Below are 56,968 nucleotides of genomic sequence, written 5' to 3'. Positions count from 1 at the left end.
TGTGCCGGCCGTGGCTGGCGCTGGCGCTGGCGCTGCCCGTCACGCTCTGTGCCCAGACCTCCCCCCAGACCTACGCGCCCCATCGCGGCGCGCCGCCGCCGCCCGATCCGCCGCCGGGCGAGCCAACGAACTGGCGCGAAGGCTGGCAGCGCTCCTTTGCCCTGCCGGTGCATCAGCTCTTCAACGGCACGGCGCCGCACCTGTTGAGCGTGCGCCTGGCGCTGGACGCACCGTTGAAGGCCGATGGCTTCTCCAATCTCGGTTTCCAGAGCCAGGGCGAGGTCCCGAGCTCGCCGACGCTGCAGCTGGGCCTGCGCTACATGCCGCTGGAAGGCTGGTTCGTGCGCACGAACCTGCTGCGCTACCTCAACCCGTCCGAGCAGCGGCCCTGGAACCCGGATTTCACCTACGCCTTCGGCTTTGAGGACTGGCGGCCCTATACCTTCAGCTTCTTCTACAGCAACGACGGCGGCAACCGCTTCCATCCGGACCGTGCCCGCGGCGAGCGCGTCACGCGCTTCGACGAGGGCAGTTGGAGCCTGGGCTACAAGTTCCCGCTCACGCCGACACTGCGCGACTGGGTGCCGCTGAGCGAGCAGCACAGCGTCGGATGCGGCACGGCGCTCCGGTACACCCACCGCTATGCCGACGCGGAGCTGGGCGCCCGCCAGGTCGGCAAAAAGTCCGCGAGCCTGGGTTGCCGCTATGTGTACCGGCAATACTGGTTTGCCGCGCTCGACCTCGTGGGTTATCCGGTGCGCCGCCAGCAGCAGCCCTGGGACCCGGACTTCACCTACAGCTTCGGCTATGCCGACTGGAGCAGCGGCGGGCTGGTGGTGCAGTACGCCAACTATTCCGGCAACCGCTTCCCCTGGCGCGAGCGAGCACCGGGCACCGGTCGCTTGCGCGACGGCAGCATCTCCGTCGCGATCACATGGAACATCAACCTGTGACGCTCACCCCGCCGCTGCGCCGGGCCGGCACGCTGCGCGTGATGGTGGTCGATGACCAGCCGATGCAGCGCCTGGTGGTGCACCGGGCGCTGACGCGGCTGGGCCACCAGGTCTGCGAGGCCGCCAGCGGCGAGGAGGCCCTGGCGCGCATGGAGCACGAGGCGGTGGACCTGGTGGTGAGCGACTGGATCATGCAGGGCATGGACGGGCTGGCCCTGTGCCGCGCCCTGCGCGCGCGGCCCGGTGCGCGCTACGTCTACTTCATCCTCATGTCCTCCCGCGACAAGCGCGAGGACATGATCGAAGGCCTGGCCGCCGGTGCCGACGACTTCCTGCGCAAGCCGGTGGACTTCGACGAGTTGGCGGTGCGGCTGCACGCGGGCCAGCGCCTGCTGGAGCTGCAGGCCGGGCTGGAGGAGCGCAACCGCGAGCTGCAGGCGGCTTACCAGCAGATCCAGCGCGACGTGGACGCCGCCGGCGCCTTCCAGAAGAGCCTGCTGCCGCAGGAAACCTTCGACGACGGCCGCACGCGCTTCGCGTGGCTGTTCCTGCCCTCGCGCTTCGTCTCGGGTGACGCGCTCAACTGCTTCGGCTTCGACGCGCAACGGGTGGCGTTCTACAACTTCGACGTCGCCGGCCACGGCGTGGCCTCGGCCATGGTGGCCATGATCGTGACGCAGATGCTCAGCCCGCAGTTCTCGGGCGGCATCGTGCAGGCCGCGCGCTCGGCGAGCGCGGCCTCGCCGGCCGCGGTGGTGCAGTCGCTCAACGCGCGGCTGCTGGAGGCGGGCATCGGCACCAGCTACCTGACCTGCGTGTTCGGGCTGCTCGACCAGCGCAACGGCAGCCTGCGCCTGGTGCGCGCCGGCCACACGCTGCCAGTGGTGGTATTGCCCGACGGCCGGGTGCACGAGGTGGCCGAGGACGGTGACCTGCCGGTGGGCCTGTTCGACGATGTGGCCTACCACGACATCGAGCTCACGCTGCCGCCCGGTGCGCGGCTGTGCTGCTACACCGACGGCGTCACCGAATGCGAGGACCTCCAGGGCGAGCCCTACGGCCTGGAGCGGCTCAAGACCTTTCTGTCGCGCACGGCCGCCTGCCCGGCCCAGGATACGGTGCGCGAGTTCGAGGCGGAAATCCGCCGCTGGGCAGGCGGCGATTCGGCCGAGCTGCGCGACGACATCTCGATGCTGCTGATCGAGCATGTCGGCGCCGGCGCGGCCTCAACGGTTGTGGAGGTAACCAGAGCATGAACATCGATGTCGATCGCCGCGACGAGGCCATCGTCGCCACCGTGCAGGCGCCGCGCCTGGACGCGGCCCAGGCCAGCGCCTTCCGCACCGCGCTGCTCGACGTGGTCAAGGACGGTCCCACGGCCCGCTTGGTGCTGGACCTGCAGGCGGTGAAGATGATCGACTCCAGTGGCCTGGGCGTGCTGGTGTCGGTGCTCAAGAGCATGGGCGGGCGCGGCAGCATCGCCATCGCGGGCGCCAGCGCCGCCGTGCAGGGCGTGTTCAAGCTCACGCGGCTGGATCGGGTGTTCCCGCTGCACGACTCCGTGGCGGCGGCGCTGGCCGCCTGAGCCGGGGCGCGGGCCGGATGGGCACGGACCCCTTGCCGCAGGACCCCGCGGGCGTGGAGCCGCCCGAGGCGGACGCCCGCGTGATCTACCGCGCCGACATCGCGGCGCGGCTGGAGGAGGTTTCGCGCGTGTGTGCCGAGGTGGCCGCCCTGGCCGCGCAGCGCGGCGATGAGACCTTGGCCGCACAGATCGACCTGGGCCTGTCCGAGGCCCTGTCCAACATCGTGCGCCATGGCTACGAGGCCCACGCGCGGGATGCCCGCGTGCAGCTGCTGTGGACTGAGCAGCCCGACCGCTGGTGCCTGCGCCTGTTCGACCGGGGCCGGCCTATCCCCGAGGCGGCGCTGCAGCCGTCCGCGCACGACCCCTTCGACTTCGACCCGCTGGCGCTGGACAGCTTGCCCGAAGGCGGCATGGGTCTTGCCCTGCTGCGCGCGTCCTTCGACCGGGTGGACTACCGCATCGGCCCACGGGGCAACCTGCTGGTGCTGACCAAGCTCCTCCAACCCCAGGCGAGGCCAGACCTTGAGCACTGAACAACAACAAGCCATGCCGGAGACCAGCAAGCCGCACTTCTATTTCGAGGCCTTCGAGGACCGGCGGCCGCCGCCGCCGCTGCCGCACTCGCCGCTGATCGAGTCGCTGTGGCAGTTCTTCGTCGTGATGGCGCTGGCCTTCGGCGCGCGCTACATCTGGTGGCGCTGGACCGGCTCGCTCAACATGGAGGCGCTGTGGCTGGCCATCCCGCTGGCGCTGGCCGAGACGCTGTCGTACATCGGGCTGGTGCTGTTCGCCGTCAACCTCTGGAGCACGCGCGACCCGCCGATGCAGCCGCCGCCGTACGGCATCAACGAATGCGTGGAGCAGCCGCTGGAGCAGGACCGGCCGGTGGCGGTGGACGTGTTCATCACCACCTACAACGAGGAAGAGGAGCTGGTGCGGCTGTCCATCCGCGACGCCAAAGCCATGCGCTACCCGCATCCCATCGACCTGCGCATCCACGTGCTCGACGACGGGCGCCGGCCCCTGATGCGCCAGGTGGCGCAGGAAGAGGGCGTGCACTACATCACGCGCGACAACAACATCGGCTTCAAGGCCGGCAACCTGCGCAACGCGATGGAGCACACCAGCGGCGACTTCATCGTCATCTGCGATGCCGACACGCGGCTGTTCCCGACCTACCTGGAGCACACGCTGGGCTACTTCCGCGATCCGCACATAGCCTGGGTGCAGACGCCACAGTGGTTCTACGACATCCCGCAAGGCCGGCCGCTGCCGGACTGGCTGGCGCGCCACCTGGGCACGCCGGGGCGCTGGATCGGGCGCGCGGTGGAGCGGCTGGTGGGGCCGGTGCCCGTCGGACGCGATCCCTTCGCCAACGACCCCAAGATGTTCTACGACGTGATCCTGCGCCGCCGCAACCCGGCCAATGCCGCGTTCTGCTGCGGTGCCGCGTCCATCCACCGCCGCGAGGCCGTGATGCAGGCCGCGCTGCGCGCCTACGGCAGCAGCGTCGAGCAGCAGGTCGGCAAACTGTCCAAGGGCATCCGCGAGGCCGACATCAAGCGCGACTTCGAGGAGGCCGTGCGCGGCCAGATCGCCGTCGAGACCGAGTTCACGCCCTACAAGTTCCACGTCTCCGAGGACATCTACACCTCGATCGTGCTGCACAACGACCCCGACCAGCGCTGGAAGTCGGTGCTGCATCCGCAGGTCGAGTCCAAGATGCTCTCGCCGCAGGACCTGCTGGCCTGGGCCACGCAGCGCTTCAAGTACGCCGGCGGCACGCTCGACATCGCGCTGCGCGACAACCCGCTGTTCAAGGGCCGCATGTCGCTGCGGCAGCGGCTGATGTACCTGAGCACGTTCTGGTCCTACTTCGGCGGGCTGTGGAACCTGGTGTTCCTGCTGGCGCCCATCGTCACGCTCTTCACCGGCATCTCGCCGCTGCGCGCGTTCTCGATGGAGTTCTACCTGCACTTCCTGCCCTTCGTCATCCTCAACGAGCTGGCCTTCATGTTCGGCACCTGGGGCATCGCCGCCTGGGAGGGCAAGGCCTCGTACCTGTCGTTCTTCTCGATCAATTTGCGCGCGCTGTGGACGGTGCTCAAGGGCGAGAAGATCAAGTTCCCCGTCACGCCTAAGAGCCGGCAGGAGGGCAACTTCCTGCACATGGTGTGGCCGCAGATCGCCATCGTGGCGCTGACGGTGCTGGGGCTCGTCGTCGCGGGGCTGCGCGTGTTCGTGTTCGGCGCCACGCAGGAGCTGCCGGTGCTGATCGTGATCTCGGTGTGGAGCGTCTACAACATCGCCGCCATGCTGCCCATGATCCGCGCCGCGCTGTGGAAGCCCGAGGACGATCCCTCCCAGCCTGACGACGCCCGGGGACAGCCCGCCGCCCCGGTACACGGCTTCTGAGAGCCGGCCGGCATCACCTCGACGAAGGAGCCCCCGATGAGTTTCAGGCGCAACCTGGTGCATGCGCGCAGCTACATCATCACGATCCTGGCCCTGCTGGTGGCCTTCGGCATCGTGATCTGGATGGAGCAGCGCGGCGGCTGGGCACAGGCCTCCGCGGCCGTGGAGCTGCCCGACCGCCAGCTCGACGCCGCGGCGCTGCGGGCCAGCGCCCGCCCGCTGACCGAGCAGGAACGCCAGTGGGCCCGCATCGCCTGGACCTACTTCCAGAACAACACCGACCCGGTCACGGGCCTGGCCTTCTCGGTGGAGAAGTTCCCCTCCGCCACGATGTGGGACACGGGCTCCTACCTCATGGGCGTGATCTCGGCGCAGCGCCTGGAGCTGATCGAGGCGCGCGAGTTCGATGAGCGCATCGCGCGCGCGCTGGGCTCGCTGCAGAAGCTGCCGCTGTTCGACGGCAAGCTGCCCAACAAGGCCTACAACGCCAGCACGCTGCAGATGACGGACTACACCAACCAGCCCACGGAGCGCGGCATCGGTTGGTCGGCCATCGACATCGCGCGGCTGATGGTGCCGCTGCAGGTGCTGGTGTGGCAGTACCCGCAGCACACGCAGGCGGTGCGCGCGGTGCTGGGGCGCCTGGACCTGTCGGCACTGCAGGCCGAGGGCGAGTTCATGGGCGCGCGGCTGGACGGGCAGGGCCGCGCCGAGCTCGTGCAGGAAGGGCGCCTGGGCTACGAGCAATACGCGTCCAAGTCCCTGGCTCTCGTCGGCCGGCATGCGCCGCGCGCGGCCAGCTACACGCAGCAGCTGGCGTGGAGCGACGTGGAGGGCGTGCGCATCGGGCATGACCGGCGCACCGAGCGCGAGAGTGGCGCGCACAACTACGTGCTCAGCGAGCCCTACGTGCTCGACGGCCTGGAGATGGGCTGGGACCGCGACTCCGGCGAGCTGGGCTGGCGCGTGTTCCTGGCCCAGCAGCGTCGCTTCGAGAAGACGGGCCAGCTCACCGCCGTGACCGAGGACCACCTCGACCAGAAGCCCTACTTTGCCTACAACACCGTGCACGCCAACGGCCGCAACTGGTTCACGCTCTCCGACACGGGTGAAGACCTGGACGCGCTGCGCACGCTCAGCGTCAAGGCGTCCTTCGGCTGGCATGCGCTGGTGGACAACGACTACACCCGCCGCCTCGTCACCGCCGTGGCGCCGCTGCACGACCCGCAGCGCGGCTGGTATGCCGGTCTGTACGAGCGCACCCGCGAGCCCAACAAGGCCCTGACGGCCAACACCAACGCCGTGGTGCTGGAGAGCCTGGCCTACATCCAGGGCGGACCGCTCGTGCGCGTGCGCTGAGGCATCCGCGACACGGCCCGCACGCCGCGACCCAAGGAGAACAACGACCATGGAAAGACGCCTGACGGCCCGGCTGTACCGAGCCGCCCTGGCCGCGGTGGCCACGGCCTCGCTGCTGGGCTGCGGCAGCGTGCTGCCCGACCGCACCGAGCGCTGGGACAGCGCGCCCGCGACCATGCCCGCGCCGCGCCGCGGACCGCTCACCGAGCGCGAGATGGAGGTGGCCAAACGCGCCTGGCTCTATTTCGAGAACAACTTCCAGTCCCAGACCGGCCTGGTCAACGCGGTGCAGGACTACCCCTCGACGACGATGTGGGACACCGCTTCCTACATCGCCGCGCTGCTGGCGGCCAACGAGCTGGGGCTGATCGACAGGAACAGGTTCGACAACCGCTTCCAGGCGCTGATGGGCACGCTGCAGCGCATGGAGCTGTTCCGCAACGAGATGCCCAACAAGGTCTACCACACGCAGACCGCGGCCAAGGTGGACTACGCCAACAAGCCCGGCGAGATCGGCTTCTCGGCCATCGACATGGGCCGCCTGCTCGTCTGGCTCAAGATCATCAAGGAGCGGCGCCCCGAGCATGCCAACGCCATCGACCGCTTCATGCTGCGCCTGGACTTCCGCCGCGTGCTGGACTACACCGGCACGATGTTCGGCGCCATGCTCGACAACAACAAGCAGGTGCAGTACGTGCAGGAAGGGCGCCTGGGTTACGAGGAGTACGCCGCCAAGGGCTTCGAGCTCTGGGGCTTCGACGCCTCGCAGGCGCTGGCGCCCGAGCCCTTCGCCACGGTGGAGATCTACGGCCAGGCCGTGCCCTACGACACGCGCGACCCGCGCACGACCAACCAGCACAACTACGTGGTGGCCGAGAGCTACGTGCTCGATGCTTTGGAGCTCAACTGGGACCAGGCGCTGGACCGGCGCGACGACGATCTCTACCACTCCCAGTGCTGGATGGCGGACTTCGGCCACCGCGTCTACCTGGCGCAGGAGGCCCGCCACCGCGTCACCGGCATCCTGACCGCGCGCACCGAGCACCAGCTCGACCGGGCGCCGTACTTCGTCTACGACACGGTCTACTCCGACGGCTTTCCGTGGAACACCATTACCGACACAGGCAAGCACATGCCGGACGCCGCGGCCGTGTCGCTGAAGGCGGCGCTGGGCATGTGGGTGCTGTGGCCCACGCCCTACACGGACCTGCTGTTCGATGCCATCGCCACGGCCTACGATCCGAAACGCGGCTACTTCGAAGGCCTCTACGAGAACGGCTCGGGCCCGATCAAGACGCAGACGGCCAACAACAACGGGATCATGCTGGAGGCGCTGCTCTACAAGGTGCAGGGCAAGCTGCTGAAGTGGGGCCCGTCCGAGGGCGGCCAGTGGGAGATGGCCGGCGCCGATCCTTTCGCGGGCAACGACAAGGGCCGCCCGCGCTTCAAGCGCGAGGAGCAGAGTCTGCGCCGGCTCGGCGTGCCGCGCACGCAGGACCCCGGGCGCACCTGGCGCGAGAACCGGGAGGTCGAGGGCGTGCGCCAGCCGTCCTGCGGACGCTGTGGCTCCTGCGCCAATCCCACCTATCCCTATTCCGCCACCTGGCGCGTGATGCCGGGCCGATGAGGCGGCGGGGGCAGTGATGGGATCGGCACCGCAGCCGGGTGGGCTGGGCCAGGGCGTGAGTGCCACCGCCGGGCGAGGCCGCAACGGGCGCTCGACATGGCTCATTCCGCTGGCGGTGCTGGCCGCCAGCCTGACGCTGACCGGCACCGGCGTGTTGCTGCTGGAGCGCTCCATCGCCGCCGCCACCGAGGCGCGCTTCACGCGGCTGGTGGAGCGGGTCGAGCGCGACATGCGGCTGCGTTTCCAGCAACCCGTGTACGCGGTGGACGGCCTGCGCAGCCTGTACGCCGCGATGCCGGACCTGGACCGCCGGGTGTTCCGCGAGTACGTGCGGGCCCGCGATCTGCCGCGCAACTTCCCGTCGGTGCGGGGCCTGGGCTACGTGCAGCGCGTGTCTCGCGACGAGCTGGGCAGCTTCATCGCCGCCGAGCAGGCCCAGGCCGATGCCGGTTTCCAGGTCTACACGCAGACGCAATCCGGCGACCTCTACGTGCTGCGCTTCATCGAACCGCTGGAGCGCAACCGCAAGGCGCTGGGCTTCGACATGGGGTCGGAGACGGTGCGACGCGAAGCCATCGAGCGTGCGGCGCGCACCGGGCAGGCCACGCTGACCTCGCGCATCACGTTGCTGCAGGATGAGCTGCGCGGCGCGGGCTTCATGTTCATGGCGCCGATTTACCGCCCGGGCGCACCGCTGGGCACGGCCGAGCAGCGGCTGGCGGCGCTCAGCGGCCTCGCGGTGGCGCCGGTGGTGGTGCAGCAGCTCATGGCCGGGCTGTCGGACCTCACCGAGCGGCAGCTGCAGATCCACCTGTTCGACGGCGCGGACACCCAGGCCGCGCAGCAGGTGTTCGCCTCCGAGGCCGAGCCCGCCGCCGGGCCGCAGCCGCAAGGCTGGTTGGCCTCGCGCCACGAGTTCAGCGCCACGCGCGAGCTGATGATCGGCGGGCACGTGCTGACGCTGCTGGCGCGCAGCACGCCGGCGCTCGATGCCGGCATCAACCCGCGGCTGCCCGCGGCCCTGGGCGTGGGCGGCACCCTGATGAGCCTGCTGCTGTCGCTGTCGGTGTGGCTGCTGGCGGTGGGCCGCGCGCGCGCGGAACGCCGTGCGCGGGAGATGACGGCCGATTTGGAGCGCCTGGCCAAGGTGGTGCAGCACACGTCCAACGCGGTGGTGATCATCGATGAGCGCGAGCGCGTGACCTGGGTCAACGAGGGCTTCGAGCGCGTGTTCGGCTACCGCCGCGACGACGTGCTGGGGCAGGCCCCCGACGCGCTGCTGCGCCGCGCCGGTGCCGACGCCGACGAGCTGCAGCTCATGCGCCAGGCGCTGTGGCGGGGCACGTCCTGGCGCGGCGAGCTGCACCTGCGCGACCGGCAGGACCGTGCCTGCTGGATCGACATCGAGATCCAGCCGCTGCGCGAGGAGGGCCCGGCCGTGGTGGGCCTGATGGCCATCGCCTCGGACATCACCGCCTCCAAGCTCGCGCAGCAGCGCCTGCAGGAAACCCTGCACGCGCGCGAGCAGGCCGAGGTGGCGCTGCGGGAGGCGCGCGCACGCGCCGAGGAGGCCAACGTCGCCAAGAGCCAGTTCCTGGCCAACATGAGCCACGAGATCCGCACCCCGATGAACGCCATCATCGGCATGAGCAACCTCGTGATGGACAGCGAGCTCGACGATGACCAGCGCGAGTTGCTGGGCGTGGTGCAGGACTCGGCGCAGTCGCTGCTGTCGCTGATCAACGACATCCTGGACTTCTCCAAGATCGAGGCCGGCCACCTGGAGTTCGAGCGCATCGGCTTCGACCTGCATGAGCAGGTGGCCGCCACGGTGCGCACGCTGGGCCCGCGTGCCCAGGAGAAGGGGCTGGCGCTGGAGTGGGCCATCGCGCGCGACGTGCCGCGCCACGTGGTGGGCGACCCGCACCGGCTGCGCCAGGTGCTGCTCAACCTGCTGACCAACGCCCTGAAGTTCACGCTGCAGGGCGGTGTGACGCTGCTGGTGTCACGCCGCCCCGAGGCGCAAAGCGACGGCCAGTGCACGCTGCACTTCCGCGTGCGCGACACCGGCATCGGCATCGAACCCGACAAGCTGCAGAGCGTGTTCGAGCCCTTCACGCAGGCCGATGCCTCGACCACGCGGCGTTTCGGCGGCACTGGCCTGGGCCTGGCCATCTGCCGCCGCCTGGTGGGCCTCATGGGCGGCGAGCTGTGGGCCGAGAGCGAGCCGGGCAAGGGCAGCACCTTCCACTTCACGGCCCGGCTCGGCCTGCAGGCCGAGGCCGATGACGACATGCCGGCCGGTGACGGTGAGCCGCAGCCGCGGGTGCTGGTGCTCGATGCCGCCCCTGCACCGGACGCCACGCTGCAGGCCACGCTGGCGCAGTGGCAGCTCCAGCCCGTGGTGGTGGGCGAGCTGGCCGAGGCGCTGCGCCGGCTGGAATCGCCGGCGCGGCACCACCGCGCCATCCAGAGCGTGCTGGTGCGGGCTTCGACGCTGCGGCTGCAGCCGCTGGAGCAGCTGGCCTCGCTGCTGCCGCGGCTGTGCGACAGCGCCACGCATGGCCGCCCGGTCATCCTGCTGGAGGACGAGCTCCTTCCCGACGCCCGCAGCCGCTGCTTCGAGGTGCGCGTGCCCTGGCCCGGCAAGCCCTCGTCGCTCTTCGACGCGATGACCACGGTTGAAGGCTTCACTCACAGTGCCCTGAACCCGGCCGATGCGGGCGCCGCCGGCAGCGTGGGCAGCGCCCCGGCGCGGCACCGCATCCTGCTGGCCGAGGACAACGTCATCAACCAGAAGCTGGCGCTGCGGCTTCTCGAAGGCATGGGCCACCAGGTGGAGGTGGTTGCCGACGGCCAGCAGGCGGTGCAGCGCGCACAGACCGAGGCGTTCGACCTGATCCTCATGGACGTGCAGATGCCGGTGATGGGCGGCTTCGAGGCCACGGCCGCGCTGCGCGCTCATGAGCAGCCGCTGGGCCGCCACACCCCGATCGTGGCGATGACGGCGCATGCCATGGTGGGCGACCGCGAACGCTGCCTGGCCGCCGGCATGGACGGCTACCTCAGCAAGCCCGTTTCCAAGCTGGAGCTCTACCGCGCCGTGCAGGAGCATGCTCGACGGCGTGATCCAGCCGCCGTCGCGCTGGATGCCGACGATGCGACGCCGCAGGCCGTGCCAGTTGCGGCGCCTTCCGAGGCGAGCTCGGGAACGGCGCTGTACGACCGCGCCCAGGCGGTGGAGCTGCTGGGCGGCGATGAGGGCCTGTTCGACGAGGTCGCCGGCATGTTCGTGGCCCATGCCGAGGCCGAGCGGCAGGCCCTGCGCGACGCGGTGGCCGCGGGCGACCTGGAGCGGCTGGGCCGCGCGGCCCATGGCATCAAGGGCAGCGCGGCGACCGTGGGTGCCGCTGCAACCAGTGAGCTGGCCTCGCTGCTGGAGCAGGCCTGTCAGGAGCGGGAGCGCGAGCGCGCCGTCTCGCTGGTGGATGGGCTGTGCCAGCGGCTGGACGCGCTGGAAGGGGAGTTGAGGCGGGATCTGCCGGCGGCAGCTCCGGGTTGAGGCGCGATCAAGGTCGCCGCATCACCACCGAGCCCGCCACGTTGCCCGCCGCGTCATAGCTCATGCCGCTGCCGCTGAGGCCGGCGAGGGTGAAGGTGGTGCCCGTTTGGCCCTTGCCGATGAGCCCGCTGGAAACGCTGCATGCGCCGCTGCCGTCCGTGGTGCAGTTCTGCAACGCGCCACCGCTGAAGCTGCCGCTGACCACCGCGCCCGGCACCGCGGCACCGCCGGCGTCGCGCACGCCGATGGTGGCGACGGCGCGCCAGCTGTTGCGGGTTTCCCAATAGGTGCGGCCGTACAGCGCGCCCACGGACACGGCCGGCACGGTGGCCGAGGCCATGTCCTGCTCCGCGGTGAAGGCCACGCGCTCCACCAGGACCTCGGACGGCGTGCCCGACACCTGGTAGCTGCTGCTCCAGGGCTCGGCGCCCGTGGCGCCCCATAGGTTGAGCATGAGGCGGCCGGCCACCTGCGGCAGCGGGCCGCGGCGCCCGTCCTCCTCGTGCACGAGCCGGCCGTCCACGAACCACTGGATGCGCTCGCCCGTCCAGCGGAAGGCGTAGTCGTGGTAGCCCGCGGAGGCATCGAAGCCCAGGTCGATCACCGTGGGGTGCTCGGCGTCGTCGGTCCAGTAATTGACCTGGAGCTTCCAGGGGTCGTCACCCTTGATCTCGATGTCGATCTCGTCGTGCTGCGTGCCCTCGGCCGGGCCGGTGTAGGTGAAGAAGCCCGTGATCGTGCCGGGCGTGCCGGAAGCCTTCAGACGGGCCTGGTACAGGCCGTGGCCGTAGGCGCTCAGCGTCCGGTACTCGCCGGAGACGCAGCTCAGGCCCGTGAGCCCCAGCACGTCGGCTTCCAGCGTGAGGCGCAGGCGTCCCTCGGCGAAGTCCAACTGGTCGGGATGCCAGCCGTTGAGGAAATAGCTGCCGTTGTTCCACTGCGCCGCCTGCCAGCGGCTGCTGTCCAGGCTCAGCAGCTCATCGCTGAACGAGGCGGCGCCGGCCGCGACTTCCGCCGGCGTCTCCAGGGTCGTGGCCGCCACGGCGGCGGACTCGTTGACGGCGCCCGTGTCGCGAACTTCCATGCTTTCGTCGCCCGGCGACCCGCCTCCACAGGCGGCGACGACCAGCGCGGCGGCCATCATGACTGCAACTACCCTCGACATGACTCTTCTTCCCTGACTTCCTGGCGGCCCGCGCGCGGTGCCGCCGCGGCGCCGTATTGCTTTTCACCGCCACGCCGGCCTCGCGCAGCGGTTCAAGCCGCCTATCGGGCGTTGTTGCAGCCAGATAAGCGTGGAAACAGGAAAGGGCGCGGGAGTGTGAATTCCTGAACGCTTCCCGAGCGAAAGGCGTTCAGACCGCACGGCGACGGCGCCGCCTCAGTGGCTGCAATTGAAACTGTCCGCGCGCTGCGGGTCGCCGCTGCCCTTGTAGCGGGCGATGAAGGGATAGCGGCAGATCGGGCGCTGGCGGCCGTTGGCGCCAGCGGACACGTCGGTGGCGACCAGCGTCTCGGGCGCCATGCCTTGTTCGACCCAGCGGTCGAGCGCGCCCAGCAGGTCCCAGAACGGGATGAAGGTGCCGCCGCCATGCTGGAAGCCTGGCACCGTGTAGAAGCGCATGAACGCGTCCACGGCGGCCTGGCCGCGCTGCTCCACCTGCGAGCGGTAGTAGCCAATGGTCTGGTTCGGGCTCACCACCTCGTCGGCCAGGCCGTGCGCCAGGATCACCTTGCCGCCGCGCGCGGCGAAGGGCCGCAGTTCCGGATCGATGGCGCCCACCACGGCCGAGAGCGCGTTGATGCGCGCGCGCAGCGGCCCCGGGTTGGCAAAGTCGAAGTTCAGGGCGTCGTAGGACGGGTCGCGGGCGATGAAGTACTTCATGTACGCGTCGCCGGTCGCGAACAGGTAGCCGTTGGCCGCGATGCTGGGCGGCTTGGCGGGCACGGGGGAGTTGCCCAGGCCCAGTGATCCGGAGAAGTCGGTGCCTGCCAGGACGTTGTAGCCGTCATAGCCGGTCTGACCATGGGCCAGGTAGGGCCCGAAGCTGAAGCCCTCGTGCAGCAGCCGCACGGTGGCGATCTGTGCGTCCGAGAGGCAGTGCGCGCCGGCGTCCTGGCCGCCCGGGCAGCGCAGCGCCGCCAGCAGCGCCGGCGCGCGCTGGCGGCAGGCGTCGATGGCGGCGACCACGCCGTCGGTCAGGCCGTCGAGCGGGTCGCAGCTGCGCAGCGCCGTGTCGCGCACCAGCACCTGCTTGGCCGGCGGCAGGAACCCGCCCGGAACGCGATAGCTCGCCTGGCCCAGCCGCACGCCCATGAGCCGCAGGCCGGCGAAGTTCAGCGCCGGCGCCGTGGCCACGATGCCGTCGTAGTCCGCGGGAAAGCGCTGGATCGCGGTGAAGGCCTCGCGCCCCCCCGTGGAGGCGCCGGCGAAATACAGGCGCCGGGGCGGCTGGTCGTAATGGCGCCGGATGAGCTGCAGCGCCACGTCATGCGTTTTCTTCAGGTGCTGCCAGGCGAAGTTCAGCAGGGCCTCGTCGTTGAGCGCGAAATCCGCGCCGGCCGCCGTGGCCGGATGCCCGGCGTCCGAGCCGAAGGTGGCGTAGCCCCGCGCCAGCGGCGAGGTGAACAGTGCCATGTTGATCGGCCCGGTGCCGGTGATGACCGTGCCGTTGAAGCCGCTGCCGCCCATGTGCACCGCCTTGCCGTTCCAGCGCTGCGGCAGATTGACCTGGAAGCGGATCGGCGGCGCCTGGGCATCGACGGGAAAGATTTCTCCCTGCAGCGCGCAGTACTCGAAGCGGCCGAAGCCGGGCTCCTGCGCCGCCGCCGGCGCGGCCCGGGTCACGGCCGCGCCGCGGGTCTGCAGCCCGATGTCCTCCGGTGCCAGCCGCAAGCCTTGCACGCGTGCGCAGCCGCCGCCGCTCACGGGCTCCGGCGCGGGCCCGGGAGCGGGCGCCGTCCCGGGCCCGGCACAGGCGCACAGCGCGCCGCCCAGCAGGAGGGCCGGCAACGCAGGCCGGCGCAGCCCCAAGGCGAGCCAATTGCTAAGGCAGCGCAGCAACGATGTGGTGGAACCGGCCCTGGCGAGCTGCATGTCGAATCCGGATGGGGAGGGTGACGAAACCCGTGCCCGTGGAGCAGCGCGCGTGCCGGGGGCTACAGGACGTCGGCAAGGGCCGCCCGGTTGAGGGTGCATCGACGCCGGCCATCAAGAATTTCCTGCATGACGGAGGAGCGCATGACCGGCATTCCACGCCGCACCCTGTTCCAGCTGGCCGGCGCAAGCGCCGCCGCCCTGGCGGCCCCGGGCCTCTCGCCGGCCAGGGCTGCCGGGGCGATGCCGGCCGAAAACGCCGCTGACTTTCCGCCCGGCTTCCTGTGGGGCGCCGCGACCTCGGCCTACCAGATCGAGGGCGCGCCCGAGGCCGACGGCAAGGGCCCTTCGATCTGGGACACCTTCGCGCACACGCCCGGCAAGATCAGCGACGGCAGCACCGGCGACGTGGCTTGCGACCACTACCACCGCTGGCGCGAGGACATCGACCTGATGAAGCGCCTGGGGCTGCAGGCCTACCGTTTCTCGATTTCCTGGCCACGCATCTTCCCCGAGGGCACCGGCCGGCCCAACCGGCGCGGCATGGACTTCTACAGCCGGCTGGTGGACGGGCTGCTCGAAGCCGGCATCCAGCCCTACGCGACGCTGTTCCACTGGGACCTGCCGCAGTCGCTGCAGGACCGCTTCGGCGGCTGGGAAGGGCGCGAGACCGCGCAGGCCTTCGCCGACTACGCCGGCCATGTCGCGGCGGTGCTGTCGGACCGGGTGAAGCATTTCTTCACCATCAACGAGTTCTTCACCTTCGTGGAACTGGGGCACCAGATCGGCATCCATGCGCCGGGACTGAAGCTGCCGCCCGCGCGGGTGAACCAGGTGCGCCACCACGCGCTGCTGGCGCATGGGCTGGCGGTGCAGGCCATCCGCGCCCGCAGCCGCCGCGGCACGCTGGTGGGCCCGGCCGAGAACCTGATGACCTGCGTGCCGGTGATCGAGACGCCCGCTCACGTGGCGGCGGCGCAGGCCGCCATGCGCGACGTCAACGGTGGCTACACCACCGCCATGCTCGAAGGCCGCTACCCGCCGCGCTGGCTGGAGAAGCTGGGGGCCGACGCGCCGCGCGTGGCCGCGGACGACCTGGGCATCATCGGTGCGCCGCTGGACTTCTTCGGCGCCAACGTCTACGCGCCGTTCTTCTACGTGCGGGCCATCGACGCCGAGCCGGGCTACGAGGTCATTCCGCTGCCCGAGACCTATCCGAAGTTTCCGCACTCGACCTGGCTGCGCATGGGCCCCGAGGGGCTGTACTGGGCGGTCCGCCACCTGGCCAGCATCTGGAACGTGAAAAGCATCCACGTCACCGAAAACGGTTGCGGCACCAAGGACACGCCCAACGCCGCCGGCGAGATGCTGGACGTGGACCGCATCGCCTACACGCGCCACTACCTGATGCAGTTGCAGCGCGCGACGGCCGAAGGCGTGCCCGTGCGCAGCTACTTCCACTGGTCGCTGATGGACAACTTCGAGTGGGCCGACGGGCTCACCACCCAGCGCTTCGGCCTCGTGCACGTGGATTTCGACACCCAGCGCCGCACGCCCAAGCTCTCGGCCGAGCAGTACCGCGAGGTGATCCGGCATCACCGGGTGGTCTGAGCCGGGCCCCGCCTTCAGCGGGGAATGACCGAAAACAGCACCCGCCCGCGCACCAGCGCCCACAGGCCCAGGATGATGCCGGCGTACAGCGCCGTGTTGATCCAGATGAGGTAGGGCCAGCTCGACTCGAAGGAGGCCACTCCGTCGAAGTAGCCGGGCAGCTGGTCAATGAGAAACAGGAAGGGCACGTGCATCAGGAACACGTAGAGGCTGGACTCGCCCAGCGGGATCAGCAGCCAGCCCAGCAGGCGTGACATCGGCTGCCAGAACCACGTCAGCAGCGCGTACAGCGCCGCGAACAGCACGGCGGCGTTGAGCACCCGCCCCGGGCCGAGCCGGTTCTTGCCGAAGTAGGCGTCGTACCAATGCTGGAAGGTCTCCGGCGCCATCAGCTCCAGGCGTGACCACGCGGGGAAGGACGGGTTGGCCGTGGCCTGGGCGAACATGAAGAAAGCCAGCGCCAGGACCACGCACAGTGTCGCCACCAAGGCGCGGCGCCGGCCACGGGCCAGCCAGTCGCCGATTTCCTTGCGGAAGTAACCGACCAGCAGGGCATGGGCGTAGAGCAGCTGCCAGTTCGGCAGCGGGAAGGCGTACTCGAACTGCATGTTCAGCAGCCGGTAGTCCACGGGCGAGAGCCATCCGGCGAAGTAGACGGCCCACGTGAGGGCGACATACACCCCCAGCAGCCGCACCTTGAGCAGCCAGACGAACAGGGGCGACACCAGCATCAGCACCACGTAGAGGCTCAGGATCTGGATCTGGATCTGGTGCGGCGTGCGCTGCAGCAGCAGCACCTGGCCCAGCTGCACATGCCAGGGGCTGCCCGGATCGGGCAGCAGCGGGTAGGTCTTGCCGGCGAAGCGGTCGGTGAAGGTGCTGACCGCGGTCATGTCGAACCAGCCCAGCGCGGCCACGGCCATGACGACCAGAACCAGCCCGACCTGCGCGCGGTACAGCTCGAAGGCGCGCCGCAGCAGGCGCTGCGCGACCGGTTCCATGCCCTGCTGCTGGTCCACGGCGTAGCGAAAGATCTGGCCCAGCACCAGGCCTGCGGCCATGACGAACATCTCTGCGCCGGTGACCACGCCCAGGCGCTCCCAGAAGACGAAATTGCTCCAGTTGAAGGCTTCGAAGTGCGCCGTCACCAGCGACAGGATGGCCAGGCCGCGCAGGAAGTCGAAGCGCAGGTCACGCCGGGCCAGCGCGATGGGGTAGTGCCAGCGCGCCCAACGGCTCATTGCCCGGTGCGGTCCGGATGGCGTGTGCTCGTGATCCACGGGTGTTGCTTGTTCGCCGGGCGCTGGTAGGAAAGTGTCGCCGGGATGGCAAGCGGGGTTCCCACTGCACGGGAGGATCGGGGGGTGAAGGGCCCGGGCCGCGCCGCGCCTTCGGGCCGCCGGGTGCCGGGCACCTCTTACGATGGCGCCCATGGACTTCTCGGTTTGGATTGCATTTTTCGCGGCCTCCTGGGCCATCAGCCTGTCGCCGGGCGCCGGCGCCGTGGCGGCCATGAGCGCGGGCCTGGCGCATGGCTTCAGGCACGGCTACTTCATGACGCTGGGCCTGGTGCTGGGCATATGGACGCAGATCGTGGTGGTGGGCGTCGGGCTGGGCGCACTCATCGCCACCTCGTCGCTGGCCTTCGCCGTGGTGAAGTGGGCGGGCGTCGCCTATCTGCTGTACCTGGGCGTGCGCCAGTGGCGTGCGCCGGCCGCGCCGCTGGTGAGCGACGAGGCCCAGGCCGGCGTGGTGGCCGTGCCGCGGCGCAAGCTGGTGCTGCGCGGCTGGATGGTCAACGCCGTCAACCCGAAGGGCACGGTGTTCCTGCTGGCCGTGGTGCCGCAGTTCCTGGACCTGGCGCGCCCGCTGGGCGGGCAGTACCTGGTGATTGCCGCCACGCTGGGCTTCACCGACCTGGTGGTGATGGCCGGCTACACCGCCCTGGCGGCGCGGCTGCTGCGCACGCTGCGCTCGGCGCGCCAGATGCAGGCGCTCAACCGCACCTTCGGCGCGCTGTTCGTGTTCGTGGCGATGCTGCTGGCGACGTTCAAGCGGGCGGGCTGAGCGGGCACCTCATTCATCGACATCGCCGGTCCGACCCGCAAGGGGGGCCGGCTTTTTTGCGCCCGCGTCCGCGGCCTCGGCGCCCGCCTGCAGCGCCTTCTGCCTGAACTCGCTGGGTGCGAGCCCCGTCTGCCGCTTGAAGAAACGGCAGAAGTAGGCGGGATCTTCAAAGCCCAGCTCGAAGGCCAGCCGCGACACCGGCGCGGCCACGTGCACCAGGCGGCGGCAGGCCTCGCGCGCCAGCCGCGCATGCAGCAGCGCCTGCGCGTTGTGGCCGGTCTCGGCGCGCACCATGCGGTTCAGCCGCTCGGTGGACAGCCCCAGGCGCTCGGCATAGCGCGACACCGGCCAGTGCTCGCGGTAGTGCGACTCCATCAGCACCACCCAGCGCGTGTACAGCGGCTGCCGCCCCGCCGCGGCGCCGCGCCGCGCGGCCTGCTGGTCCTCGCGCCGGCCCAGCTGCGCCAGCCGCCACACCAGCGCCCGCGCCAGCCAGCTCGGCACCGGCCCTTCCTCACCGCCGCCCGCGTGCTCGGCATGCAGGGCGTCGAACAGCGCCTGCAGCCGCGGCAGCTCCGGGGCGTCGGCCGCCAGCGCCAGCGCGCGCGGGGCGGCAAACAGCGTCTGCAGCGCGTCGCCCACGCCGGCGGCGTCGCCCTCGGCCAGCAGCCCGGCATTGACCGTGAGCACGTAGCCCTCGCAATCGCGCGAGAACCGGAACGCATGCGCCACCCCCGGCGGGATCACCAGCGCCACCGGACCTTCGCCGGCGATGCGTGATTCGTCCAACCGGGCCTCCACCGTGCCCCGGCGCACCCACAGCACTTGGTGCAAACCCTGATGCACATGCGCCTCGATCTCCCAGTCGTACAGGCGGCTGCGCGAGTGGATCGATTCGACGTGCAGCAGCAGGGGGTTGGGCGCGCCGGCCTCGCCGTACAGCGCGAAGGCGGGCAGCGCCGAGGAGGCGGCGCGTGTGCGCCGGCGCGGGGCGGGGGAGGCGGTGACCATGCGCGGCAATGTACGTCAAAAGTGCAAGTCTTCCCGGTGCTTCGTCCACCCGGGCCGGGCCGCTCCCTTCGCACAATTGCGCCTGTTAAAGACCACGTTCACAACGAGGAGACAGGCATGTTCAGCTTCGACCCCTACTCGCCGGCGATCGACGCGGACCCGTTCCCCGCCTACAAGCGCCTGCGCGACGAGTTCCCCTGCTTCTGGAGCGAGGAGGCCCAGATGTGGGTGCTCTCGCGCTACGCCGACATCGTCACCGCCGGCCAGGACTGGCAGACCTACTCCTCGGCCAGCGGCAACCTCATGACCGAACTGCCCGGGCGGGCCGGCTCCACGCTGGGCACCAGCGATCCCCCGCGCCACGACCGCCTGCGCGGCCTGATCCAGCACGCCTTCATGAAGCGCAACCTGGAGAGCCTGGCGGAGCCGATCCGCGCCATCGCCCGCGAGGCGGCCGAGGAGCTGCGCGGCAAGGCCAGCTTCGACTTCAAGGACTTCTCGGCCAAGTTCACGGTGCGCGTGCTCATGGCGGCGCTGGGCCTACCCATGGGCGAGGAGGCGACGGTTGACGAGCAGACGGTGCGCGAGAACGCGGTGCTGATGGTGCAGAGCGACCCGGTGACGCGCACCAAGGGCCCGCAGCACCTGGCGGCCTTCGAGTGGATGAAGCGTTACGCCAGCGACGTCATCGCGCAGCGCCGCGCGCAGCCGCGCAACGACCTGATCTCCAACTTCGCGCTGGCCGAGATCGACGGCGACCGGCTCAGCGAGGCCGAGGTGCTGCTGACCACCACCACGCTGATCATGGCCGGCGTGGAGTCGCTGGGCGGATTCATGATGATGTTCGCGCTCAACCTGGCCGATCACCGCGAGGCGCGCCGCGCCGTGGTGGCCGACCCGGCGCTGCTGCCCGACGCCGTCGAGGAATCCTTGCGCTTCAACACCTCGGCGCAGCGCTTCAAGCGCCGGCTCACGCGCGACGTGACGCTGCACGGCCAGACCCTGCGCGCCGGCGATTTCGTCTGCCTGGCCTACGGCTCGGGCAACCGCGACGAGCGCCAGTACCCGAACCCGGACGTGTACGACATCGCCCGCAAGCCGCGCGGGCACCTGGGCTTTGGCGGCGGCGTGCATGCCTGCCTGGGCACGGCCATCGCGCGGCTGGGCGTGAAGATCGCCTTCGACGAGTTCCACAAGGTGGTGCCCGACTACCGCCGGGTGCACGAGCAACTGCCCTGGATGCCCTCGTCCACCTTCCGCAGCCCGCTGGTGCTGGAGCTGGCGGCGCAGTGAGGCGCTGATTCCATGGGCCGCAGCGGCTTGAGACCGCCGCGGCTCTTTTCCATTGCAAGTCACCACAGAGAGACCCCCATGCCCCACATCACCTTCGTCGAACCCTCCGGCAACCAAGTCCCGCTGGACGTGCCCGAGGGCTGGAGCCTGATGCAGGCCGCTACCGCCAACGGCGTGGACGGCATGCTGGGCGAGTGCGGCGGCTCCTGCGCCTGCGCCACCTGCCACTGCTACGTCGATGACCGGCTGATGGCGCTGCTGCCGCCGGCGCAGGACAACGAGCTCGCCATGCTTGACAACGTCGCCGCCGAGCGCCGGCCCAACAGCCGCCTGGCCTGCCAGATCAAGGCCGGCGCCGCGCTGGACGGTGGCACCGTCACGCTGCCGGAATGCCAGGAGTGAGCATGAGCGTGGTGGCTGCCGACGAGCCCGTCGTCATCATCGGCGCCGGCCAGGCCGGCACGCTCACGGCCGAGGCGCTGCGTGCCGGCGGTCACGCCGGCCCGATCACGCTGCTGGGCGAGGAGCCGCACGCGCCCTACCACCGCCCGCCGCTGTCCAAGGCCTGGCTGGCCGGCGAGATCGGCGAGGCGCAGCTCATGCTGCGCGCGCCCGAGATGCTGGCGAAGAAGGGCATCACATTGCGCACCGGCACGCGCGCGCTGGCCATCGACCGCGCCGCGCGGCAGGTGCGGCTGGAGGACGGCAGCGTGCTGCCCTACGCCGGACTGGTGCTGGCCACGGGCGCGGCACCGCGCACGCTGGCGCTGCCGGGCGCGGATGCACCCAACGTGCTGCCCTTGCGCTCGCGCGACGACGCCAGCCGCATCGCTGTGGCCCTGGCGCGCTGTGCCGAGGCGCAGTGGCCGGTGGTGGTGATCGGCGGCGGCTTCATCGGCCTGGAAGTCGCGGCCACGGCGCGCAAGAAGGGTTTACAGGTCACGGTGCTGGAAGCAGCGCCCCGGCTGCTGGGCCGCGTGCTGGCACCGATGCTGTCGGACTGGTTCGCCGAGCTGCACCGCGGCAAGGGCGTCGAGCTGGAGCTGCAGGCGCGCATCGAGTGCATCGAGACCGAGGGCGGTGAGGCTGTGGCCGTGCGGCTCACCGATGGCCGGCGCCTGCCCTGCGGCTTGGTCGTGCTGGGTGTGGGCGTGAGTGCCAACGACGCGCTGGCGCGCGCGGCCGGGCTGGCGTGCGAGCAGGGCATCGTGGTGGACGCCTGCGCGCGCACGGCGGACCCGCGCATTGTCGCTGCCGGCGACTGCACCGCGCGGCGCCTGGCCGACGGCAGCCTGCTGCGGCTGGAGTCGGTGCACAACGCCACGGAGCAAAGTAAATCGGCTGCCGCGGCGCTGCTGGGCCAGGAGCGGCCCTTTACGGCCACGCCCTGGTTCTGGTCCGACCAGTACGAGCGCAAGCTGCAGATGGCCGGCCTGTCCAGCGGCGCCGAGGCCTGGGCGCTGCGCGGCGAGCTGGGCGGCGCGGCCTTCTCCGTTTTCCACTACCGCGCCGGGCGGCTGATCGCGGTCGATTCGGTCAACGACGCCAAGATGCACCTGCTGGCGCGCAAGCTGCTCGACGCCGGCGTGTCGCCAGCGCCGGAGCAGGCGGCGGATGCGGGCTTCGACCTGACCGGGCTGCTGGCGCGTTGACCCTCACTCGCAGCTGAAGCTCGCCGCGTCCTCCACGCTGCCCGAGCCGTTGTACTGGGCGATCTTCGGATAGGGGCACAGCGGCCGGGTGCGGCCGGGCCAGGGCGCGGTGGCGGCGGCCTTGGCGACGATGCGCTCGGGTGCCTGGCCCTTTTCCACCCACTCCACCAGCGGCGTGAGCGCGTCGTAGAGGTCGGTGGCCGGGCCGCCGGAATTCGAACAGTGGTTCATGCCCGGCACCAGGAACAGCCGCGCGAACTGCTGCGCCTGCGCCGCGCCGCCGTGGGCCGCGGCCAGGCGCTCGACGTAGTCGATGGAGTCGCTGGCCGAGAAGATCGGGTCGGCCGTGCCGTGCACGATCAGCATCTTGCCGCCGCGCTGCTTGAAGGCGCCCACGTCGGTGGAGGCGGTGTTGTAGATCGCCGCGTAGGCATCCAGTCGTGCCGGGTCGGTGTCGAAGTTGAAGCTCCAGAAGTCGAAGTCCGGGGCGGCGGGCGTGAAGAACTCCTTGCGCATGGCGTCGGCGGCGATGAGCGTGACGTTGCGCGAGTTGGGCTCCGCGGTGGCGGACGTGCCCAGGCGCCAGTTGCGCCAGTCAGCGCCGGCGATGCCCGGGTCCCAGGGCCAGCTGGCGTACAGCGGGTGGCCGGCCGAGTTGCGCGGGCCGCCAAAGTCGCGTTTCAGGGCGCCGACCTGCCCGGCCGTGAGGCAGCTGTCGGTCTTGGCGCCGCTGCACTGAAGCACGGCCGGGTCGAAATTGCAGGCCCCGGGGTTGGCGGCGACGATGCCGTCCACCGCGCCGTCCAGGCCGTCGCAGCGCTGCAGCACGGCGTTGGCGACGAGCTTCAGGTCACTGTCCGACAGCGCCTGCGCCAGCACGCCGCCGGGCGCGATGGCCCGGTAGCCGATGCTGCTCCACACCGAGGCCAGCGTCGCCTCCTTGGCGACCTTGATGGCCGGCGCGTTGGCCGCCACGCCGTCGAAGTGGTTCGGGAAGCGCTGCGGGAACAGCAGCGCCTGGCGCCCGCCGCCGGAGCAGCCGACGAAGTAGGAGTGATCGGGCGCGCGGCCGTAGGCGCGGGCGATCAGGTCCTTGGCCGCCAGCGTGACCTGGTCGTAGCTGTTGTAGGCGTGGTCGATGCGCGCCTGCGGGTCCAGGCCGAAGCTGGCGTCCGTGCCCTGGTGGCCCGCGTCGGTGCTGACCACGGCGAAGCCCTGGGCCAGCGCGCCGGTCTGCAGCCCCGGGAGCGAGCCGGCATTGCCTGCCAGCGCACCCAGCGCGGGGCGCACCGTGCCGTCGTTGCCGCCGCCGCCCTGGAACATGAAGCGGCCGTTCCAGCTCTTGGGCAGGCGCAGCTCGAAGCCGATGTGGTAGGGCTTGCCGTCGGCGCCGGTGCGCGGGTTCATCTGCCCCGTGACCACGCAGTGCTCGGGCAGCGTGTTGCCGCTGAGCACCGTGCCTGCCGGCACGCTGGCGGTGCTGAGCGTGGTGCCGGGCAGCGCCAACTGGGCGATGCGGGCGCAGTCCAGCGCCAGCGGGGTTTCGGTGGCCGCGGGCGGATTGGGGGTGCCGTTGGAGGGGGTGGCAGGGTTGCCGGTGCTGCCGCCGTCACCGCCGCCGCAGGCGGACAGCAGGGCGGTGCAGGCGAGGGCGATGAGGGTTTTTCCGTGCATGGGTGTCTCCGGAGGTTTTATGTCGGTCCGCGCAGGGCACGACCGGACTTCGGCGCTCCGCGCGCGATGGCGCGGGCCGTGGAAAAGGTTTTGATGGGAGCCGGCAACGAGTGCGGCCAGAGGGCAGTTGTCGGACGTTGGCCGTGAGCTGATCCGGCCCGCTCCCTACTTCGTCATCCCCGCGCAGGCAGGGACCCAGGCGGTCCCACGGCAGGGCGTGAGCGCTGGCGCAGGCATCGCGACATCCAGGTTCCTGGTGCGCCGCTTGAACAGCTTCCGGCTGACTTGGGGACCACCTGGGTTCCCGCCTGCGCGGGAATGACGAAGTAGAGGGCGCGGCTTCTCAGCCTTCGGGCCACCTCAGACAACGCTTTTCCGAGAGCACTGGCAGTTCTCCCTTGCCAGCTTGTCCGTATCAATCCGCCTTGAACCCGCTGGCCTTGACGATGCCGGCCCAGCGCTGGGCCTCGGCCTTGACCATGCGCTCGGTCTCGGCGCGCGGCACGCCCGTGACGGTGAAGCCGGCCTCCTGCAGCTTCTGCTTCACGTCCGGCGCCTGCACCGCCGCCACCGCCTGGCGGCCGAGCTGCTCGATGGCCGCCGCCGGCGTGCCCGCGGGCACGAACAGCGCGAACCAGGCCGAGAAGTCCACCTTGGGCCATCCGGCCTCGGCGAAGGTGGGCACCTCGGGCAGCAGCGACGAGCGCGCGGCGGCGGTGGTCGCCAGCGCGCGCAGCTTGCCGCCCTTGACCTGCGGCACCGCCAGCGCGGTGGAGACGAAGGCGGCCTGCACGTCGCCCGACACCAGCGCAGTGATGGCGTCGCCCGTGGCGCGGTAGTGCACCGGCTCGATCCTGAAGCCGGCCTGCTCCGCCAGCACCTCGGCACCGAAGTGCCCCGGCGTGCCCGCGCCGAAGGTGGCGAAGTTGAGGCGGTCGCGGTGCGCCCTGGCGGCGTCGATGAAGCCCTTGAGGTCCTTGACGGGCGAGCTCGCCGGCACCACCAGGATGAAATCCGAGCGCACCACCTCCGCCACGGGAATGAGCTCGCGGGCCGGGTCGTAGGGCAGCTTGCTGTAGGCCGCGGGCGCGATGGCGATGGAGCCCACCTCGCCCAGCAGCACCGTCGTGCCGTCGGGCGCGCTCTTGGCCACGGCCTGGGTGGCGATCTGGCCACCGGCGCCGGCGCGGTTGTCGATCACCAGGTTCTGCTTCATCAGCTCGCCCAGCTTCTGGCCCAGCGTGCGCGCCAGCACGTCCGGGCCGGTGCCGGGCGGGAAGCCGACGACGAGTTTCAACGGGCTCTGCGCGAGGGCGCCCAGCGGCGGCAGGGCCAGGGCGCTCAGGCCCAGCAGGAGGTGGCGGCGGCGCATGGCGGGGGTCTCCTTGTGTGATGCGGTCCAGTGTGGGCCGCGTCCGGCGCCGGGTCTGTCATCCCAGAGTGCGACAGGGTTGCTCATGACTCACCCTGTCGTCCTCTGGGTGGACCGCGTGCGCCGCCCGGGCGCCTGAAGATGGCCGAGTCATTTCACTGAAAGCACCGCCATGTCCGCACTGCCGCCCCCGCCCGAGCTGGCTTCCCTGTGCCGCATCACCTGCGAGGTCGATGCGCTGGTGTCGCTGGGCGCCGCGCCCGCCGGCGAGCGCCGCTACGTGCCGCTGGGCGGCGGCACGGTGGAGGGCGAGCTCACCGGCACGCTGGTGCCCGGCGGCGTGGACTGGCAACTGCTGCGTGCCGACGGCGTGCTGGAGATCGCCGCGCACTACGTGCTGCGCCTGGACGACGGCAGCCTGGTGGAGGTGCAGAGCAACGGCCTGCGCCACGGGCCGGCCGAGGTGATGGCGCGCCTGGCGCGCGGGGAGGCGGTGGCGCCGCACGAATACTTCTTTCGCACCCTCATGCGCTTCACCACCGGCGCGCCGGCCTGGGCGCACCTCAACAAGGTGATGGCCATCGCCGTGGGCCGGCGCGAGGCGCGGCGCGTGGTGCTGGACGTGTACCGGTTGGGGTGAGCGCCGGGCCGGCCGGCTTAGAACCCCACCGGCTCCAGGATCTGCGTGCTGGAGCGCACCTGCTGCTTGCCGGCCTTCTTCACCTCGCACATCCGGCCATCGGCCGCGCGCAGCAGGGCGTCCATGTCGGTGCCGTCCTCGTGCAGCAGGGCGATGCCGATGGAGGCGCCGATGCGCAGCACCGCGGTACCCAGCGGGATTGGCGCCATCAGCTGCGCACGGATGCGCTTGGCCACGGTCTCGGCGTCCAGCCGCGAGGCAATGGAGCGCAGCACCACCACGAAGCCGTCGCCGTCCACCCGCGCGATCACGTCGCCGCCCCGGCAGCGCTGCTGCAGCCGGCAGGCCACCTCCTGCAGCACCTGGTCGCCGGCCGTGCGGCTGAAGCGCTCGTTGATGGCCTTGAAATCGTCCAGGTCGAAGGCCAGCACGGCGATGGAATGGCCGTGGCCCCGGGGCTCGCGCGCCAGCCCGGCCAGCTGCTGCTCCAGCCCGCGGCGGTTGAGCAGCCCGGTGAGCGGGTCGTGCAGCGCATCGGCGCCGGGCTGCGCCACCGCGTCGGGGCCCGTGTGGCGCAGGCGCCCGGAGAGCGCGAGGGCGCCGAGCAGGCAGGCGGCCAGCGCCACGCCGCCGCCGGCAAGCAGGCGCCGGATCAGCCCGAAGCGCTCGTCCTTGTGCCGGGTGTGGGACTGCAGCAGTTCGCGCTCGGCCTGCTGCGCCTGGTCCAGCAGCTCGCGCAGCTCGGCGACCGGGCCGTGCTCCATGCGGGCGGCCAGGTAGGACTGCAGCGCGGCGGCTCCCTGGCGCTCGCCGATGTTGGCCGCGCCGCGGTACTGGTCCAGCACCTCCAGCAGCTTGGCGCGCAGCGGTTGCAGTCGCCGGCTCTGCGCCGGGTCGTGGTCGGCCAGCGCCAGGAGGCGGTCGGCGGCCTGCCTCGCTTCGTTCGCACGGGAGCGCACCCGCTGCAGCAGGTCCTTGTCCGGCACCACCATGAAGTTGCGCAGCCACACCGCCGAGCGCAGGGCCTCGTGGCGGATCTGCCCGATCTGCTCCAGGACCGCGTGCGTGCGCTCCACCTCCCGGCTGTCACGCTCGAAATCCGACAGCGCGGCATAGCCCGCGGTCCCCAGGCCGATCACGAGCAGCAGGGCGAGGAACTGGGTCAGGCGCAGGAGGCGCGTGATGCGGTGCAGCATGGAGCAAGGGCCTACTTGCAGCCAACAGCCGCCGGTCGCCTGGAAATCGATGAACTCCCTACGGTTATCGACCGGGCGCCCGCCGCATTGATGCCCCGATTCGTGAAAGAGTCACGCGCTCCGGGGCAGAAAGGCCGCGAACAGCTCGCTCTTGAAGCGCAGCTCCAGCCGCTCGAAGGCGCGGGCGCGGTAGGTTTTCACCGTGGCCAGGCTCAAGCCCAGGTCGGCGGCGATGCCGTCGTAGGTCATGCCGCGCAGCAGCCGCTCCAGCACGTCGAGCTCGCGCCCGGTGAGCGCCGCGCAGCGCCGGCGCAGCGCCTGGCGCGGTGTTTCCGCTGCGGCCGGTGCCGCAGCGTGCTCGTCCTGCCACTCGGCATGGCGCGCCACGGCGGCCAGCAGCGCCGGCGCCATCCGGCCGAAGTGCTCCAGCTGCACCGCCTCGAAGCCGCCCTGCGGCGCATGGCGGTAGAGGTTGACGGCCAGCAGCGAGCCGTCGGTGTCGAGCCGCGCCACCGACAGCCGCTCCACCATGCCATGGCGCAGGTAGATGGCCTGGCGGTGGTCGGCGCTGGGCGCCTCGTCGGCGTGCATGCGCAGCATCACGGCACGGTCGCGGCCCTGGGTGCGCACGGCATCGAAGCTGCGGTCGCGCCGGTACAGGCCGGCGTCGCGGTAGGTGGCGAAGCAGTCGCCGGTGGTGTCGGGCACGCCGCGGCTGGCCGAGAGGTGCAGGGTGGGCGCGCGGTCCGGGCGCAGCCGGTACACCGCCCAGGAGGCGGCGCCCACCGCCTCCTGCAGCCCCGCCAGCGCGGCGGCGGCGAAGTGGGGGCGGGCGACGGCGCCGATCACCGTGCCCAGGGCCGACTGCGCGGGGTCGGGGCGCGGAGTGTCCAGGGTCCAGGCCTGCATCGCGGATCTCCTTGCTGCATCGGCCCGGCCGGGTGGCTCGCGCGCGCCGGGCTCAAAGCGGGGAAGGCTACTCCGTCACGCCCGCCGCCAGCGCCAGCGTGGCCGCCGCCGCGCGCGGATCAGCGCGCAGGGCGTCGAGCTGCGCCAGCAGCGTCTCCAGCTCCGGCAGCAGTTGCGTGAAGAACAGCACCGCCGTGGCGCGCTTGCGGCGGTGGAAGGCGTCGTCGGCCGCCCCAACCGCCGCGGCGTCGGCGCGGGCCCACAGCGCGGCCAACAGCACCAGGCCGCAGCCGCGCAGCGCGCTGGGCGCCGCCAGGCCGGCGGGGACATCGGCGTCCATCACGTTGCGCAGGGCGGTCAGCAGCCGCTCGGCGGCCTGCGTCGCGGCGGCGGCCCACGGCGAAGCCACGTCCTGCAGCAGTCGCGTCGTCAACTGGGCGAAGGCCTGGGCATGGTCGGGCAGCAGCCGGCGCTGCCACAGGTCCAGCGCCTGGATCTCGTTGGTGCCTTCATAGAGCAGCGACACGCGCAGGTCGCGCAGCCGCTGCTCGATGCCCCATTCGCTGACGTAGCCGTGTCCGCCGAACACCTGCAGGCAATCGCTGACGGCTTTGAAACCCTGGTCGGTGAGCAGCGCCTTGACGATGGGCGTGAGCAGCGAGGCCTCGCGCAGCGCGCGCTCGCGCTCGGCCGCGTCCGGGTGCGCATGCGCCTGGTCCAGCCGCAGCGCGGTCCACAGCGCCAGCATGCGGCCGCCCTCGGTCCAGGCGCGGGCCTGCGCCAGCAGCCGCTGCACCGGGGCGTGGCGCAGGATCGGGACGCCGCCCTGCGCGCGCTGCGTGGCGTAGTCCTCGGCCTGCGCCAGCGCGGCGCCGGCGGCGCCCACGCCCTGCAGCCCGACGTTGATGCGCGCGGCATTCATCATCACGAACATGGCGTTGAGGCCGCGCCCGGGCTCGCCCACCAGCCAGCCGGTGGCGCCGTCGAAGCGCAGCACGCAGGTCGGGCTGGCGTGCAGGCCCATCTTTTCCTCCAGCCGCTCCACCACCACGGCGTTGCGCGTGCCGTCGGGCAGCCACTTGGGCACCAGGAACAGGCTCAAGCCGCGCGAGCCCGCCGGCGCGTCGGGCAGCCGCGCCAGCACCAGGTGCACGATCTGGTGGGTGAGGTCGTGGTCGCCGCCGGAGATGAAGATCTTGGTGCCCTCCACCACCACGCTGCCGTCCCCGCGCGGCGTGGCGCGGGTGCGGCACAGGCCCAGGTCGCTGCCGGCCTGCGGCTCCGTGAGCGCCATGGTGACCAGCGACTTGCCGCTGGCCAGGTCGCCCAGGTAGCGGGCCTTCAGCTCCTCGCTGCCATGCGCGCGCAGGCAGGCGTAGCCGCCGTGCAGGATGCCGAAGTACATGCCCCAGCCCGGATTGGCAGCGCTGATGGCCTCGTGCAGCACCGCCTCCACCACCTGGGGCAGGCCCTGGCCGCCGTCGTCCGGGTGGCAGGCCAGCAGCGGCCAGCCGCCCTCGACGAACTCGGACCAGGCCCAGGCGAAGCCGGTGGGCGCGCGCACGCTGCCGTTTTCCAGGTGGCAGCCCTCGCGGTCGCCCGAGGCGTTGAGCGGCGCGAGGAGCCCGTCGGCGAACTCGTGCGCGGCCTCGGCCACCTGGTCGATGAGCGCGGCATCGACCTCGGCATGGGCCGGCAGGCCGGCCAGCACGGCGGGGGCCTGCAGCAGCTGCTGCAGGACGAAGCGGGTGTCGCGCAGGGCGTCCTGGCTCATGGCCTCAACCTTCCGGCGTGAACCCGATGCGCTTGACGATGGGCCCCCAGGCCGCGTTCTCCTCGCGCACCATCTTCTGCAGCTCGGCCGGCGTGTTGGCCGAGGCTTCCAGGCCGAGCTGGGCGAAGGCGTCAATCGTTTCCTGCGTGGACACGGCCGCCTTGATGGCCGCGGCGGCGCGGTTGACGATGTCCGCCGGCGTCCTGGGCGGCAGGAAGAAGCCGTACCACTCCTGCATCGTCAGCGTCTTGAAGCCCTGCTCGGCGTAGGTGGGCACGTCGGGCAGGAAGCGCGAGCGCTGCGGGCCCGAGGTGGCGAGCACGCGCACCTTGCCGCTCTTGAGGTGCGGCAGGTGGTCGCCGATGGGCGAGCTCATGGATGCGATCTGGCCGCCCACCAGGTCGGTCACGCCCGGGGCCGAGCCGCGGTAGGGCACGTGGTTGAGCTCCACGCCGCTTTCCTTGGCCAGCAGCGCCGCCACGAAGTGGTTCGGCGAGCCCGCCCCCGGCGTGGCGTAGTTGGCCTTGGACGGATTGGCCTTGGCCCAGGCCAGGAAGTCCTTGAGCGTCCTGACCGACTCCGGCACCGCCGGGCCCACGGCCAGCGCGAACTGCACGATGGCACCGGTGCACACCGGCGTGACGTCGTCGATGCCGTAGTTGATGTTGCGGTAGATGTGCGGATACAGCGTGATCATGGCCGCCGGCGTCATCAGCATGGTGCTGCCGTCGGGCGCGCTGCGCTTGAGCTCCTCCACCGCCAGGCGCCCGCCCACGCCGGCCTTGTTCTCCACCAGCGCCATCTTGGCGAAGCTGCCGCGCAGCTTCTCGGCCACGCGGCGCGACACGGCGTCCGTGGTGCCGCCGGCCGGGAAGCCGCACAGCACGCGCGTCTGCTCCACCAGCGTCTGCGCCGAGGCCAGGCGCGGCAGCCCGGCCAGCGAGGAAAAGGCGAAGGCGCCGCCGGTGGCGGCCAGGAACTGTCTGCGAGCGAGCGTCATGGAGGTCTCCTGAGAGGTTTTCGGTTGCTTGGGCAACCTGTAGGTATGCGTGGAATGGGCGGGGCGTCAGCGCGGCGCCATGCGCAGCGCGCCGTCGAGGCGGATCACTTCGCCGTTGAGGTGGCCGTTGCCGACGATGTGCGCGGCCAGCTGCGCGAACTCCTGCGGCTGGCCCAGCTGCTTCGGGAACGGAATGGACGCCGCCAGCGACTGCTGCACCTCGGCCGGCAGCTCCTGCAGCAGCGGCGTGCTGAACAGCCCCGGCGCGATCGTCATGACGCGGATGCCCCATTGCGCCAGGTCGCGCGCCAGCGGCAGCGTCATGGCCGTGACGCCGCCCTTGGAGGCGGCATAGGCCTCCTGGCCGACCTGGCCGTCGAAGGCCGCGACGCTGGCGGTGTTGACGATCACGCCACGCTCGCCGGACGCCGTCACCGGCTCCAGCTTCGCGGCCTGCGCGGCGAAGAGGCGCACCATGTTGTAGGTGCCGATGAGGTTCACGCGCACCGTGCGCTCGAAGTCGGCCAGCGGCGCCGGCGAGCCGTCGCGCTGGATCACGCGCTTGGCGCCGCCGATGCCGGCCACGTTCATGAGGATGCGTGCCGGCCCGAAGCTTTCATGGGTCACGGCGAGCGCCTGGGTGACGCTGGCCTCGTCCGTGATGTCGCAGTGCAGCGCCAAGCCGTGGATGTCGGCCGCGACGCGCTTGGCGCCGGCCTCGTTGAGGTCGAGCACCGCCACCTGCGCGCCCAGCCGCGCCAGCTCGCGCGCCGTGGCCTCGCCCAGCCCCGAGCCGCCGCCGGTGACGATCGCCACCTGTCCGTGGATGTTCATGTCCGTGTCTCCTCGTTTGCGTGTTCAGCGCCGCGGCAGGACCAGCCAGGGGTCGGTGCCGTCGTACATGGCCTCGACCAGCGCCGCGCGGCTGGCCAGCACGGCGCGCTGGTTGATGGAGCCCTTGTCCGTGACCTCGCCCTTGTCCAGCGACGGCGGCTCGGCCAGCACGTGCAGGCGCGCCACGCGGTTGGCGCTGCCGGTGCCCTCGGCCCAGAGCTTGTCGGCCAGCTGCTGGAAGAACTCGCGCACCGCCGGGTGGTGCAGCACCTCGGGTGCCGGCGTGCGCGGCGCCAGGCCCGCCAGCCGGCGGCATTCGTCCAGCCGCGGGAACACCATCAGCCCGACCTCGCCGCGGTTGAGGCCCGTCACCACGGCGTCCTGCACGCAGGGCGCGCCCGCCAGCAGCACCTTGGTGCGCAGCGGCCCGACGCTGACGAAGGTGCCGGTGTTGAGCTTGAAGTCCTCGGCGATGCGCCCGTCGAAGAGCAGGCCCTTCTGCGGGTCGGTGGGGTCCACGAACTTCACGGCGTCGCCGGTGCAGTAGAAACCTTCGTCGTCGAAGGCCTCGGCCGTCTGCTCCGGGTTGCGCCAGTAACCGGGCATGACGTTGGGGCCGCGGAAGCGGATCTCCACCTTGTCGGCCACCGGGACGAGCTTCACGTCCACGCCGGGGCAGGGCAGGCCGACGTGGCCGGTCTGCAGCTCGGCATTGAGCGCGAAGGTGCAGGACGGGGCGGTTTCCGTCATGCCCAGACCCGTGATCATCAGAATGCGCTCGCCGATGGTGGCCTCGGCATGGGCGTGCAGCTTGTCGAGGGTGGCCTGCGACAGCACAGCGCCGGCGTACTTGAACATGCGCACGCGGGCGAACAGCGTCTTGCGCAGCTGCTCATCGCTGTCCATGGCGGCGGCGATCTCGTCGAAGCCGCGCGGCACGTTGAAGTAGATCGTGGGCGAGATCTCGCGCAGGTTGCGCAGCGTCTCGGCCATGCCCGCCGGCGTGGGGCGGCCGTCGTCGATGTAGAGCGTGCCGCCGTGGTAGAGCGTGATGCCGACGTTGTGGTTGCCGCCGAAGGTGTGGTTCCAGGGCAGCCAGTCCACCAGCACCGGTGGCTCATCCTGCAGGAACGGATAGGCCTGGGTGGCCATCTGCAGGTTGGCGCACATCATGCGCTGGGTGTTGACCACGCCCTTGGGCGCCTTGGTCGAACCCGAGGTGAACAGGAACTTCACGATCGTGTCCGGGCCGACCTTGGCGTGCGCAACCTCCTCGCGCGTGCCGGGCTCGGTGGCCGTCAGCGCCGCGAAGGGCGTCACCGGGCCGCTCTCCAGCTGGCCCTCGGTCAGCACCACCTCCACGTCCGGGCCGGCCACGGCCTCGATGGCCTTGGCGTAGCGCGCGTCCGACGCGAACACCAGGCCCGGCGTCGTGACGCTGAAGATGTGGCGCAGCTTGGCGTAGTCGGTGGCCACCAGCGAGTACGCGGGCGAGATGGGCACGTAGGGCACGCCCACCCACTGCGCCGCGGTGGACAGGATGAAGTGCTCCAGGTCGTTGTCCGACAGGATGGCGATGGGGCGGTCCACCGACAGCGGGCGCACCGCCAGGGCCTGGCCCACGCGCTGCGCCAGGTCCAGCATCTGCGCGTAGGTGATGCGGCGCCAGTCGCCGCCCAGGGCCGGGTCGCGCTTGGCGACGAAGGTGCGATCCGGCGCGACGCGGGCCCAGCGCTCCAGCCGGTCGGTCAGCCGCGCGGGATAGGGCTCCAGCGCCTCGGTGGAGCGCAGCACCAGCTCGCCGCCGGGCCGCTCCTCGATCGTGGCGGCCAGGCAGCCGCCCACGCGGGCGCTGCGGTACTTGGCCAGGATGCTCATGAACTGTCTCCTCGGGTCCTGTGGGGGCGGCCTGTGCTGCTTCTGGCGGCGGCTTCAGGACTTGACGACCTTGCCGGCGCGCTTTTCCAGGAAGGCGCGCAGCCGCTCCTGGGCGTCGGGCGTGCTCTCGGCCACGGCGGCCATCAGCGATTCGGTGAACAGCCCTTCGGACTGCGACTGGTCGGCGATGCGCGGCAGCGCGTGCATCACGGCGTAGTTGCTCATCGGGGCGTTGGTGGCGATGCGCCGCGCCAGCTCGATGGCCTTGCTCAGGCCCTCGCCGTCGCGCACGCGGTACTGCACCAGCCCGGCGGCCTGGCCCTCGTCGGCGTCGTAGACGCGGCCGGTGAGCATCAGGTCGGTCATGCGCGACACGCCGATCAGGCGCGGGATGCGCACCGAGCCGCCGCCGCCCACGAAGATGCCGCGCTGCCCCTCGGGCAGGCCGAAGTAGGCCGAGTCCTCGGCGACGCGGATGTGGCACGCCGAGGCCAGCTCCAGCCCGCCGCCCACCACCGCGCCATGCAGCGCGGCCACCACCGGCACGCGGCCGAACTGCACCGCGTCGAAGGCGGCATGCCACATGCGGGAGTGCTGCACGCCCGAGCCGATGTCGCGCGCCACCAGCTCCGACAGGTCCAGCCCGGCGCAGAAATGCTCGCCCTCGCCGCTGATCACCACCGCGCGCGTGCCCTCGGGCTGGTTCACGAAGGCGGTGTGCAGCTGCTGGATCAGCGGGTCGCTGATGGCGTTGCGCTTGGCCGGGCGCATCAGGCGGATGTGCAGCACGGCGCCGTCGGTTTCGACGCGCAGCAGGTCCAGGTTGGCCAGCAGGCCGGCGGCGGGAGTGAAGTCGGATTGCATGGTGCGGGGAAGGGTGCGTTGATGCTTAATCATGTTAAGCACGTGAACCAAGTTGAAGCACCGTGTTTACCCGAATATTGCAGAGATAAAGCACAATGTTTTTAGACCGTATCAGGGGAATCCCGATCCTGAACATCAAAAACGATTAATAAGATTAAGCACATGCCGCCACCGGACCGCCCTCGGGGAAGCGCCGGGCGGCATGCAGTCGTACCGGAAGTTCAGGAGTTCCCCGTTCATGCGTTTCACATCCGCACCTTCTCTGTCCCTGGGCGTGGGCGCCCTGGCCCTGCTGTCGCTGGCGGCCTGCGGCGGCGGCGATGACGCCCCGCCCCGGCTGGCCGCGGCCACGCCGGCATCGCTCGGCGGTACGTGCGAGGCCCTGGCGGCCAAGCTGGCCGGGCAGGCCGACACCCGCATCGAATCCGTCACGACCGAGGCGGCCGGCAAGCTGATGCAGGGCGGCCAGCCCGTGGCCGAGCACTGCCTGGTGAAGGGCAGGATGTTCGAGCGCACCAGCGCGGTGGATGGCAACACCTACGCCATCGGCTTCGAGATGCGCCTGCCCAAGGCCTGGAACGGCCGCTTCTATCACCAGGGCAATGGCGGCATCGACGGCATGGTGCAGCCGGCCCGGGGCGCGCTGGGCGGCGGGCCGCTGACCGGCGCGCTGCAGCAGGGCTTCGCCGTGATCAGTTCGGACGCGGGCCATGCCCAGGCCGACGGCCCCTATTTCGGCCTCGACCCGCAGGCCCGTCTGGACTACGGCTACCAGGCGGTGGGCAAGCTCACGCCCATGGCCAAGGAAACGATCCGCCGCGCCTACGGCAAGGCGCCCGACCGCTCCTACTTCGGCGGCTGCTCCAACGGCGGCCGGCATGCCTTCATCGCCGCCACGCGCTATGCCGACCAGTACGACGGCATCCTGGCCGGTGCGCCGGGCTTCAACCTGCCCAAGGCGGCCGTCGCCAACATCTGGGGCGCGCAGCGCTATGCGACCGTGGCCACCGGCGACGTCACCACGGCGGCCGGGCTGGAAACCGCCTTCAACGCCGACGAGCGCAGGCTGGTGAGCCGCGCGGTGCTGGCCAAGTGCGATGCGCTCGACGGCGCCCGCGACAGCCTGGTGCAGGACACCGGCGCCTGCCAGGCCACGTTCAACATCGCCACCGACGTGCCCACCTGCACGGGAGGGCGCGACGGCAGCTGCCTGAGCGCGGCGCAGAAGGGCGTGATCGCCGCGATCATGGCCGGGCCCCGGACCAGCGCCGGCGCGCCGGTGTACGCCAGCTTCCCGTGGGATGCGGGCATCAGCGGCAGCGGCATCGCGGCCTGGGAGTTCAACGCCTCGATCTCGGTGGACCGCGACGCCGGCAGCGTGCCCTTCATCTTCATGTCGCCGCCGCAAAACCCGGTCGGCTACGACGCTCCGGCCTTCGCCCTCAACACGCCGATCGACACCCTGGTGGCCGCCATCAACGCCACCAGCGGCGTCTACACCGAGTCGGCCATGGGCTTCATGACGCCGCCGAACCCGACCGAGCTGGGCACGCTCAAGAACCGCGGCGCCAAGATGCTGGTCTACCACGGCGTCAGCGACCCGATCTTCTCCGTCAACGACACCCAGGCCTGGTACGACGGGCTGCGCGCCGCCAACGGCGGCGACGCCTCCAGCTTCGCCAAGCTCTACCGCGTGCCCGGCATGGGCCACTGCTCGGGCGGCCCGGCCACGGACCAGTTCGACATGCTCGCGCCGCTGGTGAAGTGGGTGGAGCAGGGCCAGGCGCCGCAGGCGGTGGTGGCCTCGGCCCGCGGCACGGGCAATGCCGGCGGCGTGAATGCCGACGTGCCGGCCGACTGGGCCCCGAACCGCACCCGGCCGCTGTGCCCGTATCCGCAAGTGGCACGCTACAAGGGCAGCGGCAGCCTGGAGTCGGACCAGAGCTTCAGCTGCCAGTAACCACCCCACACACGGCGCGCCGCGGGCGGGCCGTGTCTCCTCCAGGAGCCTTCCATGGACCTCGACAAGCTCATCGCCATCGACATCCACACCCACGCCGAGGTGTCGTGCTGGAACCCCTTCGACAACTACGGCGAGGAGTACGACCGCGCGGCCGACAAGTACTTCAAGAACGGCAAGCGCCCCACCATCGCCGAGACCGTCGCCTACTACCGCGAGCGCGACATCGGCCTGGTGATGTTCACGGTCGATGCCGAGGCCAAGCTCGGCCGCCGCCGCATCCCCAACGAGGAGATCGCCCAGGCCGCGCGCGACAACGCGGACATGATGATCTGCTTCGCCAGCATCGACCCGCACAAGGGGAAAATGGGCGCGCGCGAGGCCCGGCGCCTGATCGAGGAGGAAGGCGTCAAGGGTTTCAAGTTCCACCCGACGGTGCAGGACTTCCTGCCCTACGACCGGATGGCCTGGCCCATCTACGACGTCATCGCCGAGTACAAGCTGCCGGCCATCTTCCACAGCGGGCATTCGGGCATCGGCAGCGGCATGCGCTGCGGCGGCGGCCTCAAGGTGGCCAACTCGAACCCGATGCTGCTGGAGGAGGTGGCCATCGACTGGCCCGACATCGAGATCGTCATCGCGCACCCGAGCTGGCCCTGGCAGGACGAGGCGCTGTCGCTGGCGCTGCACAAGCCCAACATCTGGATCGACCTCTCCGGCTGGAGCCCCAAGTACTTCCCGCAGCAACTGGTGCAGTACGCCAACTCGCTGCTCAAGGACCGCATGCTCTTCGGCAGCGACTACCCGCTCATCAGCCCCGAGCGCTGGATGAAGGATTTTGACGAGGCCGGCTTCAAGCCCGAGGTCAAGCCGCTGATCTTCAAGGACAACGCCGCGCGGCTGCTGCGCCTGCGCTGAGCGTGCCACACCCCGTTGCACGGGCAACCGCTGGCCCGTGCCTCACTGCAACGACACACACAACGAGAGAGAAAGAGGAGACATGAAGAAGACCCTTATCGCCAGCGTGCTGGCTGCCGCCGGTGCCGCGCAGGCGCAGGCGCCCGCCACCAACGTGCAGCTCTACGGCCTGATCGACGTGGCCGTGGAGCGGCTCAACCACGTGGCGCCCACGGGCGGCTCACTCACGCGCATGCCCAACATCACCGGCACGCTGCCCTCGCGCTGGGGCCTGCGCGGCAGCGAGGACCTGGGCGACGGGCTGCGCGCGGTGTTCACGCTGGAGTCGGGCTTCAGCCCCGACACCGGCGGGCTGAACCAGGGCGGGCGGCTGTTCGGGCGCCAGGCCTACGTCGGCCTGGCCAGCAACAGCTGGGGCCAGCTCACCTTCGGCCGGCAGTACAGCTTCTATTACCTGTCGATGCTGGACGCGGGCATCTTCGGCCCCAACATCTACGGCGTGGGCTCGCTGGACCCGTACATCCCGCAGGCGCGCTTCGACAACGCCATCGCCTGGCAGGGCCGCTGGGGCGCCTTCAGCGCCGGCGCCAACTACAGCCTGGGCCGTGACGTGGCCGCCGCGCCGGCGGGCGCGGCCTGCGGCGGCGAGAGCGCCACCGACGCCCAGGCCTGCCGCGCCGCCTCGGCCATGCTCAAGTACGACACCGCCGCCTGGGGCGCCGCCTTTGCCTGGGACCGCCAGCGCGGCGGCGCCGGCGCCGCGGCCGGCCTGGGCGCCAGCGACCTCAGCGACGAGCGCCTGTTCCTCACCGCCTACGCCAAGCTCGGCGCCTGGAAGGTGGGCGCGGGCTGGATTCGCCGCGACAACGAGAGCACCACCGCCGTGGGCCGGCGCAGCAACCTGGGCTACGTGGAGGCGGCCTACGCCATCACGCCGGCGCTTTCGCTGGAGGCGCAGATCGCCAAGCTGGACTACCGCGGCCAGCCCGAGCAGGCGACGCTGCTGTCGCTGCGCGGCACCTACGCGCTGTCCAAGCGCACGGCCGCCTACGTCACGGCCGGGCGCATCGACAACGACGGCCGGCTCAACCTCTCGGCCAGCGGCGGCTCGCCCGGCGGCAATCCCGCCGCCGGCGGCTCCCAGACCGGCTTGGCCGTGGGCATGCGCCACGCCTTCTGACGCCTGCAACCCGCTTCAAGCCAAACGCCCGCTGCCCGCCCGGCAGCGGGCATTTTTTCATGCGCCATCGCCTGCGGGCGGCCGTCAAGCTGAGCCTGCGTGGTGCCGCGCCGGGCGCTCTGTCTCTCGGGCTTCGCCCGGATCGAGGTTTGAAACGTTTTGATGCAGCCTCCTTGCATTGGCAACTGTGGGGAGGAACAGCGATGTCCAGGCCTTTGATCGTGGTGGGCGACAGGACGGACCATGGCGGCACGGTGCTCTCCGGCACGCCGAGCACCGACACGCATGGCCAGGCCATCGCGCGGGTGGGTGACCAGGTGAGCTGCCCGCGCAAGGGGCATGGCGGCGTGACGGTCATCGTCGAGGGCGACCCGAGCCTGGTGATCGACGGCCAGCCCGCCGCCTGCCATGGCCACAAGACGGCTTGCGGCGCGACGCTGCTGTCGTCCCAAGGCGTGACGCTGGACTGAGCCGGGCACCCTGGCATGGCGACCTTGCTGAAGAACCTGCTGTTGTTGCTGGCGCTGGCCAGCGCGATCTGGCTGGTGGTGCTGTGGCGTTGGTGGGCCACCCGGTACGAGGCCAGCACCGCCGACGCGCTGCGCGAGCTGGTGGCGCTGCCGCTGCTGCTGTTCGCTTTCGTGCTGGCCCTGCGCGGGGCGCTGCGGGGTGCGGCGGCGAGGCTGGCGCGCGAGGAGGCCCACGCCCGCGAAGCCGCCGCCGCAGCCACCCCCGCTCCGGCGGTGGGGCCCGAGGCGCCCACGGTTTGGCCGCTGCTGGGTGCCTGGGTGCAGACCCCGGCGGGCGCGGAGGTGGGCACCCTGCGCGAGGCCCTGGCCACCGGCCAGCCGCGGCCCGTACCCGATGCCGAGCTGCGGGATCTGGACGGCCTGCCGGTGCTGTGCGCCCGCATCGCCACGCTGGACGTGGGCGCGGTGGAGGCGGCCTTGGGAACAGAGGCCTCGCCCGCCGTGCTGCGCGCGCTGGCGGCGCTGGTGCCGGTGCTGGAGCAAGCCGGACAGCGGCTGCAGGGCTGGAGCGATCGTTTCGGCCTGGTACGCGGCCAAGCGCGGCGCCGCATTCATGTTCTGGCGGGCTGGCCGGTGGACTGGAATGAGGCCGAACGCAAGGCAGCGCAGGCCTGGTTGGCGCGGCGGCTGCGGAACGCGGCCGGCGACGCCGTGCCGGCCTCGGCGTGGCAAGGCCAGGCGCCGCAGGCGAGCGGCGCCGAGCTGCTGGACGCGGCGCAGCGGCTGCTGCAGACCCTGCGCCGCGAGGACCGGGACGACCTGGTGTTGCTGCTGGCCGCTCACAGTGACCTGGACGACGCGGCGCTGCAGCGGCTGGAGCAGTCGGGGCGGCTGTTCTCGATGCCGGCCCGGTTCCGGGGTGTGATGCCGGGCGAGGCTGCCGCGGCGCTGCTGCTGGCAACTCGGTCCTGGCCGCCGGCGGAAGGCGACGCACCGGCACAGGCCCTGGTGTTGCAGGCCGTGGAGCTGGCGCCCCGTACCCCGCCGTTGCGGCGGCTGGCGCGCGGACCGGACCCGGCCCTGCTGGCGCTGCTGAAGCAGGCCTTGCAACGGGCGGGACTGGAGCCGGCGGCGGTGGGCTTGGTCGCCGGGGACGCCGCGCGCCATGGCGAAGCGGCCTCCGAGTTGCAGGCCCTGGTGGCGGCGCTGCTGCCGCATCTGGACCCGGTGGAAGACGTGGTGCTGCTGGGCACGGCCTGCGGCCACACCGGCACGGCCGGGGCACTGCTGGCGCTGGCGACGGCGGCCGGGCCATGCGGGGAGGAAGGGAAAGCGGGGCTCGCGCTGGGGCTGGAGCAGGAGGGGTGGGCGGTGGTGGCAGTGGTGGGCAGCCCCGAAAGCCCCACCGCTTGATTCACGATGGATACCCGCTTGCCTTCCCGGTGTGGGACGCGTTCAGGGAACGTTGACGTATCCAGGCCACCAGCACCTTGCAAACCTCAGGCCGGTCCAGGAATTCATTGGGTTTGTAGACACCGGCTTCCACCGACGCCTTGGCGGCTTTCCATAAATCGGATTTCAGCGCGGCGGCCCTTCGGCACGCGCCTGCGGCAGAAGCGGCATTTCGGCGGATCGGCTCGCCGCTCCCAAAAAATCGTGCGTCGCCCCCCGCACCTTGAACGTCCCAGGTGTGGCGACCTTGATGTCGGTGCCGTCCAGCGTCACGGCCGAGTCGCCGCCGACGAAGCGCACGCGCTGCTGCGCGGCGATGCGGATTTCCTCGCCGGTGGAGGTGACTGTCAGTGCCTGGTCGGCCAGCACGCACAGCGCGTCGGTGTGGGCGCGCAGCGACAGCGCTCCGTTGGCCGCCTTGGCCTGCAATCCGCCCTGGTGCGCGTACAGGCCGGCCGTGCCGCCCACGGCCTGGGCCCAGCAGCCCGCGGCGCTGAACTGGACGTCGCCCTGCGCCGTGGCACCCAGGACAGCGCCGGCCCAGGCGTGGACGCTGGCCTCGCTGGCCAGCAGCGCGGCGGCGGCGGCATCGAGCAGCGCCACCGGCTCGGCGAAGGCGGGTACCGGCGCCGGGCCCGGACGGCGCCCGTCCGCCCCGGGCTGGCGCGCCGCCTGACCGTTGACGCGCTCGGGATGGCGGCCTTGCTGCCGCGGGTCCAGGGCGGCGATGAGGCTCGGCAGCGCCTGGCCGTCCTGCGGGCTCACCGGCCCCGGCGCCTGCACGGCGCGCGCGGCGGCGCCCAGGCTCTGGCCGAGCTCGCGCGCGGCGCGCAACTGTGCCAGCGCCTCGGTGGCGTCCAGTTGCGGGCCCTGCGCGCTGCCGTCGCTGCCCGGGCGCGCGTGGGTGCTGAGCAGCAGGCCCTGCGCCGCGCGCAGCGTGGCCCAGCCCTGGGTGCAGCCCTCGATGCCCGCGCCGCGCCAGGCCCCGCGCCATGCGCCGTGCAGATCCTGCCGGATCAGGTGGCCCAGTGCGAACTCGCTGTGGGCGTAGTCGGCATGCAGCCGCATGCGCAGCTGGCCGCTGCTGTCGTCCAGCACCCACTGGTTCAGGCCGGCGCCGTCGATGCGCCGGCGCTGCAGGCCCGAGAGCACGCCGGGGTGGTTGACGCCGGAGTCGTGGCCGGCCGCGAAGGGCGGCGCTTCGGCACCGTGGTAGAGGCCGCCGGCGACGACGGGGCGGTCGATGTCGCCGTCCAGGAACTGCACGCACACCTCGCTGCCGACGCGCGGGGTGTGGACCGTCCCCCAGCCGGCACCGGCGGCGGGCGAGGCCACGCGCAGCCAAGTGCCGTTGCCCAGGTCGCCCGGGGCATGGCCCTCGGTGTCCGCGCCGCCGGCATGGGGCAGCCCGCCGGGGTTGGGCGCGCGTCCGCGCTGGAAATGGAACTGCACCTTCACCCGGTGGTCGCGGTCGCTGCCCAGCGCCGCGCCGCGCTGGCCGACCACGTGCGCGCTCAACGAGGCCAGTGCGGTGGGTCGGCCGGGCGCGGGCGGCACCAGCGGCGCGTCCGCCGGCACGGCCTCGAAGCGGTTGCGGTAGGCACCGCCGTCCATTTCCGGCAGGTCCAAGCCGCGCGCGGCGGCCCCCAGGTTGTTGGCGGCGCGGTGCTCCACCGCCAGCACGGTGCAGCGGGCGTCCGGCCCGTGGACGGGGTGGCCCACCAGCGTGAAGCGCATGCCCGCGCCCAGCCGCCGCACGCCGCTGAGCCCGGTGAAGCGCCGGGCATCGAGTTCCAGGGCCGACAGCGCCCGGCCGGCGGCACGCCCGGCGGCCGCGGCATCGGCAAAGCAGCGCTCGCCACCGCTGGCGTAGCGCTCCAGCCGGGGCAGCGTGCCCAACGCCTGGCGGCTGTCCCGCGCGGCGCCCGGGCCGGCAAGCTGGGCCGGGTCCCAGCTGCCCAGCGCGACGGCGTTGGAAACGGCCTGGCGCCCCGTCATGAAATCCGTCACCGGGTCCTCCAGGCCGGGCCGGAAGGCGGTGGGGTGCTGCGCGGCGAAGGGAATCGAGCCCAGGTCGCGGCCCGGGTCGAGGGCATCGGCGATGACGAGCCGGTGCTGCGCGGCGCCGGCCTCGTCCTCGGCCTGCTCGAAGTACCAGTGCAGCCCCTCCTGCGCCAGCAGCCGGGTGACGAAGTCGAAATCGCTTTCCCGGTACTGCATGCAGTGCTCGCGCACGCGCAGCGCCTGCAGCGTGGCCGGCGCGCAGGCCAGGCGCCAGCGCGCGGCGGGGTAGTCGGCGAACACCTCCTGCACGATCTGCAGCGCCGTCTGGTCCTGGAACAGGTAGCTGTCCTGGCGCAGGCCGAGCCAGCTCAGCCAGGGCCGCAGCACCAGGCGGCAGCGCCGCCGCCCCGCCGCCGGCGCCAGCCAGCGCGCCTGCGCCACGTGGCCGTGCCAGGGCGCATGGCGGCCGTCGGCCAGCTTCAACCGCAATGCCAGGGGCGTGCCGATGAGCTCCGGCAGCCCGGGCAGCGCGACGCCGGCCAGCGCTTCCAGCGCCAGCTCGAAGGGCGCGTTGACGGCCTCGCGCAGCCGCGCGCGCAGCGGCACCAGCGCCGCCGCCAGGGCAGGCTCGGCCTCGATGCGCAGCAGCCGCAGCTCGTCGTCCGGCCACTCGGGCAGCACGGCGCTTCTCAATATCCCGGCGGCGTATTTCCCAAGGCTTGCGCGCATGCTGTTCTCCCGGTGCTGGAAATATCGGGCAGCCGTTTCAAGGGAATCGGCCGCACTTGGTGGGCTGTTTTCCTGAAATTCAGGCCTTCCCGGCCCGGTGGGCCGCGGGTTCGCCAGGATGTAACAAAAGCAGGCTGCGCTCCGTCTTCCTTGACTTATGCCAGCACTGCGACAGGGCCCTCAATTACCGGTCATGCCGGGCGGAACGGTACGCCGGGCTGGCGTTGGTGGCCTATGCGTGATAGCCCCATTTGTAACGAAGGCAGCTTTTGGGTGGAAATGATTGCTGCTTGCGGAATGGGCCATTCCTGAAATTCGGGTGCTGGACAAAAGTCGGGCTCAAGGCATTTCAGACCGGATCGGCGTGCGGTGCCCGCGGCGGCGCGAAAAGCATGAATTCACGGTGGAGGGTCGGTGATGGAGGAATTGCTGCCTTATTACGAGCGCGAGCTGTCCTTGCTGCAGCAGCAGGCCGAGGAGTTCGCGCGGCGCCATCCGCAGGTGGCCGGGCGCTTCTCGGCCAGCGGCGACCTGCTGCAGGACCCGCACGTGCAGCGGCTGATGCAGTCCTTCGCGCTGCTGGCGTCGCGCGTGCACCAGCGCCTGGACGACGATTACCCGCGCTTCACGCACCAGTGGCTGGAGCAGGTGTGTCCGCAGCTGCTGCGGCCGTACCCGGGCTGTTCCATCGCGTGCTTCGACAACGCGGGCTGCGCCGCCCAGGCCAGCGGCGCCGAGGTGCTGCCGGCAGGACGGGTACTGCACACCAACCCGCTGCACTACGGCGTGCCCTGCAGCTTCACCACCACCGCGCCGCTGCAGCTGTTGCCGCTGCGCGTGGCCGAGGCCAGCTTTCGCGGCGCCGCGCCGGGTGGCACGGCGCTGCCACGGCAGGCGTCGGCGCTGCTGTCGATCCGGCTGGAACTGCTGTCGGAAACGGCGGGCTGGGATCGGCTCGGGGTGGAGCGCATCCGGCTGTTCCTGGACGGCGAGGCGCCGCTGGTGAACCTGCTGCGCGAGACGCTGAGCACGCAGGTGCTGGCCACGCTGGTCCAGGCCGGGGAGCACGGGCCCTGGACCTTGCAGGCCGGCGCGGTGCCGCTGCAGGGCGGGCTGGACGACGGCGAGGCGCTGCTGGGCGTGGACCTGCGCTGGCCGGCGTCGCGGCGGCTGCTGGCCGAGTACTTCGTGTTTCCCGAGAAGTTCAACTTCATCGAGCTGCCGTTGCCCGCGGCGGCGCGGCGCGGCGGCGTGCGCACGCTGGTGCTGCACTACGCGCTGGCCGGCCCCAAGGGCGGCAGCAACGAGGCGCGGCTGCTGGAGCAGGTGCAGGCGCGCCATTTCGTGCCGGGCTGCACGCCCGTGGTCAACCTGTTCACGAAGGAGGGCAGCGCCGCCGTGGCGGGGCATGGGCCCGGCCGCTGCACCGTGCTGGCCGATGCCCACCAGGCGGCCTGGCACGAGGTCTTTGCCATCGACGAGGTGGCGTGGCGGGCCCAGGGCGAGCAGGCCCCGGGCGCGCCGCCGCTGCTGCCCTTCGCGGGGCTGCGGCACGAGGCGGCGTCCAGCGGCGTGCTGTACTGGATGGCGCGTCGCGACACGCTGCGCGCGTCGGGGCGGCCCGGCCACGAGATGGAGCTGAGCCTGGTCAATGCCGCCATGGCCCCGGTGCCGCTGCAGGCGGACGCGCTGGCGCTGCGGCTGCGCGTCACCAACGCCGACTTCGCCAGCCGCATGCCCGTTGGCCATGCCGATGGCGACCTGGGCTGCGGCAGCGGCGGGCACTGGAACCACATCCGCCTGCTGCGCCCGCCCACGCCCTCGCGGCGCTTCGCGCTGGCCCAGGGCGGGCTGTGGACCCTGATCTCCCACTTGCGGCCCAACCCGCTATGGCTGTCGGGCCGCGGGCTGGAGGCCCTGAAGGAGCTGTTGCGCCTGTACGACCTGCCGCGCAGCCAGGACACGGAGCGGCTGCTGGAGGGGCTGACGGCGATCGAGCACCGGGCGGCGCAAGCCTGCGTCACCACGCCGCGGGGCCCGCACATCGTGCGCGGCACGGAGATCCGCCTGAGCGTGCGCGAGGAGCATTTCGCCGGCCGCGGGCTTCACCTGTTCGCCGAGGTGCTGTCGCGCTTCTTCGACCTGTGGGCCCACACCAACAGCTTCACGCAGCTGCGGCTGGTGTCGGCGCACAGCGGCGAGGTGCTGGTGGCCTGCCCGCGGCGCGAAGGCAGCGTGCCGCTGCTCTGAGGCCGGGGTTACCCCCCGCCGCTGTGGACAACTCTGTGGGAGGGCTGCGCGCGGGTGGCGCAAGTGCTTGATTCCTCACGCTGAAGTCGGGGCTGCCACAAAAATGGGCAGATGAGCGGGGCCGGCCGGCGGCTCCGCTACGCTGAGCGCTTCGCCGCGGGGCCCGGACTGGAGGCCGCGCGGCGCCATGGAGCCAAGGAGTCAAGTTCATGAAGCAGGTCGAGTTGCCGGCGCAGGCGCTGGAGCGGGCTCGGGCGCTGCTGGCAGGCGGGGGACGGCGCCTGCTGGGCATCGTCGGGGCGCCGGGTGCGGGCAAGTCCACGTTGGCGCAGGCTCTGGCCGCGGCGTTGGGCGGTCAGGCGCAGGTGGTGCCGATGGACGGCTTTCACCTGGCCCAGGCCGAGCTGGAGCGGCTGGGCAAGGCCGGCCGCAAGGGCGCACCGGACACCTTCGACAGCGCCGGCTACGTGGCGCTGCTGCGGCGCCTGCGCCAGCCGGTGGCGGGGGAGACGGTGTACGCACCGGCGTTCCGGCGCGAGATCGAGGAGCCGGTGGCGGGCGCCATCGCCGTGCCGCCGGCGCTGCCGCTGGTCATCACCGAGGGCAACTACCTGCTGCTGGACCAGCCGCACTGGCGCGAGGTGCCGGCGCTGCTGGACGAGGTCTGGTACCTGGAGGTCGATGACGCGCGGCGCACGGCGTGGCTGACGCGCCGGCATGAGGCCCACGGGCGCAGCCCGGAAGCGGCGCGTGAATGGGTCCAAGCCACTGACGAGCCCAACGCCCGGCTCATCGCCGCCACGCGGGAGCGGGCGAGCTGGTGGCTGCGCTGGTCGTGATCAGGGGCCGCGCGGCCTGGGCTACGCTGCCGGGATGAAGACCTACTCCATCGAACTGCAGCAGATCACCCGGATGAGCAACGGCCACGGGTTGATCAACGCCCGCGTCAAGGCCGACGTCCAGCCCCTGCGCGCCAGCCGTGACGCGGACGACGCGGCCGGCGAGCCCGGCACCACGCTGAGCATGAGCATCGAGACGGCACGCGTGCTGTTTCTGCTGCTCAAGGCGCAGCTGGCCGAGGTCGATGCCCGCAAGGGACGCAGCCAACGCTGATTAACAACATACACGATTCACACACATACAGTTCTCCCCCAAAACATCCCTCCAGATACACCTGCGGCTCCTTCTACCTTTCCCCCCTTCCTCAACCTCAAACAAGGGCCGCGCCCGCAGCCAAAGAAAGGGGCAACTCGGAGAGCTCTTTGCCAATGAAGCAGCGTGTATGTTGTAGCGGCGAAAGACGGGCCCGCTGGCGGGGGCCCGGGAACCGCATCAGCCTGTCTGGGCTGGCGGCTCTGCCCTCGCGGCGCTGAGCGCGTCCACGGCCACGCGCACGCGCGCCGGCAGCAGCTTGCCGCCGGGCACGACCACGCTGATGGGCAGCGGCTCGGGCCGGCAGCCGGGCAGCAGCTCCACCAGGTCGCCGCGCGCCAGCGCCGCGGCCGCCATGTAGTCCGGCACCTGGCACAGCCCCAGGCCCAGCCGCGCCGCTTCCACCATGCCTTCGCCGTCGTTGATGCGCGCCACGACGTTGGGCGGGGGCATCTCGACCGCCTGCCCGTTGTCCAGGAACTGCCAGGGCCGATGCCGCCCGCTGCTGGGCATGCGGAAGGCGATGGCGGCGTGGGCGGCCAGCGCCGCCGCGTCGGACGGTGCGCCCCGCGCCGCCAGGTAGGCGGGACTGGCGCACAGCACCAGCCGCTGCTGGTCGATGCGCCGCGCCACCAGCGAGGAGTCATCGAGCCGGCCCACGCGCACCGCCAGGTCGATGCCTTCCTGCACCAGGTCCACGTAGGCGTCATGCAGCCGCACGTCCAGGCGCAGGGCGGGATGCCGCTGCACCAGCCGGGCCAGCACCGGCATCACGACATGCTTGCCGTAGAAGATCGGCAGGTCCACGCGCAGCGTGCCTGAGGGCTCGCTGCGCGTACCGGCGGCTTGCGCCTGCAGTTCCTCCACCTCGGCCAGCAGGCGCTGGCAATGCGCGTACAGCCGCTCGCCGTCGGGCGTGAGCGTCACCTGCCGCGTGGTGCGGTGGAACAGCCGCACGCCCAACTCGGTCTCCAGCCGCGCCACGGCCTTGGCCAGGGTCGAGGGCACCGTGCCCAGCGCGCGCGCCGCCGCGGCGAAGCTGCCATGGCGCGCGGTTTCGGCAAAGGCCACGTATTGCTGCAGTCCGTGCATGGAGCCGCTCCCGATTGAGGACAAAACATCCTCGCTGTTGCGGCGCTGCCCTGTCTTCCGCAGGGATCGGCGGCGTTCCACACTGCCTGACGTCCGAGGCGCCACGGACCTGACCTGAGTTCCACGCATCACCTTCAGGAGACCGCCATGACCGTCCTCGCCCAGCCGCAACCTCAACCCACCGGCCTGCCCGGCATCGCCCACGCCACCTGGGCCGGCCGCGACGAGGGCCTGCAGCAGCTCTCGGTATGGCGCCAGTCGCTGGCGCCCGGCGCGGCCACGCCGCCGCACGGCCATGGCTGCGACGAGGTCGTGTTCTGCCTGGCCGGCCACGGCGAGGCGCACATCGATGGCGCGGTGCACGCCTTCGGCCCGGACACCACCGTGGTGCTGCCGCGCCGGCGCATGCACCAACTCGTCAACACCGGCACCGAGCCGCTGGAGCTGCTGGCTGTCTTCGCCGCCACGCCGGTGGACACGCAATGGCCCGACGGGCAGGAGATCGCGCTGCCCTGGCGCAGCTGAGCCGACCGGCGGGCGGCCGGATCACCGACGGGCTGTTGCACACTCCCGGCCCGGCCTGCCGCGCACGCCCCGCGGCGCGAGACGGCCCACCCGCTTGAGGAGGAAACCATGCTTCGAATCCGGACGGCCCTGGTGCTGGGGCTCATCGCTGCTACCACGCTGCCTGTCACGGCGCAGAACGCCGACAGCGCGCGCATCGCCGATGTCGCCAGGCGCGGCGTGGAGGTCATGCCCTTCGACCTGCGCGCCACGGTCCACGTCTTCACCAAGCTCGACCAGGGCGGCGTGCAGCGCGTGGCGGCGCGCGATCCCGGCGACCAAGCCCAGGTCCGCCTCGTGCGCGAGCACCTGCAGGACCTTCGCAGCCGCTTCCTGCGCGGCGATTTCTCCGGGCCGACGCACATCCACGGCCAGGACATGCCCGGCCTGGCCACGCTGCGCCAAGCCGCGCCGGGCCAGCTGCTCATTGCCTACCAGGACGTGCCCGGCGGCGCCGAGCTGCGCTACCAGAGCGCGGACCCGGCCCTGGTGGCGGCGCTGCATCAATGGTTCGAGGCGCAACTGTCCGACCATGGCCCCGACGCCCAAGCCGGCCACGCCCACGATCACGACCACGCGCACCATCACCCCATGCCCGCCGGCGGCCACTAGCCCGGGCCAGCCGCTCACCCAAGGAGACCCGTCATGCGCAAGAAGCTGGCCCTGGTGCTGCTCATGGAAGTTGGGGAAGAGGGTCCGTCCTGGCCCGCGCCGCTGACTGTGGAAACACTGCCGCTCTGGTACGGGATGCCGATGGGCCTGCCCTGGACCCTGGCCTGGGATTTCACCAACGCGTGGACGCGCCTGCTGCTGGAGCTGATGTCCTGGCCGGCGCTGCCGCTGGACTTGGAGCGGGACGACACCGGGCGCTGACCGGTTCGCGGGAACGCCCTTACAAACCCGATCCAACCGGGCATCGGGCTTGCATTGGAGCTGCGCAGCTTCACCACCGCACCGTGCCCATGCACACCCTGACTGACCTGGCGCCCGAGGGCGCCGTATCACCCGCCTGCTCCGAATTGCGCCGCCGCCTGGGCGCCCTGCAGCGGCAGCAGCCGCCGTCGGACCCCACGGCCCAAGTTATGCGCATCGGCATCGAGGACGCGCAGGGCGCGCTGATGCACGTGGTGGAAACCACCCGCCTGGTCGAGGCCGTGCGGGTGTTCGAGCTCCTGGGCGAGCTCGGCTGGGAGCCGCGCAACGAGCGCTGCCGCGGCCACGACGGCCGTCCGCTCACGCGCAATTACCGGCTGCGCCGCTGAGCGCGCGGCGCCTCCGCCTCAAGCCGGCTGGCGCTGGTCCAGCACCGGGCACAGCTCCCAGCTGCGCAGGCCCTGCGTGGCCGGCTGGAAGGTCAGCTCGATGCGCAGCTCGCCCACGCGCGTCAGCAGCCGCTCCTCGCCGATGCCGTGCCCCAGCGCCAGCATCGCAACCACCGAGCCCGGCGCGTTGATGTCCTGCGGCGTGACGGCCTGCCAAGGTACGTAGGCCTGCAGATCGAAGCGGCCGGCTTGCGTCGCGCTGGGCGTGGCCACGTAACGCAGGTCGGCCAGCCGCACCTTCTTGCCGCCAATTTCCACCTCGGAGGCCTCGATCACCTCCTGCGGCAGCGGCGGCCGGAAGGCCCGCACGCTCAGCCCCTTGGGCAGCGCGGGCGCCAGCGCCACCAGGTCCTGCACCGCCTGCATGCCGGCGCCGTTGCCGTCGCAGGTGATGATGATCTCCAGCCGGCTGCCCTCGGGCGGCGACACGGGGTTGAACTCCACGCCCAGAAAGCGGTTGAAGGGCTGCGCCGCCTTGCCAAGCTGCGGCGCGATGTCATAGAGCTGCTGCGTGGCGCGCTCACGGGTCTGCTCACTGTCCAGGCTCTGCGCGATGGCCAGCAGCTCCGCGGCACGGCCCTGGACGGCGGCCCAGAACTTGGCCGCCTTCGATCTTCCCAACGTTCCCACTTTGCTCATCGGCGCTCCTGCTGCGGTCCGGATCTTCAAAGGCGCGCAGGATACCCGGCGGCGTGCGCCAGCTCCGCGCCGCGCGGCCGTCCCGGAAATAGCCTTCCCGCTTCTTGCGCTGCATCGAGGCGGCGCCGGGGAATGGCCTTCGTCAACACATGCAGCAGGACGGTGGAGGCCTTGCCGATGCTGCAGAGCACCACCGGCCTGTCGGCCTCGATGGGGCGGACGGGCCGGGTGTCAGTGCGCCGCGTGGACGGTGCGCCATTGCTCGTCCCGCAGTTGCTCCACCCGGCGCGCCTCGCCATCGATGCGCAGCAGGTGGAGCCAGCCGTGGTGGACCAGGTCGCGCACCTGGGCATGGCGGGCCAGGATGGCGTCGATGCGCTCGCACGGCGCCTCGATGAACACGCTCAAACGCAGCGGCTGGTGGCGCCAGTCCTGGCCGTCATGCAGGCTCTGCAGCGGCAGCCCGATGCGCAGGTCGCCGCCGTTGCCCTCGAACACGCCGATGTGCCCACCCACCACGTTGTGCAGCGTCTTGTTGCCACTGCCGAAGCGCAGGTTGTCCACCGTGGAGGCGTGGTACTGCAGGTTGATCCAGTTCGTGACCACCATGGGCGCGGTCATGATCAGCTCCAGCGTGCTGCCGTCCTCGTCCTCACGCTCGTCGTAGTCGTGCAGGAAGCAGCGCCCATCGAGCCGCAGATGCCGGCTGCGCACACGCGGCGCGATGATGAACGCGGCGTTGTTGGCCAGCCCCCATTCCGGCCGCAGCTGCGCCCAGTCGTTGGCACGGCGGCGCACGGCCCGGGCCAAGGCCTCGGGCTCCCGCGCCAGCGCTTGCAAGCCCAGCGCGGCGGCGCGCTCGGCCCGCGCCCGGTGGCCGGCCTGCGCCAGCCAGGAGCGCAGGGCCTGCAGCTCGTCTTGCCGCCGCGATGGCAGCACATCGGTGTCGAACAGCTGCACATCGTCGGTGGTGGTGTTGTGCAGCGCCGGCAGGAAATGCGTGCCGTCCGGAATGTGCAGGCCATGCTGTTCGCGCAGCGCCTCGCGCACGGCGCCGGCATTGAGCAGGTCCGCCAGCACCCGGGCGTTGACCTCGCCGCTTTGCCCGCCGCAGGCGCCGCAGTCCAGGCCGGCCGCATGCGCGTTGTTGGCGCTCTGGCTGCCATGGCCGACCAGCAGCACCAGCGGCGCGAAGTCCCGCGTCAGCCCCATGGCCTTGAGTACCTTGGCGCCGAGCCGGGCCGCAGCTGCGGGATCGCTGTCCACCAGCGCCAGGCGCGGCCGGCGACCCTGGGCCTCGCGCGGCAGGCCGGCGTCCTGCCAGCGTCGCGGCGGCGTGGTGGCCGGCAAACTGTTGGCCAGCAGCTTGGCGCCATACAGCAGCCCGCAGGACTCCACGAAGCTGAAACCCGAGCCGGGCGCGCCGCGCAGCTCGGCCCAGCGCTGGCGCCAGCGCAGCACGGCCTGGCGCCGCTGCCGCCAGGCCCGAGCCAGGGACGGCGCCTCGGCGTCCTCGCTGACGGTGTGCACCGGCGCCAGCAGCCCGGGCAGTTGCAGTCGCACCATTTCACTGCCCACCGGCGCATACGCGATGGGCAGGCCGAAGAAACCGGCAAATCCGCGCGTCTGCAGCCCCGGGCTCAGCGACTCGAAGGCGCGCCGGAACACCTCGGAGCGCACGTCGATGCAGAACACCGCTTGCACCGCCACCGGGCCGCCCACTGGCTCCGGCGCAGTCAGCAGGCCTTCACACAAGGGCTGCTGGTAGGCGATCTCCATCGCTTCCTGCAGCCGCCAGTCGATGCGCTGCTCGGCAGCCAGCCGCGCGACATGGTGGTCAATGCGGGCCCAAGCCGCGGCCCATTCGGCGCTGTCGTGCGGCTGCAGCTGGTCCTCGCGCAGCAGCCATTCCCAGGCCAGGCGCACGGCCAGCAGCTGCTGCAGGTGCGTGTCGTCGCTGCCGCGCAGGCGGGCCTGCCAGCGCAGGTACGCGCACCAGGCGGCCCAGCCGTTGAGGCTCAGCAGCAGGGCGCTGAGGTAGGCGGCCTGGCCGGCGTCGGGCACGCGCAGCGCCGCCAGCGCATCGCCAATGAGGGTCAACGCATCGGCCGACAGGGCGGCCAGCCGCGCCACGGCCCAGCGCCTGCCGCGGCGCCAGGGGATGCCCCGATCCTCGGCCAGCTGGCGGCGCCAACTGCCGTACAGGTCCTCGTCCGTCGCCAGGCGCCACCGCGCCTGCGACCGGTCGAAGAACGCGGCGCAATGCTGGCTGACCTGGTGCGTCACCAGTTCCGACCAGGGCAGCGGCGCTTGAGGATGCAGGGCGTCGCACAGGTCGGTGAGCAGCGGCAGGTGCCGGATGTCCAGGCAGGGCGCATGCAGCGCCTGCAGCAGTTCCTCGACGTCCAGGCCGCCATCACCGCGCTCGACCGCGGCCCGCAGGTGCTCGCGGCGCAGGCGTCCCGCGTCCCACTGCGCGCGGTACCAGTCCCGCGGCATGGTCAGGCGGGTGCCGCACAGCGCGCCCAGCTCGGCCGCGGCCCGGGCCACCGGATGCCGCGTCCAGCCCTGGTACGGATTGACGGCGATGAACTGGTCCAGCGGCCAGCTCGGCGCGATACGGCCGCAGGCGGTCGCCACATGGCGGGCGAGGGCGTCGGCCTGTTGCAGCAGGTGCTGCGAAGCGGCGGCATCCATCAGCGGCCTCCGAGGGCAGCGGGTTGCAGGGCCAGCGCCGGCCGGCGCCCGGATCGCCCCGAGTGGGCCGGGTGCAGCGACCGCAGCCGGCCCAGGCTTTCATCCAGGAACAGCCCGCCGTAGAACCAGGGGTACAGGCGCCGGGCCAGGGCACTTCGAGGCGCCACCACCAACGCGCCCTGCAGGGCAAAGAGCAGAACGAAAGCCGCCGCCGCGCCCGCCCACAGCGGCAGTGCCGTCGGCGCCGGCACGGACACCCAGGCGCCCAGCAGGTGGTGCAGCGTGAAGTAGGCCAGGGCGAGGCCGAAGGCCGCGGCGGCGGATGCCATCCAGCGCCAACCCGACAGCGGTTGCGGCTGCAACAAGGGCGTCAGGGCCAGGGCCACGATCGTGCCCATCATCCACAGTGCCGGCGAGGCGTGGGCTTGCAGGCCCAGCGTCAGGGCCGCCGCGGCCGTCATGGCAAGGCCCAGCAGCGCGCCCAGTGCCATCGACCCGGCGCCGGCGGACGCGGGTGCACCCAGGCGCCGCAGCAGCGAGTCGCGCACCACGCCGCCGGCGCTGAGGAAAGCATGCGCCTTGTAGAGCGAATGCGCCACCAGGTGCAGCAGCGCCATCTGCCACAGCCCCAGGCCACACTGCAGCAGCATGAAGCCCATCTGGGCGCAGGTGGACCAGGCCAGCGTCACCTTGATGCTGATGCGCGTGCTCATCACCAGCGCGGCCACGACGGAGGTGAGCGTGCCGGCCGCCGCCAGCAGCACCAGCGCCGCGGGCGACTCGGCCAGCAGCGGGGCCAGGCGGATAAGCACGAAACCGCCCAGGTTGACCACGCCGGCATGCAGCAGCGCCGACACGGGCGTGGGCGCCTCCATCACCTGGATCAGCCAGCCGTGGAAGGGCAGCTGCGCGCAGCGCAGCACCGCGGCCAGTGCCACCAGCACCATGGCGGCCTGCGCCGCGGCCGGCAGCGCGCCCGGCGTGGCCCGCGCCAGCAGCTCGCCGATCTGCCAGGTGCCCAGGGACAGCGCCAGCAGCGCGAGTGCCAATGCCATGCAGGCATCGGCCACGCGGGCGTAGACGAAATGCTTGCGCGCGGCGCGCAGTGCCGCCGGGCGCTCGTCGTAGAAAGTGAGCAGCCGCTGCAGCGCCATGCCGCAGCCAGCCCAGGCCAGGGCCAGCACCAGCAGATGGTCCGCCACCACCACTGCCAGCGCGCACGCCAGCGTGGCCAGCAGCCCGCGCACGGCCTCCTGCTCGCGGCGCTCGCCCGCCAGGTAGGGCTGCGCGTAACGCACGATGACCCAGCCGATGAAGCTCACCAGCAGGGCCACCAGGGCACCGCCGGCATCGGCGCGCACGCCGTAGCCCGCGCCGCCGCCCAGAACGGCCAGCGCGAGGAGCGACAGCAGCGCGGCCCCCAATGCCGTCCCGCTGCCGAGCCGGGCCACATGCCAGGCCCGCGCGGGGACGCGGCAGGCCGAGGCCACCAGTGCGCCCAGCGCCAAGGCCAGCACGGGCAGGGACACCAGCAGGGCCTGCCAAGCGGGCCATGGGGCGATGTCGAATGGTGACCACCAAGGCATTGAACTCCTCCTGAAAACGGCATTGCTGATGTGCCGTCACTGTGCCGCCTGGGAGTCAATTCGTAAAATTCATTGTTCTTGGTATTTCGTTCACCAAAAGAGAACGTTCAACCTTCATGCAGCGCCTGAACTTCCATCACCTGCATTACTTCTGGGCCGTGGCCAAGGAAGGCAACCTCACGCGCACGGCCAACGCGCTGCATGTCTCGCAGTCGGCCCTGTCCACGCAGATCAAGCGGCTGGAGGAGCAGCTTGGACAGCCGCTGTTCGAGCGCAGCGGGCGCACGCTGACGCTGACCGAAGCAGGGCGCCTGGCGCTGTCCTACGCTGAATCCATCTTTGCGTCAGGCAGCGAGCTGATGGCGCTGCTGCGCGACGGGCGCCGGCAGGAGCGGCAGGTGCTGCGGCTGGGCGCGGTGTCCACGCTGTCACGCAACTTCCAGGAAAACTTCCTGCGGCCCCTGCTGGAGCGTGAGGACGTGGAACTCGTATTGCAGTCGGGCAGCCTGGCCGAGTTGCTGGAGCGGCTGCGCGTGCACAAGCTGGACCTGATCCTGTCCAACCGCCTGGTGTCTGCCACGGCGGAGGACGCCTGGCGTTGCCGGCGCATCGCGCGCCAGCCGGTGAGCCTGGTGGGACGGCCGCGCCGCGGGCGCGCGGCGTTCCGCTATCCGCAGGACCTGGCCGAGGTGCCGCTGCTGCTGCCCGGGCGCGACAGCGACATCCGCGCCGGCTTCGACCTGCTGTGCGAGCAGCAGGGCATCCGCTACCGGCTGCGCGCGGAGGTGGACGACATGGCGCTGCTGCGCCTGCTGGCGCGCGACTCCGACAGCGTCGCGCTGCTGCCCAGCGTGGTGGTGCAGGACGAGCTGCGCGCGGGCGTGCTGGTGGAATACGCCGTGGTGCCGCAGCTCCAGGAGTCCTTCTACGGCATCACCGTGCAGCGCCATTTCGAGCCGCCGCTGCTCAAGAGCCTGCTCAAACGGCCGCAGGTCCAGGTGCTGACACCCGCAACAACGCCCGCAGCGGCGGCGGTGAGATCCCGGCGCGGCGCGGGCACATAGGCGACGCCGGCGCAGCGCGACGCTGCGAACTCAGCCCGTGGAGGCGGGCATCGGGACTTTCGGCTTGTCACTCGCTGCGGCCGTTTCCTTGCCCACAGCCTCCGCGGGCTCGCGCTGGGGAGCCGGCTTGAGGATCTCGACCTCGCAGCCGGGATGCAGGCAGAAGGCGGCGCTGGTCTGGGTGGCCTTGCCGTCCTGGAGCAGCCGGCCGCTGAGGCCCAGCACCACCTGTGTCTTGCTGCGCACATGCTCGACCGTGAAACCTTCGACCTTCAGCGTGGCCTGGGCCAGCCGCCGCGGCAGGCGCTCCTCGTCGAAAGCCGCGTCCAGGCGCAAGCCGTAGATCGGGTAGGTGAGCGTCACCACCGCGCCGCGGGCCAAGCCCAGCTTGCCGAAGTGCGCCTGCGCCAGGGCTTGTGCCGCTTCGCCCCGCGCATTCACCAGGCTGCGCCAATGGCTGAGCGCGTCGTCCAGGTGCTGCTGCACCGGAGCCCGTTCGTTTTTCGGGACGGCGTCACAGGCGCGGACGAGCTCGCGGGCCTGGGACAGTTGCTCCTCCAGGCGACACAGCGTCGCCCGCAACTGGAACAACTCGTACACGCATTGCTTGAGACGGGGAGGCAGCTTCTTGAGAACCGGCATGGCTGGATGGGGTACGACTCATGGATGAATGTACAGCTCCGTGAAGCTGCCAAGGGTGAGCGCCGATGTCGCGGGGCTGGACTAGAGGCGGCCCCTGTGGGTCAACCGGTGAGCGTTCCGCTTGGCCGTCGTCCGCTTCTTGCATACCCAACACCACGACGCCCGCCGTGACATCTTCTGCACTTATCTGCCGTCAAGTCAGGAAAAACCGCCGCGACAGCAAAGGCCTTGGCGCCTAGCATCAAGGCTTTGCTGCTTGGAACGCTGCTTGCTTCCATTCAGTGCCGTGGCGCCTTCGCAAATTGGTTTCGAAGGTGTTTGTTGTCTGGTGCATGGCCCAGGCCTTTCCATAACTCTTGGCTCACGTGATGGATACGACCTTGACCTCCACCGGCTGCTTCGGTGGCCCCCACCCGGAATACGAAAAGGCCATGGCCGACTTGGAACGCCGCGCCGCCCGCGGCGAGGTCACGCTGGCCCAGGCCCGGCACGAGATCTTTGCCCTGCGCGAGCGCTACACGGCCGGCCAGCCCTGCGCGTTGTGGCGCCGCAGCGAAACGCATTGAGCGCTCACTGAGCGTCGATCGACAAGACGGCTTGTCACGGCTGCTGTGCCGATCGGCGGTGTGCCCGGCGCAGGGCCGTACGCGTTCAAGACACGATTGATCGGCTGGGTCCCTGTGTTCCAGACAAATCGTTGGCACCCCGTAATTTCACATAATCCCGATTGGTGCGTTTTAGCGATGTAGGCGCCAATTAGTAATGTCGCATTCCAGCCAAGTAGAGATGTCGCACTGTCCCAGCCCTGGGCACTGCTGGGGGCACGGCCATGGCGACGGATGGAGCGACGATCACGATGAGCATGCGCGAA

At 71.3% G+C, this 56,968-nt stretch carries 47 protein-coding genes (1 of these 47 cut by a window edge); 28 read left to right on the top strand and 19 right to left on the bottom strand.

Annotated elements, in window-relative coordinates:
- The 8 genes in view from HHL10_RS15605 to HHL10_RS15570 are tightly spaced (at most 49 nt apart) and all read left to right on the top strand, a layout consistent with a single transcriptional unit that may run on beyond the window.
- On the top strand, positions 1–953 hold the 3' portion of the coding sequence (locus tag HHL10_RS15605) for a hypothetical protein (RefSeq protein ID WP_169161314.1). The gene continues 37 nt to the left of window position 1, outside the view; the window shows 953 of its 990 coding nt (coding positions 38–990); the start codon falls outside the window, past its left edge; the stop codon is at positions 951–953.
- The gene (locus HHL10_RS15600; protein ID WP_169161313.1) at positions 935–2,209 is read left to right on the top strand and encodes a PP2C family protein-serine/threonine phosphatase; all 1,275 of its coding nucleotides are present in this window, start codon (positions 935–937) and stop codon (positions 2,207–2,209) included. Before HHL10_RS15605 ends, HHL10_RS15600 begins: the two co-directional genes overlap by 19 nt.
- Positions 2,206–2,538, top strand: coding sequence for an STAS domain-containing protein (locus tag HHL10_RS15595; protein WP_169161312.1), 333 nt, complete (start codon positions 2,206–2,208; stop codon positions 2,536–2,538). Before HHL10_RS15600 ends, HHL10_RS15595 begins: the two co-directional genes overlap by 4 nt.
- Positions 2,539–2,555: 17 nt before the next feature.
- Complete coding sequence (locus HHL10_RS15590; RefSeq protein ID WP_169161311.1) at positions 2,556–3,074, top strand: ATP-binding protein; 519 nt, start codon at positions 2,556–2,558, stop codon at positions 3,072–3,074.
- Positions 3,064–4,956, top strand: coding sequence for a glycosyltransferase (locus HHL10_RS15585; protein ID WP_205833062.1), 1,893 nt, complete (start codon positions 3,064–3,066; stop codon positions 4,954–4,956). Before HHL10_RS15590 ends, HHL10_RS15585 begins: the two co-directional genes overlap by 11 nt.
- A gap of 36 nt (positions 4,957–4,992) precedes the next feature.
- A complete protein-coding gene (locus HHL10_RS15580) occupies positions 4,993–6,315 on the top strand; it encodes a DUF3131 domain-containing protein (RefSeq protein WP_169161310.1) in 1,323 nt (440 codons plus the stop codon).
- 49 nt (positions 6,316–6,364) lie between these two features.
- Positions 6,365–7,942: a DUF3131 domain-containing protein gene (locus tag HHL10_RS15575; RefSeq protein ID WP_205833061.1), complete on the top strand. Its 1,578-nt coding sequence runs from the start codon at positions 6,365–6,367 to the stop codon at positions 7,940–7,942.
- Between the two features lie 16 nt (positions 7,943–7,958).
- On the top strand, positions 7,959–11,504 hold the full coding sequence (locus HHL10_RS15570; RefSeq protein WP_169161309.1) for a CHASE domain-containing hybrid sensor histidine kinase/response regulator family protein: 3,546 nt from the start codon (positions 7,959–7,961) through the stop codon (positions 11,502–11,504).
- Positions 11,505–11,511: 7 nt separating this feature from the next.
- Here HHL10_RS15570 and HHL10_RS15565 read toward each other — a convergent pair whose 3' ends face one another.
- Positions 11,512–12,588 carry a family 16 glycosylhydrolase gene (locus HHL10_RS15565; protein WP_169161308.1) on the bottom strand — a complete coding sequence of 359 codons (1,077 nt, stop codon included), beginning with the start codon at positions 12,586–12,588 and terminating at the stop codon, positions 11,512–11,514.
- A 297-nt stretch (positions 12,589–12,885) separates the two neighbouring features.
- Complete coding sequence (locus HHL10_RS15560) at positions 12,886–14,517, bottom strand: tannase/feruloyl esterase family alpha/beta hydrolase (RefSeq protein ID WP_235971529.1); 1,632 nt, start codon at positions 14,515–14,517, stop codon at positions 12,886–12,888.
- Positions 14,518–14,745: 228 nt separating this feature from the next.
- Between HHL10_RS15560 and HHL10_RS15555 the strand changes: the two genes are divergently transcribed.
- A complete protein-coding gene (locus HHL10_RS15555) occupies positions 14,746–16,212 on the top strand; it encodes a GH1 family beta-glucosidase (protein ID WP_169161306.1) in 1,467 nt (488 codons plus the stop codon).
- A gap of 14 nt (positions 16,213–16,226) precedes the next feature.
- On the opposite strand, the gene opgC is transcribed toward HHL10_RS15555, so the two are convergent.
- A complete protein-coding gene (gene opgC, locus HHL10_RS15550; protein ID WP_169161305.1) occupies positions 16,227–17,453 on the bottom strand; it encodes an OpgC domain-containing protein in 1,227 nt (408 codons plus the stop codon).
- Between the two features lie 190 nt (positions 17,454–17,643).
- Between opgC and HHL10_RS15545 the strand changes: the two genes are divergently transcribed.
- Complete coding sequence (locus tag HHL10_RS15545; RefSeq protein ID WP_169161304.1) at positions 17,644–18,279, top strand: LysE family transporter; 636 nt, start codon at positions 17,644–17,646, stop codon at positions 18,277–18,279.
- A gap of 9 nt (positions 18,280–18,288) precedes the next feature.
- On the opposite strand, the gene HHL10_RS15540 is transcribed toward HHL10_RS15545, so the two are convergent.
- Positions 18,289–19,290, bottom strand: a complete 1,002-nt coding sequence (locus tag HHL10_RS15540) for a helix-turn-helix domain-containing protein (RefSeq protein ID WP_169161303.1) — start codon at positions 19,288–19,290, stop codon at positions 18,289–18,291.
- A gap of 117 nt (positions 19,291–19,407) precedes the next feature.
- Between HHL10_RS15540 and HHL10_RS15535 the strand changes: the two genes are divergently transcribed.
- From HHL10_RS15535 to HHL10_RS15525, 3 genes are all read left to right on the top strand, one after another.
- Entirely contained in the window at positions 19,408–20,583 is a 1,176-nt protein-coding gene (locus HHL10_RS15535) for a cytochrome P450 (protein WP_169161302.1), read from the top strand.
- Between the two features lie 78 nt (positions 20,584–20,661).
- Positions 20,662–20,985, top strand: a complete 324-nt coding sequence (locus tag HHL10_RS15530) for a 2Fe-2S iron-sulfur cluster-binding protein (protein WP_169161301.1) — start codon at positions 20,662–20,664, stop codon at positions 20,983–20,985.
- 2 nt (positions 20,986–20,987) lie between these two features.
- Entirely contained in the window at positions 20,988–22,235 is a 1,248-nt protein-coding gene (locus HHL10_RS15525) for an NAD(P)/FAD-dependent oxidoreductase (RefSeq protein ID WP_169161300.1), read from the top strand.
- Positions 22,236–22,238: 3 nt separating this feature from the next.
- Here HHL10_RS15525 and HHL10_RS15520 read toward each other — a convergent pair whose 3' ends face one another.
- Both HHL10_RS15520 and HHL10_RS15515 read right to left on the bottom strand, forming a co-directional pair.
- Positions 22,239–23,909: a tannase/feruloyl esterase family alpha/beta hydrolase gene (locus HHL10_RS15520; RefSeq protein WP_169161299.1), complete on the bottom strand. Its 1,671-nt coding sequence runs from the start codon at positions 23,907–23,909 to the stop codon at positions 22,239–22,241.
- A 415-nt stretch (positions 23,910–24,324) separates the two neighbouring features.
- A complete protein-coding gene (locus HHL10_RS15515; protein WP_169161298.1) occupies positions 24,325–25,281 on the bottom strand; it encodes a Bug family tripartite tricarboxylate transporter substrate binding protein in 957 nt (318 codons plus the stop codon).
- Between the two features lie 172 nt (positions 25,282–25,453).
- Here HHL10_RS15515 and HHL10_RS15510 point away from each other — a divergent pair, with 172 nt between their 5' ends.
- The gene (locus tag HHL10_RS15510) at positions 25,454–25,921 is read left to right on the top strand and encodes a DUF3237 domain-containing protein (RefSeq protein ID WP_169161297.1); all 468 of its coding nucleotides are present in this window, start codon (positions 25,454–25,456) and stop codon (positions 25,919–25,921) included.
- A 17-nt stretch (positions 25,922–25,938) separates the two neighbouring features.
- Here the strand turns inward: HHL10_RS15510 and HHL10_RS15505 are convergent, their stop codons facing one another.
- From HHL10_RS15505 to HHL10_RS15475, 7 genes are all read right to left on the bottom strand, one after another.
- Positions 25,939–27,117 (bottom strand): diguanylate cyclase domain-containing protein, encoded by a 1,179-nt coding sequence (locus HHL10_RS15505; RefSeq protein ID WP_169161296.1) that lies wholly within the window; start codon positions 27,115–27,117, stop codon positions 25,939–25,941.
- 111 nt (positions 27,118–27,228) lie between these two features.
- Positions 27,229–28,026: a helix-turn-helix domain-containing protein gene (locus tag HHL10_RS15500; RefSeq protein ID WP_169161295.1), complete on the bottom strand. Its 798-nt coding sequence runs from the start codon at positions 28,024–28,026 to the stop codon at positions 27,229–27,231.
- A 67-nt stretch (positions 28,027–28,093) separates the two neighbouring features.
- Entirely contained in the window at positions 28,094–29,800 is a 1,707-nt protein-coding gene (locus HHL10_RS15495; protein WP_169161294.1) for an acyl-CoA dehydrogenase family protein, read from the bottom strand.
- Between the two features lie 4 nt (positions 29,801–29,804).
- The gene (locus HHL10_RS15490; RefSeq protein ID WP_169161293.1) at positions 29,805–30,800 is read right to left on the bottom strand and encodes a Bug family tripartite tricarboxylate transporter substrate binding protein; all 996 of its coding nucleotides are present in this window, start codon (positions 30,798–30,800) and stop codon (positions 29,805–29,807) included.
- A 66-nt stretch (positions 30,801–30,866) separates the two neighbouring features.
- Complete coding sequence (locus tag HHL10_RS15485) at positions 30,867–31,634, bottom strand: SDR family NAD(P)-dependent oxidoreductase (protein ID WP_169161292.1); 768 nt, start codon at positions 31,632–31,634, stop codon at positions 30,867–30,869.
- A gap of 24 nt (positions 31,635–31,658) precedes the next feature.
- Positions 31,659–33,512 (bottom strand): feruloyl-CoA synthase, encoded by a 1,854-nt coding sequence (locus HHL10_RS15480; protein WP_169161291.1) that lies wholly within the window; start codon positions 33,510–33,512, stop codon positions 31,659–31,661.
- 54 nt (positions 33,513–33,566) lie between these two features.
- Positions 33,567–34,376 carry a crotonase/enoyl-CoA hydratase family protein gene (locus tag HHL10_RS15475; protein WP_169161420.1) on the bottom strand — a complete coding sequence of 270 codons (810 nt, stop codon included), beginning with the start codon at positions 34,374–34,376 and terminating at the stop codon, positions 33,567–33,569.
- A 238-nt stretch (positions 34,377–34,614) separates the two neighbouring features.
- On the opposite strand from HHL10_RS15475, the gene HHL10_RS15470 reads away from it, so the two are divergent.
- The 5 genes from HHL10_RS15470 (at position 34,615) to HHL10_RS15450 (ending at position 40,317) form a co-directional block, all read left to right on the top strand.
- Complete coding sequence (locus HHL10_RS15470; RefSeq protein WP_169161290.1) at positions 34,615–36,336, top strand: tannase/feruloyl esterase family alpha/beta hydrolase; 1,722 nt, start codon at positions 34,615–34,617, stop codon at positions 36,334–36,336.
- 54 nt (positions 36,337–36,390) lie between these two features.
- Positions 36,391–37,254, top strand: coding sequence for an amidohydrolase family protein (locus tag HHL10_RS15465; RefSeq protein WP_169161289.1), 864 nt, complete (start codon positions 36,391–36,393; stop codon positions 37,252–37,254).
- A gap of 82 nt (positions 37,255–37,336) precedes the next feature.
- The gene (locus HHL10_RS15460) at positions 37,337–38,434 is read left to right on the top strand and encodes a porin (RefSeq protein ID WP_169161288.1); all 1,098 of its coding nucleotides are present in this window, start codon (positions 37,337–37,339) and stop codon (positions 38,432–38,434) included.
- A 203-nt stretch (positions 38,435–38,637) separates the two neighbouring features.
- A complete protein-coding gene (locus tag HHL10_RS15455; RefSeq protein WP_169161287.1) occupies positions 38,638–38,904 on the top strand; it encodes a PAAR domain-containing protein in 267 nt (88 codons plus the stop codon).
- Between the two features lie 15 nt (positions 38,905–38,919).
- On the top strand, positions 38,920–40,317 hold the full coding sequence (locus tag HHL10_RS15450; protein ID WP_169161286.1) for a hypothetical protein: 1,398 nt from the start codon (positions 38,920–38,922) through the stop codon (positions 40,315–40,317).
- A gap of 165 nt (positions 40,318–40,482) precedes the next feature.
- On the opposite strand, the gene HHL10_RS15445 is transcribed toward HHL10_RS15450, so the two are convergent.
- Entirely contained in the window at positions 40,483–43,089 is a 2,607-nt protein-coding gene (locus HHL10_RS15445) for a type VI secretion system Vgr family protein (protein ID WP_169161285.1), read from the bottom strand.
- A 417-nt stretch (positions 43,090–43,506) separates the two neighbouring features.
- Here HHL10_RS15445 and tssF point away from each other — a divergent pair, with 417 nt between their 5' ends.
- The 3 genes from tssF (at position 43,507) to HHL10_RS15430 (ending at position 46,452) form a co-directional block, all read left to right on the top strand.
- Entirely contained in the window at positions 43,507–45,339 is a 1,833-nt protein-coding gene (tssF, locus tag HHL10_RS15440; RefSeq protein WP_169161284.1) for a type VI secretion system baseplate subunit TssF, read from the top strand.
- Between the two features lie 209 nt (positions 45,340–45,548).
- A complete protein-coding gene (locus HHL10_RS15435) occupies positions 45,549–46,178 on the top strand; it encodes a nucleoside/nucleotide kinase family protein (protein WP_169161283.1) in 630 nt (209 codons plus the stop codon).
- A gap of 34 nt (positions 46,179–46,212) precedes the next feature.
- Positions 46,213–46,452 (top strand): hypothetical protein, encoded by a 240-nt coding sequence (locus HHL10_RS15430; RefSeq protein ID WP_169161282.1) that lies wholly within the window; start codon positions 46,213–46,215, stop codon positions 46,450–46,452.
- Between the two features lie 219 nt (positions 46,453–46,671).
- Here the strand turns inward: HHL10_RS15430 and HHL10_RS15425 are convergent, their stop codons facing one another.
- The gene (locus tag HHL10_RS15425; protein ID WP_169161281.1) at positions 46,672–47,583 is read right to left on the bottom strand and encodes a LysR family transcriptional regulator; all 912 of its coding nucleotides are present in this window, start codon (positions 47,581–47,583) and stop codon (positions 46,672–46,674) included.
- 147 nt (positions 47,584–47,730) lie between these two features.
- Here HHL10_RS15425 and HHL10_RS15420 point away from each other — a divergent pair, with 147 nt between their 5' ends.
- The 4 genes from HHL10_RS15420 to HHL10_RS15405 all read left to right on the top strand — a co-directional run bounded on the left by HHL10_RS15420 (position 47,731) and on the right by HHL10_RS15405 (position 49,409).
- Entirely contained in the window at positions 47,731–48,108 is a 378-nt protein-coding gene (locus HHL10_RS15420; RefSeq protein WP_169161280.1) for a cupin domain-containing protein, read from the top strand.
- 108 nt (positions 48,109–48,216) lie between these two features.
- Positions 48,217–48,759, top strand: coding sequence for an aspartate carbamoyltransferase (locus HHL10_RS15415; RefSeq protein WP_169161279.1), 543 nt, complete (start codon positions 48,217–48,219; stop codon positions 48,757–48,759).
- Positions 48,760–48,792: 33 nt separating this feature from the next.
- Entirely contained in the window at positions 48,793–49,020 is a 228-nt protein-coding gene (locus HHL10_RS15410) for a hypothetical protein (RefSeq protein WP_169161278.1), read from the top strand.
- Between the two features lie 89 nt (positions 49,021–49,109).
- Positions 49,110–49,409 carry a hypothetical protein gene (locus HHL10_RS15405; protein WP_169161277.1) on the top strand — a complete coding sequence of 100 codons (300 nt, stop codon included), beginning with the start codon at positions 49,110–49,112 and terminating at the stop codon, positions 49,407–49,409.
- Between the two features lie 18 nt (positions 49,410–49,427).
- Here the strand turns inward: HHL10_RS15405 and HHL10_RS15400 are convergent, their stop codons facing one another.
- From HHL10_RS15400 to HHL10_RS15390, 3 genes are all read right to left on the bottom strand, one after another.
- The gene (locus tag HHL10_RS15400) at positions 49,428–50,108 is read right to left on the bottom strand and encodes a hypothetical protein (protein ID WP_169161276.1); all 681 of its coding nucleotides are present in this window, start codon (positions 50,106–50,108) and stop codon (positions 49,428–49,430) included.
- Between the two features lie 231 nt (positions 50,109–50,339).
- A complete protein-coding gene (locus tag HHL10_RS15395; RefSeq protein ID WP_169161275.1) occupies positions 50,340–52,805 on the bottom strand; it encodes a YbcC family protein in 2,466 nt (821 codons plus the stop codon).
- Entirely contained in the window at positions 52,805–54,334 is a 1,530-nt protein-coding gene (locus tag HHL10_RS15390) for an NADH-quinone oxidoreductase subunit L (RefSeq protein ID WP_169161274.1), read from the bottom strand. Before HHL10_RS15390 ends, HHL10_RS15395 begins: the two co-directional genes overlap by 1 nt.
- Positions 54,335–54,507: 173 nt before the next feature.
- Here HHL10_RS15390 and HHL10_RS15385 point away from each other — a divergent pair, with 173 nt between their 5' ends.
- A complete protein-coding gene (locus HHL10_RS15385; RefSeq protein ID WP_169161273.1) occupies positions 54,508–55,455 on the top strand; it encodes a LysR family transcriptional regulator in 948 nt (315 codons plus the stop codon).
- A gap of 30 nt (positions 55,456–55,485) precedes the next feature.
- Here the strand turns inward: HHL10_RS15385 and HHL10_RS15380 are convergent, their stop codons facing one another.
- Positions 55,486–56,055, bottom strand: coding sequence for a hypothetical protein (locus HHL10_RS15380; RefSeq protein ID WP_169161272.1), 570 nt, complete (start codon positions 56,053–56,055; stop codon positions 55,486–55,488).
- A 410-nt stretch (positions 56,056–56,465) separates the two neighbouring features.
- Between HHL10_RS15380 and HHL10_RS15375 the strand changes: the two genes are divergently transcribed.
- The gene (locus HHL10_RS15375) at positions 56,466–56,663 is read left to right on the top strand and encodes a hypothetical protein (protein ID WP_169161271.1); all 198 of its coding nucleotides are present in this window, start codon (positions 56,466–56,468) and stop codon (positions 56,661–56,663) included.
- Positions 56,664–56,968: the final 305 nt, after the last annotated feature.

Source organism: Azohydromonas caseinilytica, from assembly GCF_012927045.1.
GTDB classification, from domain to species: Bacteria; Pseudomonadota; Gammaproteobacteria; order Burkholderiales; family Burkholderiaceae_C; genus Azohydromonas; species Azohydromonas caseinilytica.
The sequence above is the reverse complement of the archived record's forward strand: the minus strand, read 5'-3'. Positions and strand labels throughout refer to the sequence as shown.

Coding starts and splice junctions, on each gene's coding strand:
- HHL10_RS15600 (WP_169161313.1), top strand. CDS start 935: ATGGAACATCAACCTGTGACGCTCACCCCGCCGCTGCGCCGGGCCGGC.
- HHL10_RS15595 (WP_169161312.1), top strand. CDS start 2,206: ATGAACATCGATGTCGATCGCCGCGACGAGGCCATCGTCGCCACCGTG.
- HHL10_RS15590 (WP_169161311.1), top strand. CDS start 2,556: ATGGGCACGGACCCCTTGCCGCAGGACCCCGCGGGCGTGGAGCCGCCC.
- HHL10_RS15580 (WP_169161310.1), top strand. CDS start 4,993: ATGAGTTTCAGGCGCAACCTGGTGCATGCGCGCAGCTACATCATCACG.
- HHL10_RS15575 (WP_205833061.1), top strand. CDS start 6,365: ATGGAAAGACGCCTGACGGCCCGGCTGTACCGAGCCGCCCTGGCCGCG.
- HHL10_RS15570 (WP_169161309.1), top strand. CDS start 7,959: ATGGGATCGGCACCGCAGCCGGGTGGGCTGGGCCAGGGCGTGAGTGCC.
- HHL10_RS15565 (WP_169161308.1), bottom strand. CDS start 12,588: ATGGAAGTTCGCGACACGGGCGCCGTCAACGAGTCCGCCGCCGTGGCG.
- HHL10_RS15555 (WP_169161306.1), top strand. CDS start 14,746: ATGACCGGCATTCCACGCCGCACCCTGTTCCAGCTGGCCGGCGCAAGC.
- opgC (WP_169161305.1), bottom strand. CDS start 17,453: ATGAGCCGTTGGGCGCGCTGGCACTACCCCATCGCGCTGGCCCGGCGT.
- HHL10_RS15545 (WP_169161304.1), top strand. CDS start 17,644: ATGGACTTCTCGGTTTGGATTGCATTTTTCGCGGCCTCCTGGGCCATC.
- HHL10_RS15540 (WP_169161303.1), bottom strand. CDS start 19,290: ATGGTCACCGCCTCCCCCGCCCCGCGCCGGCGCACACGCGCCGCCTCC.
- HHL10_RS15535 (WP_169161302.1), top strand. CDS start 19,408: ATGTTCAGCTTCGACCCCTACTCGCCGGCGATCGACGCGGACCCGTTC.
- HHL10_RS15530 (WP_169161301.1), top strand. CDS start 20,662: ATGCCCCACATCACCTTCGTCGAACCCTCCGGCAACCAAGTCCCGCTG.
- HHL10_RS15525 (WP_169161300.1), top strand. CDS start 20,988: ATGAGCGTGGTGGCTGCCGACGAGCCCGTCGTCATCATCGGCGCCGGC.
- HHL10_RS15520 (WP_169161299.1), bottom strand. CDS start 23,909: ATGCACGGAAAAACCCTCATCGCCCTCGCCTGCACCGCCCTGCTGTCC.
- HHL10_RS15515 (WP_169161298.1), bottom strand. CDS start 25,281: ATGCGCCGCCGCCACCTCCTGCTGGGCCTGAGCGCCCTGGCCCTGCCG.
- HHL10_RS15510 (WP_169161297.1), top strand. CDS start 25,454: ATGTCCGCACTGCCGCCCCCGCCCGAGCTGGCTTCCCTGTGCCGCATC.
- HHL10_RS15505 (WP_169161296.1), bottom strand. CDS start 27,117: ATGCTGCACCGCATCACGCGCCTCCTGCGCCTGACCCAGTTCCTCGCC.
- HHL10_RS15500 (WP_169161295.1), bottom strand. CDS start 28,026: ATGCAGGCCTGGACCCTGGACACTCCGCGCCCCGACCCCGCGCAGTCG.
- HHL10_RS15495 (WP_169161294.1), bottom strand. CDS start 29,800: ATGAGCCAGGACGCCCTGCGCGACACCCGCTTCGTCCTGCAGCAGCTG.
- HHL10_RS15490 (WP_169161293.1), bottom strand. CDS start 30,800: ATGACGCTCGCTCGCAGACAGTTCCTGGCCGCCACCGGCGGCGCCTTC.
- HHL10_RS15485 (WP_169161292.1), bottom strand. CDS start 31,634: ATGAACATCCACGGACAGGTGGCGATCGTCACCGGCGGCGGCTCGGGG.
- HHL10_RS15480 (WP_169161291.1), bottom strand. CDS start 33,512: ATGAGCATCCTGGCCAAGTACCGCAGCGCCCGCGTGGGCGGCTGCCTG.
- HHL10_RS15475 (WP_169161420.1), bottom strand. CDS start 34,376: ATGCAATCCGACTTCACTCCCGCCGCCGGCCTGCTGGCCAACCTGGAC.
- HHL10_RS15470 (WP_169161290.1), top strand. CDS start 34,615: ATGCGTTTCACATCCGCACCTTCTCTGTCCCTGGGCGTGGGCGCCCTG.
- HHL10_RS15465 (WP_169161289.1), top strand. CDS start 36,391: ATGGACCTCGACAAGCTCATCGCCATCGACATCCACACCCACGCCGAG.
- HHL10_RS15460 (WP_169161288.1), top strand. CDS start 37,337: ATGAAGAAGACCCTTATCGCCAGCGTGCTGGCTGCCGCCGGTGCCGCG.
- HHL10_RS15455 (WP_169161287.1), top strand. CDS start 38,638: ATGTCCAGGCCTTTGATCGTGGTGGGCGACAGGACGGACCATGGCGGC.
- HHL10_RS15450 (WP_169161286.1), top strand. CDS start 38,920: ATGGCGACCTTGCTGAAGAACCTGCTGTTGTTGCTGGCGCTGGCCAGC.
- HHL10_RS15445 (WP_169161285.1), bottom strand. CDS start 43,089: ATGCGCGCAAGCCTTGGGAAATACGCCGCCGGGATATTGAGAAGCGCC.
- tssF (WP_169161284.1), top strand. CDS start 43,507: ATGGAGGAATTGCTGCCTTATTACGAGCGCGAGCTGTCCTTGCTGCAG.
- HHL10_RS15435 (WP_169161283.1), top strand. CDS start 45,549: ATGAAGCAGGTCGAGTTGCCGGCGCAGGCGCTGGAGCGGGCTCGGGCG.
- HHL10_RS15430 (WP_169161282.1), top strand. CDS start 46,213: ATGAAGACCTACTCCATCGAACTGCAGCAGATCACCCGGATGAGCAAC.
- HHL10_RS15425 (WP_169161281.1), bottom strand. CDS start 47,583: ATGCACGGACTGCAGCAATACGTGGCCTTTGCCGAAACCGCGCGCCAT.
- HHL10_RS15420 (WP_169161280.1), top strand. CDS start 47,731: ATGACCGTCCTCGCCCAGCCGCAACCTCAACCCACCGGCCTGCCCGGC.
- HHL10_RS15415 (WP_169161279.1), top strand. CDS start 48,217: ATGCTTCGAATCCGGACGGCCCTGGTGCTGGGGCTCATCGCTGCTACC.
- HHL10_RS15410 (WP_169161278.1), top strand. CDS start 48,793: ATGCGCAAGAAGCTGGCCCTGGTGCTGCTCATGGAAGTTGGGGAAGAG.
- HHL10_RS15405 (WP_169161277.1), top strand. CDS start 49,110: ATGCACACCCTGACTGACCTGGCGCCCGAGGGCGCCGTATCACCCGCC.
- HHL10_RS15400 (WP_169161276.1), bottom strand. CDS start 50,108: ATGAGCAAAGTGGGAACGTTGGGAAGATCGAAGGCGGCCAAGTTCTGG.
- HHL10_RS15395 (WP_169161275.1), bottom strand. CDS start 52,805: ATGGATGCCGCCGCTTCGCAGCACCTGCTGCAACAGGCCGACGCCCTC.
- HHL10_RS15385 (WP_169161273.1), top strand. CDS start 54,508: ATGCAGCGCCTGAACTTCCATCACCTGCATTACTTCTGGGCCGTGGCC.
- HHL10_RS15375 (WP_169161271.1), top strand. CDS start 56,466: ATGGATACGACCTTGACCTCCACCGGCTGCTTCGGTGGCCCCCACCCG.